The organism is Caenimonas soli, from assembly GCF_013155545.1.
GTDB classification, from domain to species: domain Bacteria; phylum Pseudomonadota; class Gammaproteobacteria; order Burkholderiales; family Burkholderiaceae_C; genus Ramlibacter; species Ramlibacter soli.
In genome coordinates this window covers 54,437-109,818 of record NZ_JABJVV010000017.1, presented here as the reverse complement: position 1 = coordinate 109,818, position 55,382 = coordinate 54,437, and the positions used below count along the sequence as shown (strand labels likewise).

The 55,382-nt window shown below is 66.5% G+C and carries 56 protein-coding genes and 1 pseudogene (2 of these 57 running past the window's edge); 30 read left to right on the top strand and 27 right to left on the bottom strand.

The window, feature by feature from the left end; translation table 11 throughout:
- Positions 1-788 carry the 5' portion of a 16S rRNA (cytidine(1402)-2'-O)-methyltransferase gene (gene rsmI, locus HNE04_RS22720; RefSeq protein ID WP_235965316.1) on the bottom strand. The gene continues 160 nt to the left of window position 1, outside the view, so 788 of the gene's 948 nt are visible here — the first part of the coding sequence; its start codon is at positions 786-788; its stop codon lies beyond the left edge, outside the window.
- On the opposite strand from rsmI, the gene HNE04_RS22715 reads away from it, so the two are divergent.
- Positions 788-1,177 (top strand): YraN family protein, encoded by a 390-nt coding sequence (locus HNE04_RS22715; RefSeq protein WP_172224406.1) that lies wholly within the window; start codon positions 788-790, stop codon positions 1,175-1,177. The genes rsmI and HNE04_RS22715 overlap by 1 nt on opposite strands.
- Before the next feature lie 4 nt (positions 1,178-1,181).
- Here the strand turns inward: HNE04_RS22715 and HNE04_RS22710 are convergent, their stop codons facing one another.
- The 6 genes from HNE04_RS22710 to HNE04_RS22685 form a co-directional block, all read right to left on the bottom strand.
- Positions 1,182-2,399, bottom strand: coding sequence for a c-type cytochrome (locus HNE04_RS22710; RefSeq protein ID WP_172224403.1), 1,218 nt, complete (start codon positions 2,397-2,399; stop codon positions 1,182-1,184).
- Between the two features lie 126 nt (positions 2,400-2,525).
- Positions 2,526-3,332: an anti-sigma factor gene (locus HNE04_RS22705; RefSeq protein ID WP_172224400.1), complete on the bottom strand. Its 807-nt coding sequence runs from the start codon at positions 3,330-3,332 to the stop codon at positions 2,526-2,528.
- Positions 3,333-3,345: 13 nt separating this feature from the next.
- Positions 3,346-3,948: an RNA polymerase sigma factor gene (locus tag HNE04_RS22700; RefSeq protein ID WP_172224397.1), complete on the bottom strand. Its 603-nt coding sequence runs from the start codon at positions 3,946-3,948 to the stop codon at positions 3,346-3,348.
- Positions 3,949-4,031: 83 nt separating this feature from the next.
- Positions 4,032-4,826: a DUF4198 domain-containing protein gene (locus HNE04_RS22695; protein WP_172224394.1), complete on the bottom strand. Its 795-nt coding sequence runs from the start codon at positions 4,824-4,826 to the stop codon at positions 4,032-4,034.
- Between the two features lies 1 nt (position 4,827).
- The gene (locus HNE04_RS22690) at positions 4,828-5,103 is read right to left on the bottom strand and encodes a hypothetical protein (RefSeq protein ID WP_172224391.1); all 276 of its coding nucleotides are present in this window, start codon (positions 5,101-5,103) and stop codon (positions 4,828-4,830) included.
- Positions 5,104-5,123: 20 nt separating this feature from the next.
- Positions 5,124-6,725: a DUF4331 domain-containing protein gene (locus HNE04_RS22685; protein WP_172224478.1), complete on the bottom strand. Its 1,602-nt coding sequence runs from the start codon at positions 6,723-6,725 to the stop codon at positions 5,124-5,126.
- 239 nt (positions 6,726-6,964) lie between these two features.
- On the opposite strand from HNE04_RS22685, the gene HNE04_RS22680 reads away from it, so the two are divergent.
- The 6 genes from HNE04_RS22680 (at position 6,965) to HNE04_RS22655 (ending at position 13,669) form a co-directional block, all read left to right on the top strand.
- Positions 6,965-7,882 (top strand): ice-binding family protein, encoded by a 918-nt coding sequence (locus tag HNE04_RS22680; protein ID WP_172224388.1) that lies wholly within the window; start codon positions 6,965-6,967, stop codon positions 7,880-7,882.
- A gap of 31 nt (positions 7,883-7,913) precedes the next feature.
- Positions 7,914-8,747, top strand: coding sequence for an outer membrane beta-barrel protein (locus HNE04_RS22675; RefSeq protein WP_172224385.1), 834 nt, complete (start codon positions 7,914-7,916; stop codon positions 8,745-8,747).
- Between the two features lie 35 nt (positions 8,748-8,782).
- A complete protein-coding gene (locus HNE04_RS22670; protein WP_172224382.1) occupies positions 8,783-10,468 on the top strand; it encodes a ShlB/FhaC/HecB family hemolysin secretion/activation protein in 1,686 nt (561 codons plus the stop codon).
- Between the two features lie 14 nt (positions 10,469-10,482).
- Positions 10,483-12,741 carry a two-partner secretion domain-containing protein gene (locus HNE04_RS22665; protein WP_172224379.1) on the top strand — a complete coding sequence of 753 codons (2,259 nt, stop codon included), beginning with the start codon at positions 10,483-10,485 and terminating at the stop codon, positions 12,739-12,741.
- Between the two features lie 14 nt (positions 12,742-12,755).
- Positions 12,756-13,385 (top strand): hypothetical protein, encoded by a 630-nt coding sequence (locus HNE04_RS22660; RefSeq protein ID WP_207717691.1) that lies wholly within the window; start codon positions 12,756-12,758, stop codon positions 13,383-13,385.
- 80 nt (positions 13,386-13,465) lie between these two features.
- Positions 13,466-13,669 (top strand): CopG family transcriptional regulator, encoded by a 204-nt coding sequence (locus HNE04_RS22655; RefSeq protein WP_172224376.1) that lies wholly within the window; start codon positions 13,466-13,468, stop codon positions 13,667-13,669.
- Here HNE04_RS22655 and HNE04_RS22650 read toward each other — a convergent pair.
- Positions 13,666-13,848 carry a hypothetical protein gene (locus HNE04_RS22650; protein ID WP_172224373.1) on the bottom strand — a complete coding sequence of 61 codons (183 nt, stop codon included), beginning with the start codon at positions 13,846-13,848 and terminating at the stop codon, positions 13,666-13,668. The genes HNE04_RS22655 and HNE04_RS22650 overlap by 4 nt on opposite strands.
- 274 nt (positions 13,849-14,122) lie before the next feature.
- Here HNE04_RS22650 and HNE04_RS28345 point away from each other — a divergent pair, with 274 nt between their 5' ends.
- From HNE04_RS28345 to HNE04_RS22625, 6 genes and pseudogenes are all read left to right on the top strand, one after another.
- On the top strand, positions 14,123-14,254 hold the full coding sequence (locus HNE04_RS28345) for a hypothetical protein (RefSeq protein WP_268904944.1): 132 nt from the start codon (positions 14,123-14,125) through the stop codon (positions 14,252-14,254).
- Positions 14,255-14,256: 2 nt separating this feature from the next.
- Complete coding sequence (locus tag HNE04_RS22645) at positions 14,257-14,553, top strand: PepSY domain-containing protein (protein ID WP_235965314.1); 297 nt, start codon at positions 14,257-14,259, stop codon at positions 14,551-14,553.
- Positions 14,554-14,618: 65 nt separating this feature from the next.
- Complete coding sequence (locus tag HNE04_RS22640) at positions 14,619-15,122, top strand: PXPV repeat protein (protein ID WP_172224370.1); 504 nt, start codon at positions 14,619-14,621, stop codon at positions 15,120-15,122.
- Between the two features lie 182 nt (positions 15,123-15,304).
- Entirely contained in the window at positions 15,305-16,639 is a 1,335-nt protein-coding gene (locus HNE04_RS22635; protein WP_172224367.1) for an Ig-like domain-containing protein, read from the top strand.
- Positions 16,640-16,725: 86 nt separating this feature from the next.
- The gene (locus tag HNE04_RS22630; protein ID WP_172224364.1) at positions 16,726-17,325 is read left to right on the top strand and encodes a phosphoheptose isomerase; all 600 of its coding nucleotides are present in this window, start codon (positions 16,726-16,728) and stop codon (positions 17,323-17,325) included.
- A pseudogene (locus tag HNE04_RS22625) lies at positions 17,322-17,957 on the top strand (BON domain-containing protein); the annotation flags it as partial. The gene HNE04_RS22630 and the pseudogene HNE04_RS22625, both read left to right, overlap by 4 nt.
- A 140-nt stretch (positions 17,958-18,097) precedes the next feature.
- Here the strand turns inward: HNE04_RS22625 and HNE04_RS22620 are convergent.
- Genes HNE04_RS22620 through HNE04_RS22610 form a run of 3 tightly spaced genes read right to left on the bottom strand, consistent with a single transcriptional unit; the run spans position 18,098 to position 21,217 of the window.
- Complete coding sequence (locus HNE04_RS22620) at positions 18,098-19,003, bottom strand: NAD(P)-dependent oxidoreductase (protein ID WP_172224358.1); 906 nt, start codon at positions 19,001-19,003, stop codon at positions 18,098-18,100.
- A 14-nt stretch (positions 19,004-19,017) separates the two neighbouring features.
- Positions 19,018-20,154 (bottom strand): PilT/PilU family type 4a pilus ATPase, encoded by a 1,137-nt coding sequence (locus tag HNE04_RS22615; protein WP_172224355.1) that lies wholly within the window; start codon positions 20,152-20,154, stop codon positions 19,018-19,020.
- 19 nt (positions 20,155-20,173) lie between these two features.
- Complete coding sequence (locus HNE04_RS22610; RefSeq protein ID WP_172224352.1) at positions 20,174-21,217, bottom strand: type IV pilus twitching motility protein PilT; 1,044 nt, start codon at positions 21,215-21,217, stop codon at positions 20,174-20,176.
- Positions 21,218-21,280: 63 nt separating this feature from the next.
- On the opposite strand from HNE04_RS22610, the gene HNE04_RS22605 reads away from it, so the two are divergent.
- Positions 21,281-21,970, top strand: a complete 690-nt coding sequence (locus HNE04_RS22605) for a YggS family pyridoxal phosphate-dependent enzyme (RefSeq protein ID WP_172224349.1) — start codon at positions 21,281-21,283, stop codon at positions 21,968-21,970.
- 79 nt (positions 21,971-22,049) lie between these two features.
- Here the strand turns inward: HNE04_RS22605 and HNE04_RS22600 are convergent, their stop codons facing one another.
- The 3 genes from HNE04_RS22600 to HNE04_RS22590 all read right to left on the bottom strand — a co-directional run bounded on the left by HNE04_RS22600 (position 22,050) and on the right by HNE04_RS22590 (position 24,964).
- Positions 22,050-22,601: a DUF3617 domain-containing protein gene (locus tag HNE04_RS22600; protein ID WP_172224347.1), complete on the bottom strand. Its 552-nt coding sequence runs from the start codon at positions 22,599-22,601 to the stop codon at positions 22,050-22,052.
- 71 nt (positions 22,602-22,672) lie between these two features.
- Positions 22,673-24,166: a glycerol kinase GlpK gene (gene glpK, locus HNE04_RS22595; protein WP_172224344.1), complete on the bottom strand. Its 1,494-nt coding sequence runs from the start codon at positions 24,164-24,166 to the stop codon at positions 22,673-22,675.
- Positions 24,167-24,196: 30 nt separating this feature from the next.
- Positions 24,197-24,964: a DeoR/GlpR family DNA-binding transcription regulator gene (locus HNE04_RS22590; RefSeq protein WP_172224341.1), complete on the bottom strand. Its 768-nt coding sequence runs from the start codon at positions 24,962-24,964 to the stop codon at positions 24,197-24,199.
- Positions 24,965-25,176: 212 nt separating this feature from the next.
- Between HNE04_RS22590 and glpD the strand changes: the two genes are divergently transcribed.
- From glpD to HNE04_RS22555, 7 genes are all read left to right on the top strand, one after another.
- Positions 25,177-26,724, top strand: coding sequence for a glycerol-3-phosphate dehydrogenase (glpD, locus tag HNE04_RS22585; RefSeq protein WP_235965312.1), 1,548 nt, complete (start codon positions 25,177-25,179; stop codon positions 26,722-26,724).
- Positions 26,724-27,797, top strand: coding sequence for an ABC transporter ATP-binding protein (locus HNE04_RS22580; RefSeq protein ID WP_172224466.1), 1,074 nt, complete (start codon positions 26,724-26,726; stop codon positions 27,795-27,797). The genes glpD and HNE04_RS22580 overlap by 1 nt, the downstream gene beginning before the upstream one ends.
- Positions 27,797-28,873, top strand: a complete 1,077-nt coding sequence (locus tag HNE04_RS22575) for an ABC transporter ATP-binding protein (protein ID WP_172224338.1) — start codon at positions 27,797-27,799, stop codon at positions 28,871-28,873. The genes HNE04_RS22580 and HNE04_RS22575 overlap by 1 nt, the downstream gene beginning before the upstream one ends.
- Complete coding sequence (locus HNE04_RS22570) at positions 28,870-29,760, top strand: carbohydrate ABC transporter permease (RefSeq protein ID WP_172224335.1); 891 nt, start codon at positions 28,870-28,872, stop codon at positions 29,758-29,760. Before HNE04_RS22575 ends, HNE04_RS22570 begins: the two co-directional genes overlap by 4 nt.
- Before the next feature lie 83 nt (positions 29,761-29,843).
- A complete protein-coding gene (locus tag HNE04_RS22565; RefSeq protein ID WP_172224463.1) occupies positions 29,844-30,656 on the top strand; it encodes a carbohydrate ABC transporter permease in 813 nt (270 codons plus the stop codon).
- 11 nt (positions 30,657-30,667) lie between these two features.
- Positions 30,668-30,976, top strand: coding sequence for a DUF2160 domain-containing protein (locus tag HNE04_RS22560; RefSeq protein ID WP_172224333.1), 309 nt, complete (start codon positions 30,668-30,670; stop codon positions 30,974-30,976).
- Between the two features lie 28 nt (positions 30,977-31,004).
- A complete protein-coding gene (locus tag HNE04_RS22555; RefSeq protein WP_172224330.1) occupies positions 31,005-32,735 on the top strand; it encodes an ABC transporter substrate-binding protein in 1,731 nt (576 codons plus the stop codon).
- 81 nt (positions 32,736-32,816) lie between these two features.
- Here the strand turns inward: HNE04_RS22555 and HNE04_RS27900 are convergent, their stop codons facing one another.
- Positions 32,817-34,970: a DUF6600 domain-containing protein gene (locus HNE04_RS27900; RefSeq protein WP_207717689.1), complete on the bottom strand. Its 2,154-nt coding sequence runs from the start codon at positions 34,968-34,970 to the stop codon at positions 32,817-32,819.
- Between the two features lie 150 nt (positions 34,971-35,120).
- Between HNE04_RS27900 and HNE04_RS22545 the strand changes: the two genes are divergently transcribed.
- Together HNE04_RS22545 and HNE04_RS22540 are read left to right on the top strand one after the other, a co-directional pair.
- Positions 35,121-35,879, top strand: coding sequence for an HAD family hydrolase (locus tag HNE04_RS22545; RefSeq protein WP_172224327.1), 759 nt, complete (start codon positions 35,121-35,123; stop codon positions 35,877-35,879).
- 121 nt (positions 35,880-36,000) lie between these two features.
- The gene (locus HNE04_RS22540) at positions 36,001-36,324 is read left to right on the top strand and encodes a hypothetical protein (protein ID WP_172224324.1); all 324 of its coding nucleotides are present in this window, start codon (positions 36,001-36,003) and stop codon (positions 36,322-36,324) included.
- Positions 36,325-36,329: 5 nt separating this feature from the next.
- On the opposite strand, the gene murQ is transcribed toward HNE04_RS22540, so the two are convergent.
- The 4 genes from murQ to HNE04_RS22520 all read right to left on the bottom strand — a co-directional run bounded on the left by murQ (position 36,330) and on the right by HNE04_RS22520 (position 40,388).
- The gene (gene murQ, locus HNE04_RS22535) at positions 36,330-37,379 is read right to left on the bottom strand and encodes an N-acetylmuramic acid 6-phosphate etherase (protein WP_207717688.1); all 1,050 of its coding nucleotides are present in this window, start codon (positions 37,377-37,379) and stop codon (positions 36,330-36,332) included.
- 507 nt (positions 37,380-37,886) lie between these two features.
- Entirely contained in the window at positions 37,887-39,254 is a 1,368-nt protein-coding gene (gene gorA / locus HNE04_RS22530) for a glutathione-disulfide reductase (protein WP_172224321.1), read from the bottom strand.
- 61 nt (positions 39,255-39,315) lie between these two features.
- Positions 39,316-40,095: an esterase/lipase family protein gene (locus HNE04_RS22525; RefSeq protein ID WP_172224319.1), complete on the bottom strand. Its 780-nt coding sequence runs from the start codon at positions 40,093-40,095 to the stop codon at positions 39,316-39,318.
- Between the two features lie 104 nt (positions 40,096-40,199).
- On the bottom strand, positions 40,200-40,388 hold the full coding sequence (locus HNE04_RS22520; protein WP_172224316.1) for a hypothetical protein: 189 nt from the start codon (positions 40,386-40,388) through the stop codon (positions 40,200-40,202).
- A 313-nt stretch (positions 40,389-40,701) separates the two neighbouring features.
- On the opposite strand from HNE04_RS22520, the gene HNE04_RS22515 reads away from it, so the two are divergent.
- The 6 genes from HNE04_RS22515 (at position 40,702) to HNE04_RS27895 (ending at position 48,063) form a co-directional block, all read left to right on the top strand.
- Positions 40,702-41,937, top strand: coding sequence for a 3-methyl-2-oxobutanoate dehydrogenase (2-methylpropanoyl-transferring) subunit alpha (locus HNE04_RS22515; protein ID WP_172224313.1), 1,236 nt, complete (start codon positions 40,702-40,704; stop codon positions 41,935-41,937).
- A 2-nt stretch (positions 41,938-41,939) separates the two neighbouring features.
- A complete protein-coding gene (locus tag HNE04_RS22510) occupies positions 41,940-43,001 on the top strand; it encodes an alpha-ketoacid dehydrogenase subunit beta (RefSeq protein WP_235965309.1) in 1,062 nt (353 codons plus the stop codon).
- Between the two features lie 2 nt (positions 43,002-43,003).
- Positions 43,004-44,302, top strand: coding sequence for a dihydrolipoamide acetyltransferase family protein (locus tag HNE04_RS22505; protein WP_172224311.1), 1,299 nt, complete (start codon positions 43,004-43,006; stop codon positions 44,300-44,302).
- The gene (gene lpdA, locus HNE04_RS22500; RefSeq protein ID WP_172224308.1) at positions 44,299-45,696 is read left to right on the top strand and encodes a dihydrolipoyl dehydrogenase; all 1,398 of its coding nucleotides are present in this window, start codon (positions 44,299-44,301) and stop codon (positions 45,694-45,696) included. The genes HNE04_RS22505 and lpdA overlap by 4 nt, the downstream gene beginning before the upstream one ends.
- Positions 45,696-46,358, top strand: a complete 663-nt coding sequence (locus HNE04_RS22495) for an alpha/beta hydrolase family protein (RefSeq protein WP_172224305.1) — start codon at positions 45,696-45,698, stop codon at positions 46,356-46,358. Before lpdA ends, HNE04_RS22495 begins: the two co-directional genes overlap by 1 nt.
- Before the next feature lie 184 nt (positions 46,359-46,542).
- Entirely contained in the window at positions 46,543-48,063 is a 1,521-nt protein-coding gene (locus HNE04_RS27895) for a WD40/YVTN/BNR-like repeat-containing protein (protein WP_207717687.1), read from the top strand.
- An 81-nt stretch (positions 48,064-48,144) separates the two neighbouring features.
- Here HNE04_RS27895 and HNE04_RS22485 read toward each other — a convergent pair whose 3' ends face one another.
- The 7 genes from HNE04_RS22485 to HNE04_RS22455 form a co-directional block, all read right to left on the bottom strand.
- Positions 48,145-48,375, bottom strand: coding sequence for a hypothetical protein (locus tag HNE04_RS22485; protein WP_172224302.1), 231 nt, complete (start codon positions 48,373-48,375; stop codon positions 48,145-48,147).
- Positions 48,376-48,432: 57 nt separating this feature from the next.
- Positions 48,433-48,948 (bottom strand): malonic semialdehyde reductase, encoded by a 516-nt coding sequence (locus HNE04_RS22480; RefSeq protein WP_172224300.1) that lies wholly within the window; start codon positions 48,946-48,948, stop codon positions 48,433-48,435.
- A 15-nt stretch (positions 48,949-48,963) separates the two neighbouring features.
- A complete protein-coding gene (locus HNE04_RS22475) occupies positions 48,964-49,929 on the bottom strand; it encodes a Bug family tripartite tricarboxylate transporter substrate binding protein (protein WP_172224297.1) in 966 nt (321 codons plus the stop codon).
- A gap of 61 nt (positions 49,930-49,990) precedes the next feature.
- Positions 49,991-50,965, bottom strand: a complete 975-nt coding sequence (locus tag HNE04_RS22470) for a Bug family tripartite tricarboxylate transporter substrate binding protein (RefSeq protein ID WP_172224294.1) — start codon at positions 50,963-50,965, stop codon at positions 49,991-49,993.
- The gene (locus HNE04_RS22465) at positions 50,962-52,125 is read right to left on the bottom strand and encodes a CaiB/BaiF CoA transferase family protein (RefSeq protein WP_172224291.1); all 1,164 of its coding nucleotides are present in this window, start codon (positions 52,123-52,125) and stop codon (positions 50,962-50,964) included. Before HNE04_RS22465 ends, HNE04_RS22470 begins: the two co-directional genes overlap by 4 nt.
- Before the next feature lie 25 nt (positions 52,126-52,150).
- Positions 52,151-52,957, bottom strand: coding sequence for a citryl-CoA lyase (locus tag HNE04_RS22460; protein ID WP_172224289.1), 807 nt, complete (start codon positions 52,955-52,957; stop codon positions 52,151-52,153).
- A gap of 39 nt (positions 52,958-52,996) precedes the next feature.
- On the bottom strand, positions 52,997-53,884 hold the full coding sequence (locus tag HNE04_RS22455; RefSeq protein ID WP_172224286.1) for a dioxygenase family protein: 888 nt from the start codon (positions 53,882-53,884) through the stop codon (positions 52,997-52,999).
- 105 nt (positions 53,885-53,989) lie between these two features.
- Between HNE04_RS22455 and HNE04_RS22450 the strand changes: the two genes are divergently transcribed.
- The gene (locus HNE04_RS22450; RefSeq protein WP_172224454.1) at positions 53,990-54,901 is read left to right on the top strand and encodes a LysR substrate-binding domain-containing protein; all 912 of its coding nucleotides are present in this window, start codon (positions 53,990-53,992) and stop codon (positions 54,899-54,901) included.
- Between the two features lie 10 nt (positions 54,902-54,911).
- On the opposite strand, the gene HNE04_RS22445 is transcribed toward HNE04_RS22450, so the two are convergent.
- A protein-coding gene (locus HNE04_RS22445; RefSeq protein ID WP_172224283.1) for a cysteine synthase A crosses the window boundary here: on the bottom strand, positions 54,912-55,382 show its 3' portion. It continues 534 nt past the right edge of the window; only the last 471 of its 1,005 coding nucleotides appear in the window; its start codon lies off the right edge, out of view; the stop codon is at positions 54,912-54,914.

Here is a 55,382-nt window from a genome sequence, read left to right as displayed (position 1 = left end):
AGCACGCGCAGGCCCTCGTCGCCCTGCGGCGCCTCAGGCGCCGCGTGCAGCACGAGCGCGAACTCGCCCCGGGTGCGCTGCGGGTCGGCGGCCAGCCAGGCCGGCAGCTGCGCGCAGGGCACGGTCGCCACCTCCTCGAACTGCTTGGTCAGCTCGCGTCCCACCGTGATGGCGCGCGCACCCAAGGCGGCGAGCGCGCGGGCCAGCGCCTCAATGCGGTGCGGCGCTTCCAGCAGCACCACGGCGCGCACCTCCTGCGCCAGCGCGCCTACCGCCGCTTCGCGCTCCATGGCCTTGGCGGGCAGGAAGCCGGCAAACACGAAGGCGCCGTCGTCGCCCATGGCGCCGGCCACGCTCAGCGCGGCCGTCACGCTGCTCGCGCCGGGCATCGGCACCACCCGCAGGCCCGCCTCGCGCACGGCGGAAACCAGCCGGGCGCCCGGGTCGCTCACCGCGGGCGTTCCGGCGTCGCTGGCGTAGGCCACGCGCTGGCCCTGGCGCAATCGCTCGATCACCGCCTGCGCGGCTTCGGCCTCGTTGTGCTGGTGCACGGCCATCAGCTGCGCCGCGGTCTTGTCGATGCCGTAGGCCCGCAGCAGCGCCTGGGTATGGCGTGTGTCCTCGCAAGCCACCGCGTCGGCCAGCTGCAGCAAGTGCAGGGCCCGCAAGCTGATGTCGGCGAGGTTGCCGATGGGCGTGGCCACGACGTACAGCGCACCTTGCGGATAATGCTGCGACGCCGCCGCTTCGCGCGCGGCATTCAGGGCCAAGGAAAAAGAAGCGCTCAATGGAATTCCCCCGCAAGAAAGACGCCGCGGCCGCCACCACCAAGCAGGCCGGCGACGCCGCTGAGGATCGGGCATTGGCCCACCTCGTTGCGAGCGGCCTGAGGCTGCTGGCGCGCAATTATCGGACGCCCGGGCGCGGCGGGGGCGAAATCGACCTGGTGATGCGCGCCACCGACGGCACCGTCGTGTTCGTGGAGGTGCGCAAGCGCTCCAGCCGTTCCTTCGGCGGCGCCGCGGCCAGCGTGGGCCACGTCAAGCAGCGGCGCATCATCTTCGCCGCCCGCCACTACCTGATGCGCCTGGCCCAGCAGCCGCCCTGCCGCTTCGATGTGGTGAGCGTGGAGGCCGGCGGCATCGAGTGGCTGCGCGGGGCGTTCGACGCGTCTTGATGCCTCACAGCGACTTCAGGTACTGCGCCACATCGGCAACTTCCTGCGCGGTGAGGCCCAGCGAACGGCGCGTGTTGTAGGTCTGCACGACCTGGTCGGCCGTGGCGGCCGAGCCGTCATGGAAATACGGCGGGTGCTGCCACAGGCCCTTGAGCGGTGAGGTGCGGTACTGCTTGGTGGCCGAGCGTGAGGCATAGCTGGGCGTTTCCGGCTCCGCCATCGAATCGGCGGGCGGATGCAAGGTGGCGTTTGCATCGGTGAAGCTGGTCCCGGTGTGACAGGTGGCGCATTTGCCGGCGCCTTCGAAGACCAGCTTGCCCCGCGCCGCCGCGGCCGCGTCAAAGCTGCCGGCCGGCGGGACCGGCGGCTGCAGCGTCAGCTGATAAGCCTGCAGGGCCGGCAACTTGCTGGAAACAAGGTCGACCGTGCCATTGGTGATCGACAGGTTCAGCCGCGGCTCGACAAACGTTCCCAGGCCGCCCATCTGGGTGACCGCCACGTAGCGGTTCCAATAGGCGATGTCGTTCCCGTCGCCGGTGAAGGTGATGCGATGAATATCCTGGAGTCCGTACGCCGGCGGGATGACCACCGGCTTGCTCTTGCCGTCGATGTTGAAGCGGGGGTCGTATTTGCCCTTGCCCCAGGAGGCGTACGCCGCCCGGGTCACCACATCGAGCGCCGGGGACAAGGCAATGATCGCCCCCGGATTGAGGTCGCGATTGGGCCAGCCATCGAGCCGCTTGCCTATGCCCGGAGCGAACGAGTTGTCCACGGTGGAATGGCACAGGGCGCAGGTGGTGCCGACCCGCGTGAGCGTGTCCCTGCCATTGACTGACTGCACCGTTCCCTTGATGCCCACCACGGCATCGAGCTTCAGAAGTGCAACCGTCGTCTCCGGGCTGGTCAGATCGACACTGCCGTTCCTGATGCCCTCCACGATGGCGGCGGGCAATGCTTCGGCATCGACCTTGAGCCCCACCAGCAGGGCCGTCGCTGGACCCACGGAGGAGCCGATGACCTCGTGCATCCTCAGCCTGTCGGTCCAGAACGCCTCGTCCCCAAAGGTTTCGAATCGGAAGATCTCCTTTCCTTGCGCTCCCAGCGTGGCCTGGTCCGCGCCGCCATCGCTCGAACCGCAGGCCACCATGACACCAAGGACCAAAGCCGCCGCGCCTGCGGCTGCGACTTTGGATGCGAGTGTGCGAGGGGGAAGTGCGTCCATGATGAGATTCCTTGAGCTGCACGAGCAATCAAGCTCCTGCCAGCTCGCGATACGAGGTAGGACTGTGGAACCAACTAACGTAAGAGCGGCCTGACGCCTTGTCCCGCCGCATGCCTCAGCGGGCGATCAAGGCGCCTGCAGCATCGGACCCTTGAACAGCACCGGCCCGGTAGGCCCGCCCTCGCCGGGCACACCGCCCTTGGGCTCCAGGCTGATGGCCAGCATGTGCGGGTCCCTGACCTGGCTCTCGGCCGCCGTCAGCTTCACCACTTCATTGCCACCCAGCACGCCGAGCGAGCGCGGCCCGCCCGAAGGCGGCAGGGCCCACAGCTGCAGCGACTTGTCCGGCCCCTCCTGGAACGCGCCCAGCCGCTTGAGCGTGAGCGTGTTGTGCTTGGGATCGAACGTGACGAGCATCGATGCGGACGAGCGGTTGTCTTCCAGCACCGCCACGTAGCGGATCTCGGGCTGGGCGCTCAGTTGCGAGGCGAGCTGCACGTTCTGCTCCGCCAGGGTGCTGCGGGCGCGATCGAGCTGGGCCAGTTGCGCCTCGCGCTGTTGCACTTCGCCGCCGAGATAAACGCTCACGCCCAGGGCCGCGAAGGCGGTCAGGGCGCCGGCGAAGGCCGCGCCGCGCCACCAGCGCAGCACCCGCCCCCAGTCTTGCGCCGGAGCCTGCGCGGCGACGGCCGACGGACGCTGCTGCGCCAGTTCGATCTCGATGCGCTTCCACACGTTCGGGCTGGGCGCCTCGCCCGGCTGCAGCTCGGTCATGCCGGCGAAGCGCTCCTGCCAGGCCAACGCCGCCGCGCGCAGGGCCGGGCTCTTGCGCGCCTGGGCTTCGAAGCGCCGCCGGGCGCCGCCGCGCAAGGTGCCCAGGCCATAGGCGGCGGCCAGGCGGTCCGCGAGTTCAGGGTGGTCCAGCAGGTTCATGGGCATTTTTCCATCAGGCGAACCGGGCCATGCAGCCGCGCAATTGCTCCAGGCCACGCCGAATCCATGTCTTGACCGTACCCAGCGGCAGCTTGAGCTGCTCCGCCAATTCGCTGTGGCTCAGATCGCGCAGGTAGGCCAGGCTCAGGACTTCGCGCTGGCGCGCCTCGAGCTGGCGCAGGCACTCGTGCAAGGCCCTGGCATGCTCGCTGGCCTGGCTACTGTCCAGGGGATCGGGCGCGTCGCCGGCCACCGTTTCAGCGACGAAGCCATCCAGTTCCAAGGCACTGTCGGCTCGCTCGCTGGCGCGCCGGCGCAGGAAGTCCAGGGCCCGGCTGCGCACGATCACGCCCATCCAGGCCATCGGCGGGCTGAGTGCCTCACGGTAGTTGCCGGCGATGCGCCAGATGTTGAGATAAGCCTCCTGCAAAACGTCCTCGGCCCATTCGCGGTTGCTCACCACCCGCAGCGCCACGCCATACAACCGGGAGGACGTGAGGTCGTACAGCTCGCGCAAGGCCGCCTCGCTGTCCGCGTGGCGCCCGCCCTGGGCCGGGCGGGCTGCGACGCGGTCTATCAGCGCGATGAGGTGCTGATCCGAAAGGTTGGAGTCCATGGCAAATAGTGTGGTCTTGCTGGTCAGTACGCACGCAACCGCTCTGCGGTTTCACGCCGCAGCTTAAACGATGGCCGCGCGTTTCAGCGCGCCTCGATCGCCAGCGTGACGAAACGGCTGTCCCAGGCGTCCGGCCGCTCGCCGGAGGGGCGCAGGTCGGTGCCGCGCAGCAGCCAGCGGCCGGCAAACGGCAGGCTGTGGCGCAGCATTCCATCGGCGTCGGTCTCGCGCCAGATGCCCAGGGCGCTGCGCTCGCTCACCAGTTCCACCGGGAAGCCGGCCAGCGGCCGGCCGTCGCGCAACACCTGGAATTGAAGCGGCTCGTTCACGGCGATCGGCCGGTTTCCCAGCACCACGATCTCGAGGTCCAGCCCCACCGCAGGCCGATCCACCGCGTCCTGTCCCAGTTCAATCCGCGCGAACTTGCGATAGCGCTCGCGCCAAGGCAGTCCACGGGCTTGCAGCGCGGCCCAGGCCTGGCGATTGGCGGCCGAGGTGCGGATCTCCCCGAAATAGACCTGGATCAGGCGCGGCTCGATTTCTGCTTCGACGGCGGCGAGTTCCAGCCAGCACGATGACGGCTGCTCGCTTCCTTGAGGCACCGTGGCAGACAGGTCCAGCCAGTGCGCCTGTTCGCGCACCGGCCGCAGCGCCAGCTTGCCACCGGCCGCGGTGCCACAACCGGCTTGCGCGACGCCGGCCGCACTCTGGCCGAATTCCTGCACCGGATAGCGATTGCCGGTGGCCAGCTCCAGTGCCACTTGCCCGGGCGGCGCGGCGCCTCGCGAAGGGCTGAGCCAGCTGTCGTGGCTCCAGACCTGCGAGGCAACCAGGCACAGTGCGGCGAACCACGCGGCTCGCCGTCCCCCGCGCTTCATCTCAGATGCCCGAATCGGACTCGTCGGTGTCGCTGGTCGCAAGCACCGCGCCGCCCACCCGGATCGGCTCGGACGTGTTGTCGCTGGTGGCGGCCACACGCTTGACGAACGCCAGCGCACCGGCCGAGCTGGTGGTGGCGGAGTGGGGCACGTCGGTGCCCTCCACGTTGGGGTCGGCATCGACCGTAGCGCGGCCACCACCGCCGCCGCCGCAGCCGGCCAGCAGCAAGGCAGAGAGGATGCCGAGGGATGCAAGTCCCCATGGGATTGATTTCATGGTCATTCCTTTCATCCGGCTCATTGCGAGCCCGGCAGCGGCGTGTTGAGGTACGGAAAACCGGGCAGGAAGGGCACGACGGCCTGGTCCACCGCGTCATGCACGTCCAGCGACGCGGCGCCGGCCGGCACACTGGAAGGCCTGCAGGCGGAGGTGACGCCCGCCACGCCCGGAATACTGTTGAGCTTGAACGTGTCGGCATCGCCGTTGGCCATGCACAAGCCACCCAGCATGGCGACCAGGGCGATATCGACCACGTCGTCCTTGGGCCGCCGGCCATTCGGAAAACCGGCAAAGTCGGTGCCCGCCGGTGAAGTCTTCAAGCTGCCGACGATGGCCAGGCGGTTCTGGCTGGCAAACGGCACCGGCGCGATGGCCGTGTTCAGGCGCAGCATTTCCGAAGGCGTGACGGTGGCCGGCTTGTTCACGCCGGTGATGCCGGTCAGGAACACGGTGGCGAGGTCGGTCCGCGGAAGGTTGGTGGGCGCCAGGCCCGCGGCGTTGCCGGTCAGCACCAGGCCCAGCAAGGCAGGCAGCGTCGGGTGGGTGACGTAGTCGAGAAACTGGCCGTCGCCCTGGGGCCTGGAAGCGTTGAACTTGTCCTTGTCCTTCAGGCCGATCACGACCTCGTTGACGAGCGGCTGGCCCAGGCGCGACACCTGGGTCCAGGGGCCGCCGGCCTTGTCGTTGTTCTGGTGGCCCGGCGCAGGATTGGCCGAAAGCAGCCGCGCCTGCCGCAAGCTGGCGGTGGTCCAGCCGCCGATCACGGTCTCACTGCCGGCAGTCAGGCAATCCTTGTGGACTTCCAGGGCCAGGGTGGTGACGTTGTGGTCCTGGATGGAGTTGGCAGCGGCGGCGTTGATGTTCGCCGGGTTGGTGATCACCGACAGCGGCGCGTTCACCAGGTCGAAGATCGGTCCCAAGTTGACGGCAAAGCCCTCCTGGCGCTGGCCCACGAACACGCGGCCGGCGTCCTTGCCGCTGGGGCAGCCCGGGATCTTCACTTCATGAATGTGCTTGGCGGCGTAGGCGGCATAGGCCGCGGCATTGCCCAGCGTCTTCACGCCGATGTAGTCGACCGGCTTCTCGAAGGTGGTGCCGCCGCCGGCCTTGGTGAGCGCCGAGCCCCCGCCCTTGCGGCGGTCGCCCCGCATCAGGTTGACGGTATAGGTTTCATTGACATTGAGGTTGGCGTCCGTGACGTTGGCCACCGCGCCTGCCTGGATCAAGGGAATGGCAACGCTCTTGTTGCCGATCGGCAGCGATATGTTGTTCAGCTTGTTGTTGAAGCGGAACTGGAAAGTCAGGTCCTCGGCCGCGTCGCCGTTGTTGTCGATGTGGATCTCGTACAGGGCGTTCGGATCCATCATGAAGTAGTTGGGCCCGCCATAGGGATCCTGCAGCGGGATGTAGTTGGCGATCAACGTGACGTAGTCGCTGCGCCCGCCGCTGCCGTTGGCCGCCACGCCCTCGTAGCTGCGGAACATATAGAAGTCGGTGGCGTCGACCTTGGGGCTGGTCGTGATGAACGGCGCCTCGCGATGGCTGGATGCCAGGCTCAGGCCGGCGGCGCAAGCCGCGGCGGCCAGCAGGCTCAACTGGAATATCTTGGATCTCTTCATTCGCATGTCGCTCTCCTGTCGGGTGATGTGGGGGTGGAACGCACCTCCAATACGCGCGGCCCGCATGCGGTGGATTCAAGAAAAACGTGGGGCGCGTCCAACTCGGCTGTAGGCGGGCACGCCGTTGCGTTGCCTAAGTGCGCCAGCGCACAGAGCCAAGCTGAACAAGAGCGCAACCTGCTGAGGTGGAAGCGAAAACCGGCGGTCCCCGCCGGCTTGCAAATCGACAGGAAAGACCCATGAACAGTTTCAACAGCAGCATCCGGCCTTGGCTGGCAGCCCTTCTCTTCGGCGGCCTGGCCGCTTGCGGCGGTGGCGGACAGGACCCGATCCTCGGCTTCGATGGCACGGCGCGTCCCCCGGGAGTCGGCACCGGCGCGCCGCCCGCCACCGCGGCAGCGGCGGCCGCTGCGCTGGGCGCGGCCTCGAGGTTCGGGGTATTCGGCGGCAGCGCCGGCATGACCAACCAGGGCGTGAACACGGTGATCAACGGCGACATCGGGACCACCGCGGTTTCCACGGCCGTCACGGGCTTCCATGACGCGGGACCCGGCTGCACCTACACCGAAACCGGGGCCAACGTGGGCACCGTGACCGGACTGATCTACACGGCCCCCCCGCCGCCGACCGCGGCCTGCCCCAGCGAGGGCACCGCAACGACTTTCGCCATCGCCACGCAGGCCCGCGCGGATGCGCTGTCGGCGTACAACGGCCTGGTGGCCAAGCCGGGCGGCTCGGATCCGGGCGCCGGCAACCTGGCCAACCTGGTGCTGGCTCCCGCTACCTATACCGCTGCCGGCGGCTCCTTCATGATCCAGGGCGGCAACCTGACTCTGGACGCCCAGGGCGATGCGAACGCCCTGTGGGTATTCCAGATGGCCACCACCCTCACCGTCGGCGGTCCGGGCGCTGCGTTCCCCTCCAGCGTGATCCTGGTCAACGGCGCACAGGCGAAGAACGTGTACTGGCAGGTCGGCAGCGCCGCGACGATCAACGCGGGCGGAGGCGGAACGATGGTCGGAACCATCATTTCGCAGGCGGGTACCGCGATCTCCACGCCGGGCAACGTGGCCATCGTGACCATCGACGGCCGCGTGCTGTCACTGGGCGCCTCGGTCACCATGGTCAACACCGTCATCAACGTGCCCACGCCTTGAGCCTCGCTCATCAATCCTTGAAGAGAACAACATGAAATTCACAAAGACTTCAGTCATGCTGGGTGTGGCAGCGCTGGTGGCGTTGCTGGCTACGCCGGCGATCGCCCAGAACACCGGCTGGTACGCGGGCGCCAATGTCGGCCGCACCGACGCGACCATCGACGATGAACGAATCACGAATGGCCTGCTCGGGCAGGGCCTGGCCACCAGTTCGATCGATGACCGCGACCACGATCACGGCTACAAGATCTTCGGCGGCTACCAGCTCAATCGCAACTTCGCCGTGGAAGCCGGCTTCTTCGATCTGGGTAGCTTCGGCTACACGGCCAGGACCGTTCCTGCCGGCAGCCTGACCGGCGACGTCCGCATCAAGGGCGTGAACCTCGACCTGGTCGGGCTCTGGCCCCTCACCGACAAGCTGTCGGCGCTGGGCCGCGTGGGCGTGACATCGACCCGCACCAACGGGCGTTTCAGCTCCACCGGGGCGGCATCCGTTCCCTACGCGGACGCCAATCCCAGCCAGCGCTCCACCAACTACAAGGTTGGCGCCGGCCTGATGTACGACTTCACCGAGTCATGGGCCATGCGCGTCGAAGCCGAGCGCTATCGCATCAGGGACGCGGTAGGCAACAAGGGGCACGCCGACATGGTGTCGGTGGGCTTGGTCTACCGCTTCGGCGGCTCGCCGGCACCGCGTGCAGCTGCGCCTGCGCCTGCGCAGGTGTACGTGGAACCGGCCCCGGTGGTGGTGGCTGCTCCGCCGGCACCGCCGCCGGCGGCGTCCGCAGCCGTCGTGGCAGCGCCTGCGGCGCCCGTCCAGACCTACGTGGCCCCGATGCGCGAGCCCAAGCCCTATCGCAACTAAGACCCCGCCCACCAGCTAGCAGAAGACGGATTTCAATGAAAAGAAACCAACGCGTTCGCGTATCCCTGTGGCCTTTCGCGCTGCTGGCCCTGTCCTCGGGCGCCCTTGCCCAGCAACCTCCCAGCGCCGGCGGGCAGATCCAGCAAATCCCGCCAGCGCCGGTGCCACCACGGCCCGCACCGGAAATCCGCATCGAGCAGCGGGCCGCACCGACCGCGCCCGCTGCGGCCAGCCAAGTGAAGATTGTGGTCAGGACGCTGCGGGTGACGGGCGCGAGCCTGTACTCCGAAGCCGATCTGATCGCGCTCACCGGCTTCGCGCCCGGCGGTGAGCTGTCGCTTGCCGATCTGCAGGCCATGGCCGCGCGGATCACCGAACACTATCGCCGCAACGGCTACTTCGCTGCGCAGGCCTTCCTGCCAGCGCAGGACATCAAGGACAACGCCGTCACCATCGCCGTGAGCGAAGGCCGGTACGGCAAGGTCGCGCTGAACAACCAGTCCAACCTGTCGGATGGCGTGGCACTCAATCTGCTGGGCGGCCTGAATAGCGGCGACCCGATCGCCACGCCCGCGGTCGAGAGCCGCCTGCTGCTCCTATCGGACCAGCCCGGCGTGAACGTCAAGTCCACTCTGGTTCCCGGCGCCGCCCCTGGCACCTCCGACCTTCTCGTCGATGTCACCCCGGGCCAGCGCGTGACGGGCAGCATCGATGCCGACAATGGCGGGAATCGCTACACCGGCGTGTACCGCATCGGCGCGACCGTCAACGTGAACAACCCGCTGGGCCTGGGCGACGTGGCCAGCCTGCGCGTGCTGACGTCGGGCCACGGCCTGAAATACGCCCGTGCGTCCTACCAATTGCAAGCCGGCCGGGGCCAGGTCGGCGTGGCCTACAGCAGGCTCGACTATTCGCTGGGCAAGGAATTCGAGAGCCTGCAGGCCCATGGCACGGCGGAGATCGTGAGCGTCTACGGTAGGTACCCCCTGGTCCGTTCGCGCAACGACAACGTCTACGTCCAGCTGGCCTACGACGCCAAGACCTTCGAGGACAAGGTGGACTCGGTGCCCTCGGCGACCGACAAGAAGTCGGGTGTCCTGATGGCCAGCGTCTTCGGCGATCACCGCGACAGCCTGGGCGGAGGCGGCCTGAGCTCCTACTCGCTCACCTGGTCGGCGGGCAAGCTCGACATCGAGACACCCGCGGCGCTGGCTGCGGATGCGCTCACGGCGCGCACCAACGGCCACTTCAACAAGCTTTCGTTCAGCGCCATGCGGCTGCAAAGCGTGGGCGGGCCCTTCTCGGTCTATGCCGGCATCAACGGCCAGCTCGCGTCGAAGAACCTCGATGTCTCCGAGAAGATGGAACTGGGCGGCATGAATGCGGTGCGCGCCTACCCGGAAGGCGAGGCCTATGCCGACCAGGGCTTCGTGGCCACGCTCGAAGGCCGGATGGACCTGCCCAAGTTTTCGCCGCAGATGCCTGGGCACATGCAACTGGTCGCCTTTGTCGACAGCGGCACCGTCACCCTGAACAAGAACCCCTGGGTTGCCGGGAGCAACCGCCGGACCCTGAACGGCGCCGGCGTCGGCGTGAACTGGGGCGAGCCCGGCAACTTCATGGTGCGTGCCTATTACGCACACAAGCTGGGGAGCGGCGTCGCGACCTCGTCCCCGGACAAGTCTGGCCGCTTCTGGGTCCAGCTGGTCAAGTACTTCTGATAAGGCGATTCACCATGAACCACACCAACTCACCGGCGCGCGCGCCCTTCGCGCTCCAGGCGCTGGCCGCCTGCCTAATGATGTCTTTCGGCGCGGCCAGCCATGCGGCGCCCGCGGGCGGCGTGGTCGCTGCCGGCGGCGCCACTATCTCCAGCAGCGGCGCCAGGACCACCGTCAACCAGACCAGCCAGAACGGCGTCTTGAACTGGCAAAGCTTCGGCATCGCAGCCGGCGAGACCGTCCAGTTCGTGCAGCCCAACAGCAGCTCGGTGACGCTCAACCGGGTGACGGGTGCCGATGCGTCCGGCATCTTCGGCAACCTGTCCTCCAACGGCAAGGTGTTCCTGGTCAACCCGAACGGCATCCTGTTCGGCAGCGGCGCCTCGGTCAACGTCGGCGGGCTGGTCGCGTCCACCCTGAACATCAGCGATGCCAACTTCATGGCCGGGCGATACAGTTTCAGCGGCACCGGCAGTGGTGAGGTCCTGAATCAGGGCACCATCAACGCCGACGGCGGCTACGTGGCGCTGGTCGGAACCAGCATTGGCAACCGGGGTGTGATCTCGGCCCGGCTTGGCACCGTGGCCCTTGCCGCGGGCAATGCCGTCACGCTGGACGTGATGGGTGGCAATCTACTCAACGTCACCGTGGACCAGGGAGCAGTGAACGCCCTGGTCCAAAACGGCGGCCTCATCCGGGCCGACGGCGGGCTGGTTCTCATGACGGCGCAGGCGGCGGGCAATCTGCTGTCAACGGTCGTCAACAACACCGGTGTGATCCAGGCGCAGACCATCTCCAGTCGCAATGGTGTCATCAAGCTGCTGGGCGACATGCAAAGCGGCACCATGAACGTGGGCGGCACGCTGGATGCCAGCGCGCCCAACGGAGGCGACGGCGGTTTCATCGAAACCTCGGCGGCGTACGTGAAGATCCAGAACAACGCCCGCGTGACCACCGCCTCGGCGCTGGGCCGCACCGGCGAATGGCTGATCGACCCGCAGGACTTCACCATCGGGAGCGGCGCCACCGACAACATCAGCGGAGGCACCTTGTCCGCCCTGCTGGTGACCAACAGCGTCACCATCACCACTGCGACCGGGCCCGATGCAACGGTGGCTGGGACGCCGCCGGTGACCAACCTGCACACGGCGACCGAGGCCAACGGCGATATCCACGTGAACGAGGCCGTGAGCTGGACGGCTACGCCGAGCACCACGACCCTGACGCTGAACGCCACGCGGGACGTGAACATCAACCAGGCGATCACCGCCACCAACGGCAACCTGGTGGTGTGCTGCGGTCGCGACGCCAACGTCAACGCCGCGATCAGCACCACCAATGGCAGCGTGCTGCTGAGTGCCGGCCGCAATGCCAACGTGGCAGCGGCCATGTCGACCACCGACGGGAACATCACCGTCTGCGCGGCCAACGACATCGTCATCAGTGCCCCTCTGGTGCTGACCCGCGGCAGCAGCATCCCGTCGCAGAGCCTGGGCCTGCTGCCCGGCCTGGTGCTGAGCGCTGGCAACGGCGGCACGGGCCCGGGAGTCGGCGGCGGCACGGTGGTGTTCACGCCCCTGACGCCGCAAGCTACCGTCACCGGCCCGAACGCGCCCGTGACCATCCGGTACAACCCCATCTCGTACACGGCCCCGACGGATTATTCGGGTAATTTCAACCCGGGCGCCGTGCTGACGCAGCAGATGCTGGTGTTCGCCGCCGGCGGCAGCAAATCCTTCGATGGCAGCACTGGCACCGTGCTGGCGGGCCTCAAGGGCAGCCCCGCCGGCGTCACGCTGGTGGCGGGACCCGGCAGCGTCGCCAACTTCGACAACCCGGCCGCGGGCCTGGGCAAGACCATCAGCTTCACCGGCTATACGCTGGGAGGGCCGGGCTCTGCGGCTTTCGCGCTGCCAGCCTCATGCTGCGGGCCGGTGGTCGCCAAGACCACGGGTGACCTCCTGCCCTTGCCGCTGCCGGTGCCCGTCGTCCCCGTGCCCGTCCCGGTGATGATCGTTCCGCCGCCGGTCGTGCTGCTGCCTGACGGCTCCGAGCAGGTCATGCCGCAGTTCGCGCCCTTCGTCGTCGCTCCCATGCTGCTGCGGGCACCCGCGACGCTGCTGGTGGTCGCACCGGCCGCGCCCCTGCCGGTGGATCTGGTGGTGGTGCAAGCCGAGACCCCGCCGGCACCGGCCGCACGGCCGGCGGCCATCGAAGCGCCGCCGGTGCCTTACGCCGCGCCCGTGCGCCCCGCGAAACCCTTCCGCAACTAGGCGGCCCGCAAGACATGCGTCACGCCATCATCGCGCTGGTCCTGGCGGCCGCCGGCCTGGCCGCGCATGCGGCCGGTGCGGACTTCGCAAAAGAAAGTCCGTCGGCCGACGCGCGCCACGTTGCCGACTGGGCCGTCGATTCCGGCGATCACAAGGCCATGCCCTTCGTGATCGTCGACAAGGTCGCCGGCAGGGTCTTCGTCTTCGATGCCCACGGCCGCCTGCAGGGCGCCGCCCCCGCCCTGCTCGGCCTGGCGCTGGGCGATCACTCGGTGCCGGGCATCGGCAGCCGCAAGATGTCCACGATCCGCCCGGAGGAACGCACGACACCGGCCGGCCGTTTCGTCGCCACGCTGGAGCGCAGCCTCAAGGGCGACGAGATCCTCTGGATCGACTACGACGCGGCCATCGCGCTGCACCGTGTCATCGCCACCGCCCCCAAGGAGCGCCGGTTGCAGCGCCTCGACAGCCGCACGCCATCGGACCGGCGCATCACCTATGGCTGCATCAATGTGCCGGTGAAGTTCTTCGACAACGTGGTGGTTCCGGCTTTCAGGGGAACGGCTGGGGTTGTCTACGTGCTGCCCGAGACCCGCTCGGCGCGTGAAGTCTTCGGCTCCTACGAGTTGGCCCCGGCTCGCTGAGCCGGCGGTCGCCTGAGCTACCCCCGCAAACCATTGCAGTTGTTGCGGGCACTCGCCATGCATGACGCGATCCAACCACCATGCAAAGAAAAACAGCCAGAATCTCGGTACTGATCGATGCCGGCAAGAAGGCGGCGCTCGCCGCCACCTGCGAAATCCAGGAAACCACGCCCTCCCAGGTGGTGCGCAGCCTCATCACGGAATTTCTGGTCGCGCACGGCGCCAATCTGCCGGGCTATCCCAAGCGCAAACTGGATAAGCGCGGCAGCGCGAAGCCCGCCTAGTCCCCGCCCTTGCCTTCCCCGTCACTTTCCGGCGCTTGCTGGTCTTCGGGCTGCACCGGCACCTGCGGTTTCGTGGCGCGGGATCTGACCAGGAAGCGAGCGACGCTGGCCGAGCCGGTTCCAGACCGGCGCCCCGGCGGCGTGGTCTTGTCGTTTTCCTGGTCGTCGGTTTCGGACATGCACGATTATTACTCTAATAGGCACATGTTTTGTGCAATTCCATGCGTGGCACTCATGTAAATCGGATGTGACGCGCCGGTCGGTCAGAAGACTAATGCGGCCCCATGCCGCAGCCGCATTCATGGCCACCTGGACTCTAGGTTTAGCGAGAGTTCTTTCGCCCGTCGGATGCTGCCTTTCCCACTGCCTCTCTCTTCTTAACCTGGCATTCGTTCAGGTAGCGTTCACATGGTCGCGGGCAAGATGTGTTCCATACCAACCGAAGGAGCCTCCATGAAACGCCTTGCGCTTGCCGGGTACCACGTCTTCTACGAGTACTGTGGTCAGCACTTCACGACGCTGATGCACGAGCACCCCGGCCCGAGCCTGCAAGTGCGGGTGTCTGTTGATCCTGTTGGGCGGTAACTATGCGGTCCAAACTCTGGCTGATCCCACTGCAGATGAACTTGCTCATCATCCCGATCTACGCCGTCCTATTGGCGGCCGCGGCCCCGGCCTGGGCCAACCTCAGCCGAGACGACGCCGCTGCCGCAGCTCAACGCCTGACCAACGCGCGCGTGCTTTCTGTGGAGCCATCAGAAGTCGCGCGGCGTCCGGCGTGGCGGGTCAAGGTGGTCACCGCCCAAGGCGAAGTCAGGGTGATCCTGATGGACCCGGTTAGCGGGCAAGTGCTGGAGCCCGGCGGCAATCTCGCCTTTTTGTAAGTCGTTCAGCTTGCGTTCATGCACGCACGCGCACGATGTGATTCATGCCAATCCAAGGAGCTCTCATGAAACGGTTCATTTCCACGAAATCGCTCGCTGCGGCCGGACTTGTCTTGGGCGCTCTCGGTGCGGCCTCGGCCGCGCACGCCCGCAGCGACGTGTACTTTTCCGTCGGTGTCCATGCGCCCGGTGTCTACGTGCAGCCGGCGCCGGTGTACGTGCAGCCCAGGCCCGTTTACGTCGCTCCGCGCCCCGTATACGTGGAGCCTCAGCCGGTCTATGTGCCAGCACCAAGCCACTACGGCCAGCACCGGTACGAGGACGATAGTGGGCGCTCTGATTCGCACGGCTGGCAACGCCGCGGCCCGAATGGCGATCACGACGGCGACGGCATCGCCAATATCCACGATCCGGACAGCCCGCGCAACCAGCGTCGCTTTGCGCGCCTCTATGGTCCATACGGCGACCTCGACCGCGACGGCATCATGAACATGGACGACCGCGATCGCGACGGCGATGGCGTTCGCAACCGGCACGACCGCTTCCCGGAAGATCCGTATCGTTACTGACCGGCGGTGACCGCTGACCGTCTCAGCACGCCGCGCGAAGAGCACAAGCCCTGACTCATCAAGGGCGTGCGCTCCTACGGCTGCGGCTGAGCAGGCGATGAACAATGTAACTCAGCAGTTCGGATGGGGAGATGGACCCCTTGTGTCCGTTGCCCGTCCCCCTCTCTACCGCAGGAACTCCAATGAAAAAACACCTTCGCAATCACGTGGCTTCCCTCTTCCTGATGGTGCCCTGTGTCTTGGCTATCGTCGCGTCTCCGGCAACGGCACTGGCGCAAAACGCGTCGCCCGAGGTGCGCTCTGTGGAGGTCAGGTCCGACGGCGACTTGGAACCTGGCACGCGGCTCACGTTCAGGGTGATGGGCACGCCCCGCGCCCGCGCCGTGCTGCGTATCAGTGGTCTCAGGGAGCGGATTGAGCTGAGAGAAGTGGCACGCGGCCTCTACGTCGGCCGCTACGTCCTCAAGCGCGGTGATCGCATCGAGAGCGATAGCGAGATCCGAGCCGTTCTTCGCTCGGATAACCGCTCCGGAGCGGCGACCTACACGCTGGCTGAGGTAATGTCGGACCAGGGACCGGTTGCGGGCCCCACACCTCCGTCGCCGCCTTCAGCGCCCTTCGTGATCGAACGGTTCACGTTGGCTCCGCTGGACCGTATCGAACCCGGCGCAGACTTGCGATTCGCCCTGGATGGATTTCCCGGCGCAACGGTGCGCGTCGACCTGCCAGGTATTGAGAACGACATCGCGCTGCGAGAGGTCCGCCCCGGCCACTACGAAGGAAGCTACACACTCCGACGCTCCGACAACCTGAATCTGTCCCGACCCATGGTCGCGACACTTCGGGCCGGCGACCGGGTCGTCACCGCCAACCTGCAGTTGCAAGTGGCCCAGCCCTCGAACGACAATCGTCCCCCCAACCTCGTCAATCTTGCCCCGCGCGAGGGCGAAATCATCCCCGCGGGGCCAAACATCCAGATTTCCGCGAACTTCGAGGACCGAGGCGGCAGCGGCGTGGACCCGGCTACGGTACGTATCAATTTGTCTGGGCGCAATGTCACTTCTGACGCTCAGATCACTTCGAACTCTTTCGCGCTGCGTGCCAACTTGCCCCCAGGTCGGCATTCGGTGGACGTCTCCGCACGAGATCGTGCCGGCAACACCGTTCGCAAAGAATGGAGCTTTGAGGTAGCGGCGGCCGCGCCCGCGACCGTTCCGCTCCAGGTGCTGAACCATGCCAACAACGCGCAGATAACGGGTGGCACCACACAAGTGCAAGGGCGTACGGCGCCTTTCGCTTCAGTGACGATCAAGGTGGACGCCATCGCACCGGTTCCCGGTGGATTCAGCGTGGCGCAGCAGGTTTATTCTCAGACGCTGCAAGCAGATGCGAACGGTAATTTCTCGTTCAACTTCAGTCCACGGTTCCTGGTTCCCGGCACGCGTTATGAAATTGCGATGGTTGCCAGCAAAGCCAACGTCAACACCGAATCCAAGCTGGTGCTGCACCAGCGTTGATGCTGGCGGCGCTACTCAATCGCGATTGGGAGTCGTGAAAGGGTGATTGATCCTGGGCACACACCGGCCGGTTATCATCCCCAACCATGCTCGAACAACGCATCCAACAGCACTTCATCGACAGCGCCGACCTCAAGTACCAGTCGGCCCAATCCTTGAGCAAGCCGATCGCGGCCGCTGTGCAGGCCATCCTGGCCTGCGTCACCAGCGGCGGCAAGGTCCTTGCTTGCGGCAACGGCGGCTCGGCTGCCGACGCCCAACATTTCTCGGCGGAGTTCGTCGGCCGGTTCGAGCGCGAACGGCCCGAACTGGGCGCGATAGCGCTCACCACCGACAGCTCGATCCTCACTGCCATCGCCAACGACTACGACTACGAGCGCATCTTCTCCAAGCAGGTGCGCGCGCTGGGGCAAGCGGGCGACGTGTTGCTGGCACTGTCCACGAGCGGCAACTCGGCCAACGTATTGGCCGCCATCGAAGCCGCTCACGAACGCGAAATGACCGTCGTGGCGCTGACCGGCCGCGGCGGCGGAAAAATGACCCAGGCCCTGCGCGAGACCGACGTACATATCTGCGTGCCGCACGAGCGTACCGCGCGCATCCAGGAAGTCCATATCCTGGCGCTGCACTGCATCTGCGACGGCGTGGATGCGCAACTCCTCGGAGAACAGGAAACCCCTACATGAATTCGAATGGCAAATCCCTGGTGCTGACCTCGCTGGCAGCCGCAACGCTCGCCGTTGCGCTGTCGGGCTGCGCGCCGCTGATCATCGGCGGCGCAGCCGTGGGCGCGATGGTCACCCTGGACAGGCGCACCCCGGGCGCGCAGCTGGACGACGAGGCCATCGAACTGCGCGGCGCCGCCCGCCTGCGCGAAACCCTGGGCGCGGTCCACGTCAATATCAACAGCTTCAACCGGCAGGTCCTCTTGACGGGCGAGGTCCCCAACGAGGCGGCCAAGCAAACCGCCGAGCAGGTCATATCGCGCGTCGACAACGTGAAGGGCATCGTCAACGAGCTGGCCGTCATGAGCAGCACCACGCTGGCACAACGCTCGGCCGACACCCTGGTGACGGCCAAGGTGCGCGCCTCCCTGGTCGATGCCAGGGACCTCTACGTCACCGCGTTCAAGGTGGTGACCGAGCGCGGCACGGTGTACCTGATGGGACGAGTGACCCAGCGCGAAGCCGACCGTGCGACCCAGATGGTGCGCACCATTCCCGGCGTGCAGCGCGTGGTGCGGATCTTCGAGACCCTCAGCGAGGAAGACCTGCTGCGCCTGGCGCCACGGCAGGCCAGGCCGAGTGCGGCCCCTGTGGCACCTGCGGCAGCGGCAGTTGCGCCCGCCGCCGCCGCCGTCGCTGAGCCGGCCCAGCCTGCCGCCTCACCCACCACCGCCCCCTCAGTGACGCCCACGCCCCTGCCGCCGCTGGCACCGGCGGGCACTCAGCGCTAGCGCTAGTCTTTCAGCCGCTTGATCAGGCTGGAGGTGTCCCAGCGCCGGCCGCCCATGGCCTGGACGTCGGCGTAGAACTGGTCGACCAGGGCCGTGACCGGCAGCCGGGCGCCATTGCGCTTGGCTTCATCCAGCACCAGCCCCAGGTCCTTGCGCATCCAATCGACGGCGAAGCCGAAGTCGAACTTGCCTTCGATCATGGTCTTGCCGCGGTTGTCCATCTGCCAGCTCTGCGCGGCGCCCTTGCCGATCACTTCCAGCACCTGGACCATGTCCAGCCCGGATTTCTGGCCGAAGGCGATGGCTTCCGACAAACCCTGCACCAGCCCCGCGATGGCGATCTGGTTGACCATCTTGGCGAGCTGGCCGGCGCCGCTTTTGCCCAGCAGCGTGAAGGCCCGCGAAAACGCCATCGCCGCCGGCCGGGCGGCATCGAAGGCCGCCTTGTCGCCGCCGCACATCACCGTGAGCAAGCCGTTCTGCGCGCCTGCCTGGCCACCCGACACAGGCGCATCGACGAACTGCAGGCGCAGCGCCATCGCCTTGGCGTAGAGCTCGCGCGCCACATTGGCCGAAGCCGTGGTGTGATCGATGAAGACGGTGCCGGGCTTCATGCCGGCGAAGGCGCCGTCCGCACCGAATACGACAGAGCGCAGGTCGTCATCGTTGCCCACGCAACAGAACACCAGGTCGCGGCCCGCGGCGGCTTCGCGCGGCGTCGCGGCGGAGCTGCCCTTGAATTCACCGGTCCAGGCCTTGGCCTTGGCAGCGCTGCGGTTGAACACCGTGACGTCGTGGCCGGCCAGTGCGAGGTGGCCGGCCATGGGAAAGCCCATCACGCCCAGGCCGAGGAATGCGACCTTGCGTGCGGGGGTGGGTTCGTATGTCTTGGGATTGGTGCTGCTCATCCCGACATTAAACATTAAACGATGGCGAAATGCTCCGTGCCGGCGGACAGGTCGGAGCTCTTGGCGCGTTGGCTGTTCAGCTTGATCTGCAGCCGCAGGTCGTTCACCGAGTCGGCGTTTCGCAGCGCGTCCTCGAACGTGATGATGTTGGCCTCGAACATGTCGAAGAGCGCCTGGTCGAAGGTCTGCATGCCCAGGTTGCGGCTCTTCTTCATGACTTCCTTGATCTCCGAGACCTCACCCTTGAAGATCAGGTCGGAAACCAGCGGCGTGTTCAACATGATCTCCACCGCCGCGCCGCGGCCCTTGCCATCCTGCTTGGGCACCAGCCGCTGCGAGATGAAGGCCTTGAGGTTGAGCGAGAGATCCATCAGCAGCTGGGCCCGGCGTTCTTCGGGGAAGAAGTTGATCACCCGGTCCAGGGCCTGGTTGGCGCTGTTGGCGTGCAAGGTGGCCATGCACAGGTGACCGGTTTCGGCGAAGGCGATCGCGTGTTCCATGGTCTCGCGGTCGCGGATTTCGCCCATCAGGATGACGTCGGGCGCCTGGCGCAGCGTGTTCTTCAGGGCCGCTTCCCAGCTGTCGGTGTCCAGGCCCACTTCGCGCTGGGTCACGACGCAATTCTTGTGCGGATGCACGAACTCCACCGGGTCCTCGATCGTGATGATGTGGCCCTGCGAGTTCTCGTTGCGCCAGTCGATCATGGCCGCCAGCGTGGTGGACTTGCCCGAGCCGGTGGAGCCGACCAGGATGGTGAGGCCGCGCTTGGACATCACCACTTCCTTGAGCACCTGCGGCACGCCCAGGCCGTCGATGGTCGGCAGGATCTGCGGGATCACCCGCAGCACCATGCCCACCTTGCCCTGCTGCACGAAGGCGTTGACGCGGAAGCGCCCGATGCCCGGCGGCGAGATGGCGAAGTTGCACTCCTTGGTACGCTCGAATTCGGCCGCCTGCTTGTCGTTCATGATCGAACGTGCCAGGGCCAGCGTGTGGCCCGCGTTGAGCGGCTGCGGCGAGACCTTGGTGACCTTGCCGTCGACCTTGATCGCCGGCGGAAAATCGCCGGTGATGAAGAGGTCGCTGCCATTGCGGCTGACCATCAGCTTGAGCAGGTCGTTGATGAATTTACTGGCCTGGTCGCGTTCCATGGCGGTCCTTCAATTGCATTTATCCGGGGAAGTTCTCGGGGATCTTGGCCTTGCTACGGGCCTCGGCCGGGCTGATCTGGTTGCGCTTGACCAGCTCCGTCAGGTTCTGGTCCAGCGTCTGCATGCCGAAGTTGTTGCCGGTCTGGATGGCCGAGTACATCTGCGCGACCTTGGCTTCGCGGATCAGGTTGCGGATGGCCGACGTGCCGATCATGATCTCGTGCGCCGCGACCCGGCCCGCGCCGTCCTTGGTCTTGCACAGCGTCTGGGAGACCACCGCCTGCAGCGATTCGGACAGCATGGCCCGCACCATTTCCTTTTCCTCGGCCGGGAACACGTCGATGATCCGGTCCACCGTCTTGGCGGCGCTGGACGTGTGCAGGGTGCCGAACACCAGGTGGCCGGTTTCCGCCGCCGTCATGGCCAGCCGGATGGTTTCCAGGTCGCGCATTTCGCCCACCAGGATCGCGTCCGGGTCTTCCCGCAGCGCCGACTTCAGGGCGGCGGCGAACGACAGCGTCATCTGCCCCACTTCGCGCTGGTTGATCAGGCATTTCTTGGATTCGTGCACGAACTCGATGGGGTCTTCCACCGTGAGGATGTGGCCGTATTCGGTTTCGTTCAGGTAGTTCACCATCGCGGCCAGGGTTGTGGACTTGCCCGAGCCGGTGGGCCCGGTGACCAGCACCATGCCGCGCGGCTTGAGCGCCAGGTCAGCGAAGATTTTGGGGGCGTTCAGCTGCTCGAGCGTAAGGATTTTGGACGGAATGGTCCGAAATACCGCACCCGCGCCGCGGTTCTGGTTGAAGGCGTTGACCCGGAAACGCGCCAGGCCGTCGATCTCGAACGAGAAATCGACCTCGAGGAACTCTTCGTAGGTCTTGCGCTGGGTGTCGTTCATGATGTCGTACACCATGGCGTGGACCTGCTTGTGGTCCAGCGCGTCGACGTTGATCCGCCGCACGTCGCCATGAACCCGGATCATGGGGGGCAGGCCGGCTGACAGGTGCAGGTCGGAAGCCTTGTTCTTGACGCTGAATGCGAGCAGCTGGGTAATATCCACAAGTCCCTCTTCTTGGTAATGTCAGGTGAGCCGCGCTGCGCGCAGCTCGACCATTGACCAATTATGACCACGATTCAAAGCAACCTCCAACGAGTTCATGAGCGGATAGCCGCGGCTTGTGCAGGTGCGCAACGCCCCGTGAATGAAGTCACGTTGCTCGCCGTATCCAAAACCTTCGGCCCCGAAGCGGTGCGAGAGGCGTTTTCGGCGGGGCAGACGGCCTTTGGCGAGAACTACATCCAGGAAGCGGTGGAGAAGATCGCCCTGCTGCGGGATCTTCCCTTGCAATGGCATTGCGTAGGCCCGATCCAGAGCAACAAGACCCGTCTGGTGGCCGCGAATTTCGACTGGGCCCATACGGTGGATCGCCTCAAGATCGCCCAGCGGCTGTCAGAGCAGCGGCCCGAAGGCATGGCGCCGCTGCAGGTGTGCATCCAGGTCAATATCGACGGCGGCGCCACCAAGGCGGGGGCCAGCCCCGGCGAAACGCTCACCCTCGCCCAGCAGATCGCCGAGCTGCCCCGGATCACCCTGCGCGGCCTGATGACGATCCCCGAGCCGGCGGCCGATTTCGCCGCGCAGAAGGCCGTTCACCTGCGCGCCAAGGCGCTGTTCGAGGAGTTGCGCGAGGCCGGGCTGGCGGTGGATACCCTGTCCATGGGCATGACGGCCGACCTGGAAGCCGCCATCGAGGCCGGCGCCACCATGGTTCGCGTGGGAACCGCGATCTTTGGCGGGCGGCCGACGGCTTGAGGGATGTCATCCCGGACTCGATCCGGGATCCATGACTGCCGGGCTCCTGGATTGCGGGTCAAGCCCGCAATGACAGCCGTTACTTTTTCGCGGCCGGCGGGACGATCGGCTTGACGTTGCCGCAGTCCGCGCCCAGCCATTTGCCGCCGCCTTCCATGTTCATTTTTTCCGGCTTGCCATGGGACTTGGAGGTCACCACCATCTTCATGGTGTAGGCCTCGGGGCTGGTGAAAGTCACCTGGCCCTCGCCGGCCGAAGGCGGATTGACGCACATCGTGGCGAACTTCATCGTGTTGCCGCTGCGCGACTGGTGCGTGGTCTTGCAGTCGCCCTGCTGCGACGGCAGCTCGTTCTTCTCGACCATTTCCTTGGTCATGCAGACCTTGGCGGTCATGCCGCCGGCGGGGCCCATCTTGACGCCCTGCTTGGCCATCATCTCCTCGACCATCTTGCGCTGGTCCGGCGGCATGTTCGCCATCTGCTCCTGCATCTGCGGCATGCCCTGCTCCGACTGGCCGCCGGTGCTTTGCATCTTCTGGGTGACTTCCCACAGGCCGGGTTTCATGCTCTGGGCGCCGGCCGTGGATGCAAATGCGGCGAGCAGGGCGGCGGCGAGGTAGTTCGATTTCATGGATCCCCCGGGGCAGAAAAACCGCCATTTTCCGCCAGCCACCCGCGCCGAATATCCACGCTTTCCCGTGTTCAGGCCAGCGTCGCCTGCCGCACTGCGTGCTCCCACTGCCCCATCAACTCGGCGGCACGGTCGGAGCCCAACGTGGGCAGGAAACGCCGCTCGGCCTTCCACAGCGCCGAGAGCTCGTCGGTGCTCTTGTAGACGCCGCTGGACAGGCCGGCGAGGTAGGCCGCGCCCAGCGCCGTGGTCTCGGTCACGGCCGGACGCACGACGGGAATGCCCAGCAAGTCGGCCTGGAACTGCATCAGCAGGTCGTTGACGCAGGCGCCGCCGTCCACCCGCAGCTCGCTCACCGGCGCCGCTCCCGCGGCCACGGCGTCGCGGCTCATGGCCTGCAGCAAGGCGCTGCTCTGGTAGGCGATGCTCTCCAGCGCCGCACGGGCGATGTGCGCGACCGTGGTGCCGCGGGTCAGGCCGGTGATGGTGCCGCGCGCATCGGGCTTCCAGTAGGGCGCGCCCAAGCCGGTGAAGGCCGGCACGACCATCACGCCGCCCGAATCGGGCACGCTCTCGGCCAGCGATTGAACTTCGCCGCTGCCCTTGATGGCGCGCAATCCGTCGCGCAGCCATTGCACCACGGCGCCGCCCACGAACACGCTGCCCTCGGTGGCGAATTCGGTGCGCGCGCTGACCTGCGCCGCACTGGTCGTGAGCAGGCCGTTGGCCGAGGTCTGGAATTTGGTGCCGGTGTGCATCAGCATGAAGCAGCCGGTGCCATAGGTGTTCTTGGCCATGCCTTCCTTGAAGCAGGCCTGGCCGAACAGCGCGCTCTGCTGGTCGCCGGCGACACCGCCGATGGCGATAGCCGCACCCAGCACCGACGGCCGGGTTTCGCCAAAGGCGGCACTGGAAGGCAGCACCTTGGGCATGAGCTCGATCGGGATGTCCAGCAGCTGGAGCAGCTCGGCATCCCACTCGTTCTTGCGCACGTTGAACAGCATGGTGCGCGAGGCATTGGTCACGTCGGTCGCATGCAGCGCACCCTCGGTCAGCTGCCACAAGAGCCAGCTGTCCACCGTGCCGAAGGCCAGTTCGCCGCGCTGCGCCTGTTCGCGCGCCCGCGGCACATGGTCCAGCAGCCATTTGAGCTTGGTGCCCGAAAAGTAGGCATCGATCAGCAGGCCGGTTTTGGCCTGTATCAGCTGCGCGTGGCCCTGCTCGCGCAGTTGGGCGCAGGTGGGCTCGGCCCGCCGGTCCTGCCACACGATGGCGTGGTGGACCGGCTGCCCCGTCTTGCGGTTCCACAGCACGGTCGTTTCGCGCTGGTTGGTGATGCCCAGCGCCCGGATGTCGCCGGCTTTGAGCTTGGCCTTGACCAAGGCCTCCTTGGCCGTCGCCAGCTGGGTTCGCCAGATCTCCATCGGGTCGTGCTCGACCCAGCCGGGCTGCGGATAGATCTGCGGCAGCTCCTTCTGGGCCAACGCCACCACCTGGCCCTGTTGGTCGAAGACGATGCTGCGCGAGCTGGAGGTTCCCTGGTCGAGGGCAAGAAGGTAGGTCATGCGATTCGATTGGATTCGTTTGTGTTCGAGCTAGACCGCCGCAATGACGCACTGCACGTCGGCGTCGGCAAGCAACTGCGGAAACGGGTCGGGCGGCGGCCCGTCGGTGAAAAGACGATCGATCTGCGACAGCCGCGCCAGCTCCACCATGGCCGGGCGGTTGAATTTGCTGTGGTCGGCGGCCAGCCACACCTCGCGCGAGTGCTCGATGATGGTCTGCGCAACCTTGACCTCGCGGTAATCGAAATCGCGCAGCGAGCCGTCGGCCTCGATGCCCGAAATGCCGATCAGCGCGATGTCCACCTTGAACTGGCGGATGAAGTCGACGGCGGCTTCCCCGATGATGCCGCGGTCGCGTGTGCGCACCACCCCGCCCGCCACGATCACCTCGCATTGCGGATTGCCGCTGAGGATGGCCGCGACATTGAGGTTATTGGTGATCACCCTCAGCCCGGTGTGTCCCAGCAGCGCGCGGGCGATCGCCTCGGTGGTGGTGCCGATGTTGATGATCAGCGAGCAATCGTTGGGCACCTGGGCCGCGACCGCCTGGGCGATCGCGGCCTTGCCGGCGGCATGCAGGCTCTCACGCTGCTGGTGCGCAATGTTCTCGACGGTGGAACTGGGCACGCGCACGCCGCCATGGAAACGGGCCAGCAGGCCGGATTCGGACAGCCGCTGCACGTCGCGGCGCACGGTCTGCAAGGTCACGCCCAACTTGTCGGCGAGTTCCTCCACCGTGACCGAACCGCGGACCCTGACGACATCGAGCAGCTTGAGCTGCCTGGGATTTGAATTCACTTTGATTTTTTCTGGACGCGGTTGGCTCGCACTAGGTTAGTGCGAACGGGAAAGAACAAATTCAGGGAAAACTCTTATTGGAAACGATCAAAAACGAATCACAATGGAATCGATCCGAAAAACGCTTTGTTTCATTTTTGCCTAGGTATTCCGTGTCATCTCAACCGAATGGTATCGCCGGAGCAGCAGGCTCCGACTCGAAAGACGCGCTTTTGCGCGAATTCGATTGCGACGTGCTCGTGGTCGGCGGCGGCATCAACGGCACCGGCATCGCCCGCGACCTGGCCGGCCGCGGCTGGCGCGTCACCCTTTGCGAACAGGACGACCTGGCGTCGCACACCTCGTCGGCCGCCACCAAGCTGATCCACGGCGGCCTGCGCTACCTGGAGCACTACGAGTTCTCGCTGGTGCGCAAGGCCCTGCAGGAACGCGAGGTGCTGATGCGCAGCGCGCCGCACATCATCAGGCCGCTGCGCTTCGTCATGCCGCACGATCCTTCGATGCGCCCGGCCTGGATGATCCGCGCCGGCCTGTTTCTGTACGACCATCTCGCCAAGCGCGAAGTGCTGCCGGGCAGCACCAGCGTGAACCTGCACGGACACGAACTCGGCCAATGCCTGCAACCGCATCTGGGGCGGGCCTTCGTCTATTCCGACGCCTGGGTCGACGACGCCCGCCTGGTGGTGCTGGCCGCGCTCGATGCGCAGTCGCGCGGCGCCAGCATCCACACCCGCACCCGCTGCGTCGCGGCGCAACGCAGCGCCCAGGGCTGGGACGTGACGCTGCAGCCGCGGGGCGGCGCCGCCCGCCAGATCAGGGCCCGCGCCCTGGTCAACGCGGCCGGCCCCTGGACTGAATCCTTCCTGCGCAGCGAAGCACGCGCTTCGCACGGCGAAATGCTGGCCAGCCGCAGCCTGCGCCTGATCAAGGGCAGCCACATCGTGGTGGCGCGCCGCTTCGAGCATGACCACGCCTACCTGTTCCAGAACCCGGACAAGCGGATCATTTTCGCGATCCCCTACGAGGGCGATTTCACGCTGATCGGCACGACCGACGTCGAGCTGCACGGCGAGCCGCGCAGCGCCCGCATCGATGCCCAGGAAACCCAGTACCTGTGCGAACAGGCGAGCCGCTATTTCAAGCGCCCGGTCCATCCGACCGAAGTGGTCTGGAGCTACTCCGGCGTGCGCCCGCTGCTGGACGACGCCTCGGGCGATCCTTCGGCTGTCACCCGCGACTACCTGCTCGAGCCCAACACCGAGGCAGCGCCGCTGCTGTCCATCTGGGGCGGCAAGATCACCACCTTCCGCAAGCTGGCCGAAGAAGCGGCCGAGCAGGTCGGGCACATGCTCGGCGATGCGCGCAGCGCGTGGACCGAGCGCGCGGTGCTGCCCGGCGGCGACTTCTCCGACTGGATCGGCCCGGCACAACGGCCCGACACCGACTTCGACCGCTTCCTCGTGGAAGCGCACAAACGCTACCCCTGGATGGCCGAGTCACCTTTGCGACGAATGGCTCGTTCTTACGGTAGCCGCATCGATCAAGTGCTCGCACAATCGGCGCCCGGCATGGGTGCAGAGGTCGCGCCGGGCCTGTACGAGGCCGAGCTCGATTACCTGCAGCGCACCGAGTGGGCCACCGGCGCCGACGACGTGCTGTGGCGGCGCAGCAAGCTGGGCTTGCACTACACGGCGCAGCAACGCGATGACGTCGCGGGCTGGATGGACAACAAGGACACCCAAACGAGAAAGGTTGCGTGATGCAGCTGGCCCTGGAAGAAATCAGCAAGAAGGTCGGTGCGCAGGACTGGCTCTATGAAATGAGCCTGGCGCCGCGCCCCGGCGCGGTGACGGTGCTGCTGGGCGCCACGCAGGCCGGCAAGACCAGCCTGATGCGCATCATGGCCGGCCTGGACACGCCCAGCCACGGCCGCGTGCAGGTGGATGGCCGCGACGTGACCGGCATGCCGGTGCGCGATCGCAACGTCGCCATGGTCTACCAGCAGTTCATCAACTACCCGTCGCTCAAGGTGGCGGACAACATTGCCTCGCCGCTGAAGCTGCGCGGCGAGAAGAACATCGCGCAGCGCGTGCGCGAACTGGCGGCCCGCCTGCACATCGACATGTTCCTGGACCGGCTGCCGGCGGAGCTCTCGGGTGGGCAGCAGCAACGCGTGGCCCTGGCCCGTGCGCTGGCCAAGCAGGCACCGCTGATGCTGCTGGACGAACCGCTGGTGAACCTGGACTACAAGCTGCGCGAGGAACTGCGCGAGGAACTGACCCAGCTGTTCGCAGCCGGCGACTCCACCGTGATCTACGCCACCACCGAGCCCGGCGAAGCCCTGCTGCTGGGCGGCTACACCGCCGTGCTCGACGCCGGCGAACTGCTGCAATACGGGCCCACGGCCGAAGTGTTCCATGCACCCAAGTCGCTGCGCGTCGCCCGTGCCTTTAGCGACCCGCCGATGAACCTGATCTCCGCCGAGGCCGCCAGCCTGGGCGTGAAGCTGGTCGCGGGACCGGAGCTGTCGATCCCGCTGCCGGCTGCCGCGTCCAAGTCGCTCACCATCGGCGTGCGCGCCGGCGCGCTGCGCGTGCAGCAACAGCCGGGCGACGTCGCCCTGCAAGGCAAGGTGGAACTGGCCGAGATCTCGGGCTCCGACACCTTCGTCCACGTTGAAACCGCGGTCGGCGAAGTGGTGGCGCAGCTGACCGGCGTGCACTACTTCGGCCTGGGCGCCTCGGTCACGCTGTACCTCAATCCGGCGCAAGTGTATGTATTCGACTCCGCCGGCGCCCTGCTGGTGGCGCCCGAACGAAAGGGAGGCCGCTGATGGCCCGCATCGACCTCGACCTGGCCCATGCGTACAAGGCCAGTCCGCGCGAAGACAGCGACTACGCGCTGCTGCCCTTGAAGATGACGTTCAAGGATGGCGGCGCCTATGCCTTGCTCGGCCCCTCGGGCTGCGGCAAGACCACCATGCTCAACATCATCTCGGGCCTGGTGGCGCCCTCGCAAGGCGAGGTGAAGTTCGACGGTCAGGACGTCACCCACGCCAGCCCGCAGGAGCGCAACATCGCCCAGGTGTTCCAGTTCCCGGTGATCTACGACACCATGACCGTGGCCGAGAACCTGGCCTTCCCCTTGCGCAACCGCAAGGTGCCGGAAGCTCAGATCAAGAAGCGCGTCGGCGAGATCGCCGAGATGCTGGAGCTCTCCGGCCAGCTGAACCATCGCGCCGCCGGGCTGGCCGCCGACGCCAAGCAGAAGATCTCGCTGGGCCGCGGCCTGGTGCGGCCCGATGTGTCGGCCGTGCTGTTCGACGAGCCGCTGACGGTGATCGACCCGCACCTGAAGTGGCAGCTGCGCCGCAAGCTCAAGCAGATTCATCACGAACTCAAGCTGACGCTGATCTACGTGACCCACGACCAGGTCGAGGCCCTGACCTTCGCCGAGCAGGTGGTGGTGATGACGCGCGGCCGCGCCGTGCAGATGGGCAGCGCCGATGCGCTGTTCGAACGCCCACAGCACACGTTCGTCGGGCACTTCATCGGCTCGCCCGGCATGAACTTCCTGCCGGCCCAATCGGCGCCCGGCGAACTGCGCATCGCCGGAACCACGCTGTCGGTGGCTGCGACGCGGTCCCTGCCGGATGGCGACATCAAGCTGGGCCTGCGCCCGGAATACGTGAGGCTGGTGGCCCAAGGCGTGTCCGGTGCGCTGCCGGCGCAGGTGACGCAGCTGCAGGACATCGGCACCTACCTGATGCTCACCGCCACCATCGACGGCCAGCCGGTCAAGGCGCGGCTCAGTCCCGAAACACAGCGGCCGCAGGCCGGCGACACCGTCTGGCTGCAGATGCTCGGCGAGCACACCTGCTTTTACAAGAATGAGGAGCTCGTCGCATGAGCACCACCACCAAACCCGTCAACCAGAAGGCCTGGCTGCTGATCCTGCCGGTGCTGGTCTGCGTGGCCTTCTCGGCCATCCTGCCGCTGATGACCGTCGTCAACTACTCGGTGCAGGACATCATCTCGCCCGAACGGCGCGTGTTCGTCGGCACCGAGTGGTTCGCCGCCGTGATGCGCGACCAGGAACTGCATGCCGCGCTGTGGCGCCAGCTCACCTTCTCGCTGGCCGTGCTCGCCGTGGAAATCCCGCTGGGCATCGCCCTGGCCCTGTCGATGCCCGCGCAGGGCTGGAAGGCCTCGCTGGTGCTGGTGATCGTCGCGCTGTCGCTGCTGATCCCCTGGAACGTGGTGGGCACCATCTGGCAAATCTACGGCCGCGCCGACATCGGCCTGTTGGGCGCCGGGCTGCAGAAGCTGGGCATCGACTACAGCTACACCGGCAACGCCCGCGACGCCTGGATCACCGTGCTGGCGATGGACGTCTGGCACTGGACGCCGCTGGTCGCCCTGCTCTGCTACGCCGGCCTGCGCTCGATTCCCGACGCCTACTACCAGGCTGCCCGCATCGACGGCGCCAGCAAGTTCGCCGTGTTCCGCTACATCCAGCTGCCCAAGATGCGCGGCGTGCTGATGATCGCGGTGCTGCTGCGCTTCATGGACAGCTTCATGATCTACACCGAGCCCTTCGTCCTCACCGGCGGCGGCCCCGGCAACTCGACCACCTTCCTGTCGCAATTCCTCACGCAGAAAGCCGTCGGCCAGTTCGACCTGGGCCCGGCCGCTGCTTTCTCGCTGATCTATTTCCTCATCATCCTGCTGCTGTGCTTCGTCCTCTACAACTGGATGCAGCGCGTCGGCACGCAAGAGAAAGAGGTGACGCAATGAACACCCTCGCCCGCACCCCACTCGATGGCATCGACGCGCAGCCCGCTCCGGCCCTGCCCCAGGTTTCGCGCAAGTCACGCCCCATGAACAAGCCGCGCTTCCAGGCCAAGACGCTGTTCCTCATCGCCTACATCGTCTTCGCGCTGTTGCCCATCTACTGGATGGTCAACATGAGCTTCAAGACGAACAACGAGATCCTCTCCAGCTTCTCGTTCTTCCCGCAGGAGTTCACCTGGCAGAACTACAAGACCATCTTCACCGATGCGTCCTGGTACTCCGGCTACATCAACAGCCTGATCTACGTGGCGATCAACACCGTGATCTCGGTGGCGGTCGCCCTGCCCGCCGCCTACGCCTTCTCGCGCTACAGCTTCCTGGGCGACAAGCATGTGTTCTTCTGGCTGCTGACCAACCGCATGACGCCGCCGGCCGTGTTCCTGCTGCCCTTCTTCCAGCTGTACACCACCGTCGGCCTGATGGACACGCACATCGCCGTGGCCCTGGCGCACCTGCTGTTCAACGTGCCGCTGGCGGTGTGGATCCTGGAAGGCTTCATGAGCGGCATCCCGCGCGAGATCGACGAGACGGCCTACATCGACGGCTACTCGTTCCCGCGCTTCTTCGCCACGATCTTCCTGCCGCTGATCAAGGCCGGCGTGGGCGTGGCGGCGTTCTTCTGCTTCATGTTCAGCTGGGTGGAACTGCTGCTGGCGCGCACGCTGACCAGCGTCAACGCCAAGCCCATCGTGGCCACCATGACCCGCACCGTCTCTGCCTCCGGCATGGACTGGGCGACGCTGGCCGCCGCCGGCGTGCTGACGATCGTGCCGGGTGCCATCGTCATCTGGTTCGTTCGCAATTACATCGCGAAGGGTTTCGCGATGGGCCGTGTTTAAGGAAATTCAAAATGTTCGACTGGATGGTCTGGACCACGCCGGTAACGGTTTTCTTCACCTGCATCGGGCTGATGCTCGCAGGGATGACGGTGTGGGAGCTCAAGTCCCCCACCACGATGCGCAAGGGGTTCCTGCCGATCGCCACCACCCGCGGCGACCGGCTCTTCATCGGCCTGCTCACCGCGGGCTACATCAACCTGGCCTTTATCGGGCTGGCAGGGAAGTTCACCACATGGTTCGGGCTGGAGCAGGAACCCAGCATCTGGATCAGTTTCGTGGCGTCTATGGCCGTCCTGGCGCTGATCATGCGCCGCGGCTAGTTTCTATTTCAACCACCAAGGAGAAGACATGAAGATCAAGTACACGGCGCTGGCCATCGCAGCCGCGCTGGCCGTGGGCAGCCAGGCCTGGGCCGACGAAGCCGCGGCCAAGAAGTGGGTCGACAGCGAGTTCCAGCCATCCACCCTCTCCAAGGACCAGCAGCTGGCCGAGATGAAGTGGTTCATCGACGCCGCCAAGAAGCTGCAGGCCAAGGGCGTGAAGGAAATCTCGGTGGTGTCGGAAACCATCACCACCCACGAATACGAGTCCAAGACGCTGGCCAAGGCCTTCGAGGAGATCACCGGCATCAAGGTCAAGCACGACCTCATCCAGGAGGGTGACGTGGTCGAGAAGCTGCAGACTTCCATGCAGTCGGGCAAGTCCATCTATGACGGCTGGATTTCCGATTCCGACCTGATCGGCACCCACTACCGTTACGGCAAGGTGATGAACCTGACCGACTACATGGCGGGCAAGGGCAAGGACTACACCAACCCCAACCTGGACCTGAAGGACTTCATCGGCACCAAGTTCACGACCGGCCCGGACGGCAAGCTGTACCAGCTGCCAGACCAGCAGTTCGCCAACCTGTACTGGTTCCGCGCCGACCTGTTCGCGCGCCCGGACCTGCAGCAGAAGTTCAAGGCCAAGTACGGCTACGACCTGGGCGTGCCGCTGAACTGGAGCGCCTACGAGGACATCGCCGACTTCTTCACCAACGACGTGAAGCAGATCGACGGCAAGCCGATCTACGGCCACATGGACTACGGCAAGAAGGACCCGTCGCTGGGCTGGCGCTTCACCGACGCCTGGCTGTCGATGGCCGGCACCGCCGACATCGGCGCACCCAACGGCCTGCCGATCGACGAGTGGGGCATCCGCGTCGCAGCCGATAAGTGCACGCCGGTCGGCGCCTCCGTGGCCCGTGGCGGCGCGACCAACTCGCCCGCTGCCGTCTACGCGCTGACCAAGTACGTGGACTGGATGAAGAAGTACGCGCCCAAGGAAGCCACCGGCATGACCTTCGGCGAAGCCGGCCCGGTGCCCGCCCAAGGCCAGATCGCCCAGCAAATCTTCTGGTACACCGCCTTCACCGCCGACATGACCAAGAAGGGCCTGCCGGTCGTGAACGAAGACGGCACCCCGAAGTGGCGCATGGCCCCCGGCCCGAACGGCCCGTACTGGAAGCAGGGCATGCAGAACGGCTACCAGGACGTCGGCAGCTGGACCTTCTTTGCCAACCACGACGAGAACAAGACGGCAGCCGCCTGGCTCTATGCGCAGTTCATCACCGCCAAGACGACTTCGCTGAAGAAGACGCTGGTGGGCCTGACTCCGATCCGCGAAAGCGACATCCAGAGCAAGGCGATGACCGACATGGCGCCCAAGCTGGGTGGCCTGGTCGAGTTCTACCGCAGCCCGGCCCGCGTGGCGTGGAGCCCGACCGGCACCAACGTGCCCGACTACCCCAAGCTGGCGCAGCTGTGGTGGAAGAACGTGGCCCAGGCCGTGACGGGTGAGAAGACCCCGCAAGGCGCCATGGACACGCTGGCCGACGAGATGGACCAGGTGCTGGGCCGCCTCGAGCGCGCCGGCATGGCCAAGTGCGCGCCCAAGCTCAACCCGAAGGGCGACCCCGCCAAGTACCTGAGCGACAAGCAGGCACCGTGGGCCAAGCTGGCCAACGAGAAGCCGAAGGGCGAGACCATTGCCTACGACAAGCTGCTGGCAGCCTGGAAGGCCGGCAAGGCCCGCTAAGCACGTGACTTGAAGAAAAGTTTTCTGTAGTGGGTTCGAGCCGCGTGGGCGCAGGTCCACGCGGCTTTTTTTCGTCTTGGACTACGGCTTGCGCTCTTCTTCCCCACGGTTGCGGCGCCGTTCGTCGGCATTCCTGCCGCCGCGCCGCTCGGACGCCGCGGCCGATGCCGGGGCGGCGGCGCTGTCGGCGCGGGCAGCCGGTGTGGCGGGCGGGGCCGGCGAAACTGCGCTGGGCGCCGGGGGTTGTTGCTGGCGTCTGCCGCCACGCTCGTCGTCGTCGCGCCCTTGCCTTCGTGCATCGCGCGGCGGCGAAGCAGCCGCTGCGGGCGGTGCAGCGACGGGCGCTGGTGGCGCGGCTTGCGGCGCCGCGGATGCTGCGGCGGCTGGCGGGCGCGCGGCCGATGCAGCACTTGCCGCTGCCGGCGCTACTGGGCGTGCTTCTCCAGGCGCACCAGGCGGCGGGGATTGCTGCTGGGGCCTGCCGGCACGCCCCTCATCCTCGCGCGATTGCCTGCGCGTGTCGCGAGCCGGGGATGCACCCGTTGCGGGAGGCGCAGCGGCGGGCGCCGCCGCTTGCGGCGCGGCCGGGGGTGCAGGTGTGGGCGGCGCGGCCGGGGTGGCGGCAGCTGGCGGGCGTGCCGGCGGCGCGACCGCCGCACGTGCGGGTTCGGGTGCGCTCGCCGGCTTGGCGGGCGCGGCAACAGGCTGCGTAGCCGGCACCACCTTGACGGCAGGCGCGGACGCCGCCGGCGCCGGCGTCAACGCGGCCACCGCGGCGGTATCGAGCGGCTTGCCCGCATTTGCCGCGAGGGCGCTCTGCTTGGCGGCGAAAGGCACGGGCGGCGGCGGCGGGGCCGTCTGGGCCACTGCCGGGCGCGAGCGTCTACGTTCCGGTGGCTGCGCGCTGGGCGCCGCCGCCGGGCCAACGACGCTGGCCTGCACAGGGGCGACCGGGGCGACCGCCGCCACCGGCGCGCGCGCCACCATCTCGCGGTCCACCCGCACCGTCTCCCGTGCGACGGGCCTGGATTGAGCGAAGGCGGCCGCAAGCACCGCCACCACAGCGCCCGGAACCTGCTGGTTCGCATAGGTCACATTGCCCACATTCCTGTTGTCGTAGTAATTGGTGACGTTAACTGGGGTGATGACGGTGTTGCTGGTATTCACGTTGGTGAAGTACTGGCGGCTCACGGTGTACGAGGGCCGGTAGACATCGCGTGGACCGAGCGGGAACCAGCCCACGGCACCGCCGCCGCTGCCGGACGATGGCTGGCTACCGGCCGCGACGAATGCAACCAGGGCGGGCGCATACACCGGCCGAGCCTTCGACGGGCCGGGCACCCAGGCCCAGCCGCCGTCGACATGGGCCCAGCGGCCGTAGTGCGAGGGCGCGAAGCCCCACGGCGCCTCGTCGACCCAGGTCCAGCCCCAGGGCTCGATCCAGGCCCAGTGGCCGTCGCGGTACGGCGCCCAGTCCGCGGCCACCCGGCGCGGCACCCAGACATCGCCGTACTCGCGGTGCTTGCGCCACGTGCCGTGCTGGTCCAGGTCCTCGTAGCCAATCAGCTCGGCCGAAACGTAGCGGCGCGATGGCGAGGTGTCCCAGCGGCGATCGCGCTGGTTGGACCACTGATCGAATTCATCCACTGGCCACGAGGCGAAGCTCTGGTAGTTGCGCAGGCCGGTGTCGAAGAAGCGGTAGGCCTGGCGCTCGCGCACCACGAAGGCCCGGCCTTCACCGTAGACCTCGGCCAGCCCGGTGCGCACCGTCACGGTGGTGGACTGGCCGTCCGGGTCGACGTGAACCCGGTAGCTGCCGGGCCGGCGGATCACGTAGGCCAGATGGGGCGTCGCGACTTCAAAGACCTCTCCGCGGTCCAGGCGCCGCACCCGGATATTCAACGTGCCTTGCTCAAGTTCCACCTGCGCAATACGGTCATTCAGATTCAACAGCGTCATGCTGGTGCTTCCGCCCACGCGGATGGCCGCGGCGCCAAGCTGCAGTTCGGCACGCGCGCCCCGCTCCACCCACAGGCGGTCGCCCGTGATCAGCGGACGGTTCACGATGGCGCGGCCCCAGTCGCGCTCGCCGCCGGGGGAAAAGCTCGCCCCACCGGAGACGTATGCCAGCCGCGCCACGCGCGATGGCGGGTCGGCGGCCAAGGCCCATCCACTCGAGCCGAGGGCCAGGAAAAGCAGGGGAGTGATCAGTGCGTGCAGGAATGTCTTGGGCATGGTGTCCTCTCGTGGTTCGGCGAACCCCGCTCGCAGCCTAGCTCCTGCCCACGCTGACCCCAGTCAGCCGTTACCCCGAATGGGCTATCGGCGTCGTCTGACGGCTGAGCTGCGAACGCGCGGCTTCTTTTTTGTTCAGAATGGAGTCCCATGGCCCTGGATCTCTCCCGCATCCGCGCGCTCTGCTTCGACGTGGACGGAACCATCGCCGACACCGACGACCACCTGGTCGCGCAGCTCGCCGCGGTGCTGGATGCGGTGCCGCTGGTGAGCGGGCGGCGGGCCGAGCGGCTGGCCCGCCAGACCGTGATGGGCGCCGAGACACCCGTCAACGCCGCGTACTCCCTGCTGGACCGGCTGGGGCTCGACGTGCCGGTCTCGCGCCTGCGCACCCGCTTGCGCACTGCCAGGGCGCGCGGCGCGGACCCCGCCCACACGCGAAACATCGAAGCCGTGGACGAGGTTCCGCACGACATGATGGCCGGCGTGCAGGAAATGCTGGTGGCACTGGCTGCGCTTTATCCGATGAGCACGATCTCGACGGGAGGCGCGCCGCGTGTCGAGAGGTTCCTCACGCACTACGGCGTACGCGAGCACTTCGCCGCGGTGGTCGGCGCGCAGACGACGCGGCGCATGAAACCGCATCCCGATCCGCTGCTGTACGCGGCCAAGGCAATGGGCGTAGAGCCCGCTTGCTGCCTGATGATCGGCGACACGACGATGGACATACGCACGGGCGTTGCGGCCGGCGCGCAAACGGTCGGCGTGCTCTGCGGCTTCGGCACCGAGGATGAATTGCGCCGGGAAGGCGCCGACCTCATCTTGCTCACGACTTCGGATTTGCTGACCGTGCTCCGCCCCTCGGAAGATGCGCTGGGCAAGACCGCCAGCCCCGATCCTGAGGCGTGACCACAAGCGCTGGGGCTGTTGTCCTACTCGACTAATGCCGGTATCGATGAATTCCGGACCGAATGTGCCGCACAGCTGAGCTGCAAGGGTGCTGAATGGGTCAGCACAACAAGGAGGCCACATGCTCGAACGGATCACCGGACCCTTCCACGGCTATCACATTGCGGCGTATGCCTGTCCCATGGGCGAACTCGGCCACCACTACCTGGGCGAGTACAGAATCTCGCGCACGCGGCCCAGGTCGTTTTGCGACGCGCAGAGCGTGCGCCAAGGCCACTGCGAGCAAATCTCGGCTACCGCAGACGAGGCCCTCAGCACGGCGGAGCTATGTGCCATGCAGGAGATCGGCAAGTTGGCGCAGGCGCCGCGCAAGGTGCTTCACTGGGGCTTGGTGCAGCTTCCTTCCATCGGGTTTGTGCATAGGATGCCGTTCGCGTTCAGCTGAGGGCGCTATCCGATCCGCAAGTTGCCCACGACGTCGGCGATGGAGCCACCCACGCTTTCCAGGCGGTGACGCGCTTCGTCGGCATCCAGCGAAAGCTTGGACATCACGATCGCCGTCTTCACATGGCCGCCCGACTCTTCCAGCAGGCGGCTGGCTTCTTCGCGCTTGACACCCAGCGTGTCCATCAGGATGCGCTCGCCGCGGTCCTGCAGCTTCTGGCAGGTCACCTGCAAGTCCACCATCAGGTTGCCGTAGACCTTGCCGATCTTCACCATGGCCGCGGTGCTGATGGTGTTCAGGATGATCTTGGTGGCGGTGCCGGCCTTCATGCGCGTGGACCCGGTGATCACCTCGGGGCCCACCAGCGGAGCGATCACCACGTCGTGCGACTTGATCAGTTGCTCGGACGGATAGGTGCACAGCAGAAACCCGGTGCGTGCGCCGCGTTCGCGCGCGCGCTTGAGCGCGCCGTGCACATAGGGCGTGGTCCCTGAGGTGGCGATGCCCAGCACGAAGTCATTGGCGCCTATGTCCTTCTCGTCGATGGCCGCGGCGCCGTCTTCCGGGTGGTCTTCCGCGCCCTCCTGCGAGCGCACCAGCGCCTCGAAGCCGCCGGCGATGATGCCCTGCACCATCTCCGGCTCGGTGCGGTAGGTAGGGGGCATCTCCGATGCGTCGAGCACGCCCAGCCGACCGGAGGTTCCGGCGCCGACGTAGATGAGACGGCCGCCGTTGCGGAAGGCATCCACTGCCAGGTCGATGGCGCGCGCGATCTGCTGGCGCTCCTCGCCCACGGCGGCTGCGACCATGCGGTCCTCGGCGTTGACGAGATCGACGATCTCGATCGTGGAAAGTTGATCGATGCGCGTGCTGCGCGGATTGCGCTGTTCGGTGAGGCGGGTATCGAGCAGGGGCTTGGCAGGTTGCGGCGCGGCCTTGCGCACCGGCTTGAGAACGGGTTGCGAGAAATCCCTCTTCATTGCCGCCCGCCCTTCGATATGAACATTGCTGCGTTGCCGGTCCCGGCCTTGCGACTTTCGTTTGTCGTCTGACATGGGCTCTCCCACACTAGAGATGAATCCCATGCTCCTCTTGCAGCGCTGCCATCTTTGTAGGACCGGTATTGCTTCACTTGTCAGCGAGCCCTTGGTAGTGACTAGAACACTTTAGACTGCATTTGCACCCAATTGCCACCGCGTCGTGCTCTCGACCTCTTCCATAACGCCTTAGATGCATGTTTCGCGGACACGAGGCACCGCCCCCGCCTGTCATGCCGGACCTGATCCGCCATCCACCTCGGCGCGCGCCAACACCTCGCGGCAAGGCTTTGCGCCCGCGCGGGCCTCTCCGGAGTGCGAGGACAGTCCACGATTAGTCCGAAGCCCGCGAGTCCGTTCCCCGGCGCCGCTTGCGCGCCTTGAAAAGGCGCGGAACGGGCTGACCGCGCGTCACAGTCCGCCCGCACGCGGCTTCGCCGCCCACACGCAGGCTTGCAACAGCAGCGCACAGCGAACCGCTCGCGACCATGCGGGCTGTTCTTTTTCGCGTAGCCGGACGCGACGCTAGGCCACGACCGCTTCGCGCATCGTCACGAACTCTTCGGCCGCGGTGGGGTGGATGCCGATGGTGCTGTCGAACACGGCCTTGGTCGCGCCGGCTTTCATCGCCACGGCGAAGCCCTGCACCACTTCGCCGGCGTCCGCGCCCACCATGTGCAGGCCGACGACGCGGTCGGTGGCGGCGTCAACCACCAGCTTCATCAACGTGCGTTCCGAACTGCCGCTCAAGGTGTGCTTGAGCGCCCTGAATTCGGCACGGTAGATGGTCACCTCGCCGAAGACCTTGCGCGCCTCGCGCTCGCCGTAGCCCACCGTGCCGATGTTCGGGTGGGTGAACACGGCCGTGGGGACGAAGTCGTAACCCATCTTGCGTTGCGCGTCGCCGAACAGGCGGTCGACCAGCACCATGGCTTCGCCCAGCGCCACCGGCGTCAGCTGCAGTCGCGCCGTCACATCGCCCAGCGCATGGACCGAGGGCACGGACGTCTGGTAACCCTGATCGACCACGATGGCGCCGTGCCTGCTCTGCGCCACGCCTGCGGCTTCCAGCCCCAGGCCATCGACGTTGGGTATGCGCCCGGTGGCATACAACACGGTGTCGGCGACCAGGCAGCTGCCGTCGGTCAATGTCACGTTCAAGCCGACGGCGGTTTTCTCGATCTTCTTGACGTCCATGCAGGTGCGCAGATCGACGCCGTGCTTGCGAACCTCGTGCGCGATGAAGTTACGCACGTCGTCGTCGAAGCCGCGCAGCACCTGCTCGCCGCGATACAGCTGCGTGACCTTGGAGCCCAGGCCGTTGAAGATGGAAGCGAACTCGCAGGCGATGTAGCCGCCGCCCACCACCAGCAGACGCTTGGGAAACGGTTCGAGGTCGAACATGCTGTCCGAGGTCACCACGTGCTCGCTGCCGGGAAAGGCCGGTACGCTGGGCCGGCCGCCGGTCGCAACCAGGATGTGCCGTGCCGTAAAGACTTCCTGGCCTTTGGCCGTCTGCACCTGAACGGTGTGGGGGCCCTGCAGCTGTGCCCAGCCCGTCACGATCTGCGCCCCAGCGCTGACCAGCAGGTTCTGGTAGATGCCATTCAAGCGCGCGATCTCGGCGGAACGGTTCGCCTTCAGCACCGCCCAGTCGAACCGGGGCTGCCCGGCTTGCCAGCCGAAGCCGGCCGCGTCCCTGAAGTCGTCCGAGAAATGGGCGGCATAGCTATAGAGCTTCTTCGGAATGCAGCCCACATTGACACAGGTGCCGCCCAGCGCCGCGGCCTCGGCGACCACCACCCGCGCGCCGCGCTGGGCCGCCATGCGTGCGGCACGGACGCCGCCGCTGCCCGCACCGATGACGAACAGATCGCAGCTGTGATTCGGCATGTTTCGCCCCATTGAATATCGATGGGGCATTGTCGCGAATACAGCGCGACCGCGCGCGCGGCTACACGGTGCGCGGCACCAGCCGTAGGGGCTTCGCGGGCCGGGCCTCGCGGTACGGGCGCCAGCGCCCTTGGGGCTGCGAGAGCCGGTCCACGACGATGCGCAGTACCCGCGGATGCGTGCCCAGGCCGCAGTGGCTGACGCAGCTCACCTCGATATTCTCCGCGGTGGCCGACTCGCGCACGGTGCAGCCCTCCCACGCCACCACGCCGTCGGTCTTGCTGTACACGGCCGTGGTCGGCACCGGCGGATCCCTGCGCAGGCGCCGCTCCAGGGCCGGGGTCAGCTGCGAGTGGCCCGCGTTCAGCAACCTGAATACGCCGCCGGCGTGGCTGGCGCCGGGGGCGCCGAAGGGGCTGCCCAGCGTGACCACCTGGCGCACCAGCTCGGGAGTCCGCTTGGCGAGTTCGCGCGCGTAGATGCCGCCCAGGCTCCAGCCGACCAGGCTGACCTTGCGCCCGTTTTGCGCGTGCAGTTCGCGAACCTTGGCCTCGAGTCCTGCCAGCCACTTGTCAAAGTCGCCTTGCGGCCCGCGGTTTATGCCCATGCCCCACTCGCTGGTCTTGAAGCCGGCGCGATCCAGCACGCGGCGCAGGCGCAGCGTGGACCAGTCGCCGGCGGCCAGGCCCGGCAGCACCAGCACGGGATGGCCGTCTCCTGTGGCCCGCGGCTTGCGGCCCAACAGCGACAGGCAGAAATCGATGGTGGCGCGCATCGGCTCAATGGCCAGCAACGCAATCGCGGGAGGACGCGGGGAATGCGTGGAGGATATTTTTGGCATGCAAGCAGCGTAGCCGGCACTATCGCTGCGGTGTGCGGTCCCGTTCCGAGATCAGCGTCGGAGAATCGGGCACAGGCTGTAGGACCGGGGGTAGGTAGCCGCGCCTAGGTGTAGCGATCGGAGGGGTCGTCGGCGGGCCGAGAGCGCTTGCGATCGCGCTCTATGCTCTTGAGGGTCGCCAATGCGCTCTCCGCGCCTTCACCCGTGCGGCCGTCCCGGGCGCGCCTAGCCGCGCCGCTGCGATCCGCATCGTTCGAGCGTTCTTTGTTGGAGGGCGGCTGCTTGCGGTCCATGGGCGGATTGGCTTGACGCTTTCGTGTCATAGGCCAATCTAAAGGCTGCGGGACAGTGAGGCTTGTAGGTCTTGGCAGACGCCCTCGGTAGGAGATTACGGAGGGTAGGAGGTGGACTACGTCGAGGACGCATTTGTCCTGCTCCGTGAGGCTCGGCGATTAACATCCGATGTTAACGCCGAGCCCCGGTAATTTTTCTCATACACTCGGTCTCTGCGCAAAAGCGCAAACTCCGGACCGGTGCGGCTACCCGCTGTGCCTAGGTCCACGTCCTTGAACAGGCGTCTGGCACGACCGGGCGCGGAGTGAATGAATGAGCACACAACAAGCGCTTCGCTTGCATGTGCCGGAGCCCTCCGGGCGCCCCGGCTGCAAGACCGATTTTTCCTACCTTCATGTCTCGCCCGCCGGCGCCGTCCGACGGCCGCCGACCGACACCACGCCCCGCGACACCAACGACCTGGCCTACGAGCTGATCCGCGTGCTGGACGAAGACGGCCGCGCCGTCGGGCCCTGGACTCCCGAGATCGAGCCGGCCCGATTGCGCAAGGGACTGCGGTCGATGATGAAGACGCGCATCTTCGACGCGCGCATGCTGATCGCGCAGCGGCAAAAGAAGCTCTCGTTCTACATGCAGAGCCTGGGCGAGGAGGCGATCGGCACGGCCCAGTCATTCGCGTTGCAGCAGGGCGACATGTGCTTCCCGACCTACCGCCAGCAGAGCCTGCTGCTGGCGCGCGACGACGTGCCGATGGTCGAACTCATCTGCCAGCTGATGAGTAACCAGGGCGATCCGCTCAAGGGCCGCCAGCTGCCTGTCATGTACTCGTATAAGCGCGCCGGTTTCTTCACCATCTCGGGCAACCTGGCCACCCAGTTCATCCAGGCCGTCGGCTGGGCCATGGCCTCGGCGATCAAGGGCGACACCAAGATCGCATCGGCATGGATCGGCGACGGCGCCACGGCGGAGGCCGACTTCCACACGGCCCTGACCTTCGCCCATGTGTACCGGGCACCGGTGATCCTGAACGTAGTCAACAACCAGTGGGCTATCTCCACCTTCCAGGCTATCGCCGGCGGCGAGGCGACGACCTTCGCGGCGCGCGGCTCGGGCTGCGGCATCGCCTCGCTGCGCGTGGACGGCAACGACTTCCTGGCCGTGTACGCCGCCTCTCAGTGGGCGGCCGAGCGCGCCCGCAACAACTTCGGGCCGACACTGATCGAATGGGTGACCTACCGCGGCGGCCCGCATTCGACGTCCGACGATCCGTCGAAATACCGGCCGGCCGACGACTGGCAGCGCTTTCCGCTGGGAGACCCGATCACCCGCCTGAAGCAACACCTGATCGGCATCGGCGAATGGTCCGATGCGCAGCACCAGCAGGCCCAGACCGAACTGGAGGCCGAGGTCATCGCCGCGCAGAAGGAGGCCGAGAGGTTCGGCACCTTGCTCGATGGCCATATCCCGAGCGCGGCTTCGATGTTCGAGGATGTCTACAAGGACATGCCCGAACACCTGCGCCGCCAACGCCAAGAGCTGGGAGTCTGAACATGCTGACCAAGACCAAAGACATGGAAGCCGTGGCCGACAGCGGCAAGACCAGCCCCATGACCATGATCCAGGCGCTGCGATCGGCCATGGACGTGATGATGGCGCGCGACGACAACGTCGTGGTGTACGGGCAGGACGTCGGCTACTTCGGCGGCGTGTTTCGCGTCACCGAGGGCCTGCAGGCCAAGTACGGCAAGTCGCGCTGCTTCGACGCGCCGATCTCCGAAGGCGGCATTGTCGGCACGGCCGTGGGCATGGGCGCCTATGGGCTGCGGCCGGTGGTGGAGATCCAGTTCGCCGACTACTTCTACCCGGCTTCGGACCAGATCGTTTCGGAAGCGGCGCGCCTGCGCTTCCGATCGGCCGGCGACTTCACCGCGCCCATCACCATCCGCATGCCCTGCGGCGGCGGCATCTACGGCGGCCAGACGCACAGCCAGAGCCCGGAAGCGCTGTTCACCCATGTATGCGGCATCCGCACGGTGATGCCCAGCAATCCGTACGACGCCAAGGGCCTGCTGATCGCCTCCATCGAGAACGACGACCCGGTCATCTTCCTGGAGCCCAAGCGCCTCTACAACGGCCCCTTCGACGGCCACCACGACCGGCCGGTCGTGCCCTGGTCCAAGCATCCGCTGGGCGAAGTGCCCGAGGGCTACTACACCGTGCCGCTGGAATCGGCGTCGGTGTTCCGCCCCGGCAAGGACGTCACGGTGCTGACCTACGGCACCATGGTCTGGGTGTCGGATTGCGCCGCCAGCGAAACCGGCATCGACGCCGAGATCATCGACCTGCGATCGATCTGGCCGCTGGACCTGGACACCATCATCGCCTCGGTCAAGAAAACCCGCCGCTGCGTGGTGGTGCACGAAGCCACGCGCACCAGCGGCTTCGGCGCCGAACTGGTGGCGTTGGTCCAGGAGCATTGCTTCTATCACCTGGAGGCGCCCGTGGAACGCGTCGCCGGTTGGGACACGCCCTACCCGCATGCGCAGGAATGGGCTTACTTTCCCGGCCCCGAGCGTGTCGGTGCCGCCCTCAAGCGAACGATGGAGGCCTGACCATGGGAACTCATGTGATCAAGATGCCGGACATCGGCGAAGGCATTGCCCAGGTGGAACTGGTGGCCTGGCATGTGAAGCCGGGCGACACCGTCAAGGAAGACCAGCTCCTGGCGGACGTGATGACGGACAAGGCGACGGTAGAGATTCCGTCCCCCGTATCGGGCAAGGTCGTGTCGCTCGGTGGCACGGTGGGCGAGCAGATGGCCGTGGGCGCGGAGCTGATCCGGCTAGAGGTGGAAGGCACGGGCAACGTGAAAGACGATGCGCCGCCTGCCGCGCCGAAAAAAGCTTCCGCGCCGGCGCCCGCACCAGCCCCTGCGGTTCGCGAGCCCAGCGCCGCCGCGCCGGTCGCCGCCGTGAAGGACGAGCCCCGCGCGCCGCCGCGAACGCAAGCACCACCGACCCGCGCGCCCGGCGACAAGCCGATCGCCTCGCCGGCGGTGCGCCGCCGCGCCTGGGACCTGGGGATAGAACTGCAATACGTGCACGGCAGCGGCCCGGCGGGCCGCATCATGCACGAGGACCTGGACGTCTACCTGGCATCGCGCGGCCAGCCCGCGCCCCGGACCGGCGGCAGCGCCTATGCCCAGCGGCATGAGGAAGAGTCAGTCGCCGTGATCGGGCTGCGCCGCATGATCGCGCACAAGATGCAGGAGTCCAAGCGCCGCATCCCGCATTTCACCTACGTCGAGGAAATCGACGTGACCGAGCTCGAGGCCCTGCGTGCGCAGCTGAACAAGAAATTCTCGGCCGAACGCGGCAAGCTGACCTTGCTGCCGTTCGTGGCGCGCGCCGTGGTGCTGGCGGTGCGCGACTTTCCGCAGATGAACGCCCGCTACGACGACGAAGGCGGCGCCGTGACGCGCTACGGTGCCGTGCATCTGGGCATCGCCACCCAGACCGAGCCGGGCCTGATGGTGCCGGTGCTGCGGCACGCCGAGGCGCACGATCTGTGGTCCTGCGCCGGCGAGATCTCGCGCCTGGCCGAGGCGGCGCGCAGCGGCAAGGCCACGCGCGAGCAGCTCACCGGCTCGACCATCACCATCACCAGCCTGGGCGCGCTGGGCGGCATCGTGACGACGCCGGTGATCAACCATCCCGAGGTCGCGATCATCGGCGTGAACCGCATGGTCGAGCGGCCCATGATCCGCGGCGGCGCAATGGTCGCGCGCCAGATGATGAACCTGTCCTCGTCGTTCGATCACCGCGTAGTCGATGGCGTGCATGCAGCCGAGTTCGTGCAGGCGATACGCGCGCTGCTGGAGTCGCCGGCCCTGCTGTTCGTGGAGCCTGCATGAAATCTCAATCGACCAAGCTGCTGGTGATCGGCGGCGGACCTGGCGGTTATGTGGCGGCGATACGCGCCGGGCAGCTGGGCATACCGACGGTGCTGGTGGAAGGCGAAATGCTGGGCGGCACCTGCCTGAATATCGGCTGCATTCCGTCCAAGGCACTGATCCACGCCGCCGACGAATTCGAGAAAGCCCGGCTCTATGCCAACGGATCGCCCTTGGGCATCCGGGTGAAGGCGCCCGAGATCGATCTGCCGCAGACCGTGCGCTGGAAGGACGGCATCGTCGGCAAGCTCACTGGCGGCGTCGCCACCCTGCTCAAGAAAAACGGCGTGCAGGTTGTCCGGGGCTGGGCCACGCTCGTCGACGGCAAGACGGTGGACGTGCAACCAGCGCAGGGCGAAGCGCTGCGCCTGCAGTGCGAGCACCTGCTGCTGGCAACGGGCTCGGTACCGGTGGAACTGCCCTCGATGCCTTTCGGGGGCGGCGTCATTTCTTCCACCGAAGCGCTGGCGCCTGCCGATCTGCCCAAGCGGATGGTGGTCGTCGGAGCGGGCTATATCGGCCTGGAGTTGGGCATCGCCTATCGCAAGCTCGGCGCGGAAGTGGCCGTTGTGGAGGCCACCAACCGCGTGCTGCCGAGCTACGACGATGAACTCACGCGGCCGGTGCTGGCAACACTCAAGCGCCTGGGCGTGGTGCTGCACCTGAGCTGCAGCGTGCAGGGCCTCACCGACAACGGCGCTGCCGTGCGCGTGCGCAGCGCCAATGCCGACGAATTCGCCCTGCCGGCGGATCGCGTGCTGGTCGCCGTCGGCCGCAAGCCGCGCACCGAAGGCTTCGGGCTGGAATCGCTGCACCTGGACATGGCGGGCCGTTCCATCAAGATCGACGAGCAATGCCGCACCTCGATGCGCAACGTCTGGGCCATCGGCGACGTGACCGGCGAGCCGATGCTGGCGCACCGCGCCATGGCGCAGGGTGAGCTGGTGGCCGAGGTCATCGCCGGGCACAAGCGGCGCTTCGCCCCCGCCGCGATTCCGGCGATCTGCTTCACCGATCCGGAAGTGGTGGTCGTTGGCTTGTCACCGCAGGAAGCCGGACAAGGCGGGCTGGACTGCATCACGGCCGCGTTCCCCTTCGCCGCCAACGGCCGCGCCATGAGCATCGAATCCACCGAGGGTTTCGTGCGCGTGGTGGCGCGGCGGGACAACCACCTGATCGTGGGCTGGCAGGCGGTGGGCCGCGGCGTGGCGGAGCTGAGCGCTGCGTTTTCGCAGTCGATGGAGATGGGTGCGCGGCTGGAAGACGTGGCAGCGACCATCCACGCGCATCCCACGCTGGGCGAAGCGGTACAGGAGACAGCGCTGCGTGCACTGGGGCAGGCGCTGCACATCTGATGGACCGAGTGACGATTTCGCTGGCCGACGGAACGATGGTCTCCGGGCTCCTCGACGCCCCGGCCCATGCCCAGGCCTGCTATGTGTTCGCCCATGGCGCCGGAGCCGGCATGCACCACTCGTTCATGGCGGCCATCGCCACGGGCCTGGCCCAGCGCGGCATTGCGAGCTTGCGCTTCCAGTTCCCGTACATGGAGCAAGGCTCCAAGCGGCCGGATCTGCCGGCAGTGGCGCACGGCGCCGTTCGCGCGGCGGTTCAAGCGGCTGCGAAGCAATTGCCCGGCCTGCCCCTCTTCGCCGGCGGCAAGTCGTACGGCGGGCGCATGACATCGCAGGCGCAGGCCGCCGAGCCGCTGCCGAATGTGCGCGGGATCGTCTTCGTGGGCTTTCCCCTGCATCCTGCGGGCAAACCTTCCATCGACCGTGCGGGGCATCTGGCCGGCGTCCAGGTGCCGATGCTGTTCCTGCAGGGGACGCGTGACACGCTGGCCGACCTTGAACTCATCCGGGATGCCACCACGAAGCTGGGCAGCCGCGCCACCCTGCACATCGTCGATGGTGCCGACCACTCCTTCCACGTGCTGGCGCGCTCCGGCCGCACCGACGAGCAGGTGCGCGAGGAACTGCTCGACACCATGGCGGCCTGGATGAAGAGCCGCTAGGCAATCGGCGAACTCAGCACCTTTGTTGTAGGCGCCCATTGATGCGGCGCTGCTCTCCTGCCCGACATGCAGCATGAGGGTCTTCCTACATGGTTTGACTCTTCTGGCTCATGCGCTGAGCATGCAACGAATCGAACAATCCTGTGACCAGGCGTCTGTGCCACGCCCAGGAGGTAACACAGAGATGAGCTCGTACACCAACGATACAAAGAACGGCGCGAAATACGTGGCATTGTCCCTGGCCGCGCTGTGGCTGACCGCCTGCGGCGGCGGCGGTGGCGGGGGTGCCGGCGGTGCCACGCAGGTCAGCAGTACTGCCGACGCCGTGGCGCCGGCGCCCGCACCGGTCGAGCCCGAAACCATCCCCGCACCAGCTCCTTCACCCGCACCAGCTCCGGCGCCGACGCCTGCGCCCGGCACCGCGGATGTGACGGGCACGTCGCAACAGGCTGCGCCCAACATCAGCTACTCGGTGACTTCCACCTCGACGCAAACCGTGGTGATCACGCTTCCCGCCAACGCCGACCTCCAGGTCGGCGACAAGGTGACGGTCACGGGCCAAAGCGCGGCCAGCTGGCGCCTGGCGCAGAACGCCGGGCAGTGGGTCGTCACCACCAACCTGCCCGGCAACGTGGCGCCCGGCGCCACCTGGACCGAGCGGGTGCCCGACGCGGCATCGCCCAACCTGAAATGGGCCGGCACAGCGTCGTCGGCCAGCGGCAACCGCGTCGCGGCGATTGCCGATCCCGGTGGCATCTACCTTTCCTCGGATGCCGGGGTCACCTGGACCCGAAGCAGCGCGCCCACCGACAACTGGACGCAGGTCCTCATGTCCGCCGACGGCACCAAGCTCGCCGCGCTGGGGAACACCGTGCTCCACACGTCGAGCGATTCCGGGCAGACCTGGACCGCACGCAGCGGCTCGGGACTGTCCTGGATGGGCGTCTACATGTCGGACGACGGCCAGCGCATCGTGGGCGCCGCGGTTGGCGGGACACTCTATGCCTCGACCAACGGCGGCGCCTCTTTCACGCTCATCGCGGGCACGGCCAACACCGATTGGCGCACGGTCGCCGGCTCCAGCGACGGCACGCGCCTGGTCGCGGTCGCGTCGCACTACGGCGGCGATCCGGCCAACCAGGGTGTCTATGTTTCCACCGACAGCGGCGCCACATGGACGCGCCGCCTGGCCAGTGGCAACTGGACCTTTGCCGCGGCCAGCGCCGACGGCATGCGCATGGCGGTGCTGGACCAGGGCGGCCACCCCTGGGTCAGCGACGACGGCGGCGCCACCTTCACGCAGCGCTTCGGCTACAGCACCTGGAGCGGGCTGGCGGTCTCGCGCGACGGCCGCGTGGTCGCAGCGCAGGAGCCGCGCGCGGACGTCTACGGCTATCCCGGCTATAACTTCATCAGCAATGCGGGCGGCGACGACCCCTGGGACTGGCACGGCGGCACCGGCGACATGAACTTGTGGTGGCGCGGCATCAGCCTCTCCTACGACGGCAACTGGATCACCGCCGTGGACAACGGCAACCCGACCGGCGGCGGCGGCAAGGTCTTCACCACCACGGGCAACCGAACCTCCGGCGGCACCCTGGGCTCCATCACCGGCGGCCAGAACCAGATGGTCGAGGTCACCTACCAGGGCAACGGCCGCTTCACCGTCACCGGCCAGGCGGGCGGCCCGTTCGCGATTCGTTAGGACGCTGTCACAGGGAGAGAGCGCACCCGGCGTCGGGCCGCGAGGCCCGGCGCCGGGTGAATTTAGTGCAGCGTGCGCCGCTTACCAGAGGGCCGAGTCGCGCAAGCTATCGATTTGCTCACGCTCTCGCCGAAGCCGGCGTCCTCGCCACCACTCCAGAAGCGCCAGAATCGCGGCCGCACCGGCTAACGCTTCCCACGGCCTGAGGGCGCGACCAATGGCGACCGGGGCGGCAAGCCAGAGCAAGCCTCCCAGCAGGAACGCGATGACGAAACTCGCGATGGGCGTGATGCGCAGGGTTTGGATAGACACAAGTCCATTTTGCACACCGGAGGCGCCAAATCTCTCGGGAAAACTCTAATCGTGGTTTCAAAGCAACTTGCACGCTTCATTGAAGTCGAGCCTCGGGTTGCGCGGGTGCAGCTTGGCCGCATCGCCGTAGCCGAGGTTGCACAGAAAGTTGGTCTTGATGTGGCTGTCGGGAAAATACTCCTGGTGGAAATCGTCCTGCACCGGCTGCCCGCGGGGGAAAAACTCGTGGTCGACCTTGGCCCGGTCGAAGCCCGACATCGGACCGCAGTCCAGCCCGAGGGCACGCGCCGCCAGCATCAGGTATGCGCCTTGCAGCGAACTATTGCGCCGCGCAGTTTCTTCAGCCAACTCGGGGGTGTTGAGGAACCACGAGCGTGCGTCGGTCTGCGGGAACAGCTTCGGCAGGTGCTCGTAGAAGCGAGCGTCGTAGCCGATGACGGCTGTCACCGGTGCCGAGATCGTCTTCTCCACATTGCCCTTCGACAGCGCCGGCAGAAGACGCTGCCATGCACTGTGAGTACGGGCCCTGCGAAACAGCAGGTCGAGCCCTTCGTCGTTCAAGACAGCACTCATGAGATTCCGTGAATTTCAGTCGACACGGATGTTCTTGGCCTTGACGATCCGGCCGTAGATGTCGGAATCGCGCCGGACCATCTCGCTCATTTCTGCGCGAGTGACTCCCAGGGGCTCGCTGTTGAGCTCCTTGATGCGCCGTTGCACCTCGGGATCCCGGCTTGCGGCGAGCAGGGCGGCATGCAGGCGATCCACCACGGCTGGAGGCGTGGCCGCCGGTGCCCAGATGCCATGCCATGACATCATCGCCAGCCCCGAGACGCTCTCGGCGAAAGTGGGCACGTTGGGCATTGCGGGGTGACGCTGCGAGCCTGAGTAAGCCAGGGCTTTGACGCGTCCGCTGGCGATCATCGGGTAAGCCGAGGCAATGGGCTCGAGGAGCATGTCGACCTGCCCGCCGATCAGCTCGCTCATGGGCGTGGAGCGATACGGCACATGCAGCATGGTGGTCTTGGTCTCGTCCTTGAGCCATTCCATGATGAGGTGCGACGGGCTACCGGCTCCATAAGAGGCGTGCGACAGCGCGCCGGGGTTCTTGCGGGCTTGATCCACCACCTCCGGCAGCGACTTGGCGGGGAACGGCGGATTGGAAATGAGCACCAGGCCTTGCCGCATCGTCGTCGCCACCGGCACGAGGTCCTTGCTCGGATCGAACGGCAACTTCGAGTAGATGTGCGGGTTGATCGTGAGGGCGGTCGAGACGTTGTAGAGGACGGTGTAGCCGTCAGCCTGGGACTTGGCAACCGCGTCGCTCGCCAGATTGCCGGCCGAGCCGGGCTTGTTGTCGATGACGACCGGAACGCCGAGCTTCTTGGCGGCGAACTCGCCATAGATGCGGGCGAAGACATCCGGAGGTGTTCCGGCGGCAAACCCCACCATCACCTTGATGGGCTTGGTGGGCCAATCGGCCGTTTGTGCCTGCGCGGCCGCAACGGCCAGGATCAGCAGCAGGGCAGAGAAAGGCCGGATCAGATAATGCATACGATGTCTCCTGTTCAAGTTTGTGTTCACGATTGAAAATTTGCACCCGAGGCTGACTAGGTCAATCCACCTGGGCTCCTGAGCGTTTGACGAGATCGGCCCACTTGCGGATTTCGGCGCCATTGAATGCGGCCAGTTCGTCGCTGCGCATACGGCGCAACTCGACGCCTTGTGCGACGAGACGAGCCTGCGTGTCCGAGCCGCCCAAGGCCGTCGCTGCGGCCTTGCGCAGTTGCTCAACCACGGGAGCTGGAGTGTCTGCCGGGGCGTAAAGCATGAACCAGGCGATCAGATCGAAATCGCTGAAGCCCTGTTCGGCCAGCGTCGGGACGTCCTGCGCGAGCGGCGAGCGCACCGCGCTGCTGACGCCCAGCGCACGCAACTTGCCGGACTTCATGTGCGGAACGACCGCCGTCGGGTGGTAGAACATGAAGTCCACGTTGCCCGAGATCAGGTCCGTCAGCGCCTGCGAGCCCTCCTTGTAGGGGACGTGGATCATCTTTCCGCCGAGCTTGGAGAGCAGCTCGCCGGCCAGGTGCCCCGAGGTGCCGTTCCCCGCCGAGGCGAACGTGATCCCCTGTGGGCGCTGCGCCATCGCCACCAGGTCCTTCGGCGATTTCGCGCTCGAATTCGAGGGCACGACCAGCAGCAGCGGCGTGTAGCCGACGAAGGCGATCGGCACGAAATTCTTCTGCGGGTCATAAGGCAGATTGCGGAACAACGTGGCGTTGATCGCGTGCGTGCCGACAGTCCCTAGAAGTAACGTGCTGCCGTCGGGCGACGCCTTGGCGACCTGGTTGGAGCCGGTCGACCCGCCTGCGCCCGGCCGGTTGTCGACGATGACGTTTTGCTTCAACGCCCTGCTGAGCGACTCTGCGACGACGCGCCCGACGCTGTCGGTCGTCGTGCCCGCTCCAAATGGAACAACGAGCCGTACGATGGCGCCCGTCTCCTGCGCCCAGACGTTGCCGGCTACTGCCAGGCAGGCGCCGGCAGCCAAGGTGAGGAGTTCCCGTCGGGTGAACGAAGTGATCATTGCGCCCCCCGCGAAGACGCCGCGACGCGCGCACGGACCTCCGCCCTCACTTCGTCGTCGTGCTGGCCGAGCGTGGGAGGCGGAACGACGTCGAGCGTAGGCTGGCCATCGTAGGAGATCGGCGATCGGACGGTGCGGAAGTCTCCCATCTCGGGATGGACGGCGGAGACCAGCAGGCGAAGGTGCTTGGCTTGCGGGTCCTCGAGGGCCTCGCTGGTGTCGTACATCGGGGCGAACGGAACGTCCTGCGCTTCGAGGCGGGCACACCATGTGTCGCGCGGCTGTGTCGCGAAGATCTTGCCGAGCAAGGCGATCAGCGCGTCCTGGTTTTCGATGCGCCCGGTGCGCGTCGAAAAGCGCTCGTCCTGGAAAATCTCGGGGCGCTCGATGGCATTGGCAAGCCCCTGCCAGAACTTCTCCGGCGAGGACATGTGCAAAGCGATCCACTTGCCGTCGCTGCACTTCAGCACGTAGGACTGGGAGACGCTGGGCCGGCTGAACGGCCCCATCACTTCGCCTGCCGAGTAGTAGTGCGTGAAGGCGTCGAGGTTGAAGTGGCTCATCGCCTCGAGCATCGAGATTTCCACCTTGCGGCCCACGCCGGTTCGGCTGCGTTCGAACAGCGCGCCCAGGACGCCATAGGCGGCGTAGTGGCCGGTGACGGCGTCGGCAATGGCCGGGCCGACGACGCGGGGATTGCCCGGATTCACCAGCAGGTTGAGATAGCCACTGGCGGCCTGCGCGACGGTGTCGTAGCTCGGCCGGTGCGCAGCCGGCCCGTCGGGGCCGAATCCACTGATGGAACAGTAGATCAGGCGCGGGTTCAGCGCGCGCAGCCTCTCTTCTCCCATGCCGAGCTTTTCGGCGACGCCGGGGCGGAAGTTCTGGATGTACACGTCCGCATCGCGCACCATCTGATCCATCAGCTCCCGGTCGGCAGCCGACTTCACGTCGATCGTGACGCTGCGCTTGTTGCGGTTATAGGTCTGGAAGTGCGGGCTGTAGAGTCCGCCCTTGAAGGCGCGGAACGGATCGCCGGTGCCTGGCTGCTCGATCTTGATGACGTCGGCGCCGAGGTCGCCCAGCAGCATGCCGGCCGCGGGACCGGTGATGAAAGTGCCCTGTTCGAGCACGCGCAGGCCTTGAAGAACTTTTGGCATGGGGTTGTTTTCCTCGTGGTGCGGCTCAGGACTTGCGCCCGAATCCCTCAGGGAGCTCGCCTTCGTAGACGACTTCCCGCGACGCTTGGTAGGACAGCGCGAAGCCGATCGACTGCTCGAGTTCTTCGTTCAGGTGCGCGATCAGGCCGGCGGTGCGCGCGAGGATAGGGACGCCCTTCAGCGCGAGAAGCGGAAAGCCGACACCCAGCAGCACTGCCGGAATGGCGGCCGAGACGTTGAGCTTGAGGTCCTTGCCCAGAACGCCGGGGATGACGCGTTCGACTGCATCCGCGATAGCGATGAAACGCAGGTCGGCGCCGTGCTCGCGCGCGACCGCGAACAGCGCGTCGACACGCGGGTCACGTTCTTTGTGCAGCGGGTGGCCGTAGCCCGGGATCGACTTGCCCGCTTCGCGGTATGCCTTGACGACGGCCAGCGCCGCCTCGTCCAGATCACCGCCGGCACCGGCGCGCTTGTCGATCTCGCTGAACAGTCGTCCCGCCGTCTCCGAGGCGCCGAGGATGACCGAGCCGCAGCCTAGGATGCCGGCTGCCACCGCGCCCTGCAGCGCGTCGGGGGCTGCGGCGAGCGTCATGCGGCTGGCCTGCACGCTGGGTACCAGTCCATGTTCCGCAATCGCGACCAGCGTGGCGTCGAGCACGGCGGTCGCCGCGGGAGTGGGCAGCTTGCCGGTCACGAGCAGGTGGAAGTAGTCCGTGAATGAAATCTTGCCGATGAGGTCTCGGGACAGATTTCGTCCGCGGACGACGATCGTGTTCTCGTCGGAGGTCGAGATGGCTGTGCGCGGCACAGTTTCCTTGCCGATTTTCATGTCAGTCCCTTTCAGTGCGTGGCCCGCTCGGGGCCTGGATCAGTCGCGTTTCGCGACCAGGCGGAAGTCGTAGTGAGCCGACCAGTAAGGCTTGGACATCACCCTGCCGTCGATCGCCGTGCCGGGGCTGTGGTGATCGAACGGAACGATGAGGCTGTCGCGGACGCCGAACACGATGTCGGAGTCGATGTAGGGGCTGTCGGCAACGAACAGATGCGTCGTGACCGGCACATGACCCGCTGCCGACACGATCATGTGAATATGGCCGGGCCGGTTCGGATGCCGCCCCATGCGCTTGATCATCCGCCCCACCGGACCGTCCATGGGAATCGGGTAGTACATCGGACGAATCGACCAGAACCAGTAGCGGCCCTCCTCATCGGTGCGGAACCGGCCGCGCGCCCGCATCTCGGTCTGTCCTTCGACCTGCATGTCATAGACGCCTTCGCCGTCGCCCGACCAGACATCGAGCAGGGCGCCGGCGATCGGGTTGCCGTCGGTGTCGGTGACTCGGCCGTAATACGACGCCGGCTCGCCGGGCACCCCTTCTGCGAGGTCCGCGCCGAGCGGCTTGTCCGGCGCGCCTTCCCAGTAGTACGGGCCCTGCACCGTCGCCTCGGTGGCGGGGGTCGCGCCCTTCGCGCCGCGCGAAGCGCGCGCCTGGTCGAGCGCGACGACGAGCATCGAAGCGCCGATCGTGTCGGAAAGCAGGATGAACTCCTGGCGCTTGTCGTCGCACTTCTGCCCCGTTTCCGTGAGGAAGCGGATCGCGCCCATCCACTCCTCGGGCGTCAGGTCAACGTCCCGGATGAAGGCGTGCAAGTGCTTGACCAGCGAGCCCATCAGCTGTTTGAAGCGCTCATCGCTGCACTGGGAAAAGCTATCGATGACGGCTTGCGTCAGCGTTGACTCGTCGTACTCGGACATGGATGTCTCCTTGGATGGGTGAAGCGTAAGTTCCCACGATGAAAGATGGAAATGATGAATTTCCATGGTTATCATCGACAGCATCGATTGAAGGAGCTGGGGGAAATGGAGCTGAGACACCTGCGCTACTTCGTCGCACTCGCCGAGTGCCTCAACTTCACGCGCGCGGCCGAGCGCGTGCACGTCACGCAGTCGACGCTGTCGCATCAAATCCGGCAGCTGGAGGACGAGCTGGGACACGCTCTGTTCGAGCGCGTCGGCAAGCGGGTGGTCGTGACGGAGGCGGGCGAACTCTTCCTCGAGTTCGCCGCCAGATCGCTGCGTGAAGTGGATCAGGGGCTGCGCGCCCTCAAGATGTCCGCGGGAGAGCTGGCCGGCGAGGTGCGCGTGGGCGCCACCAACACGTTCAACCTCGGTTTCATCCCGGAGTGCGCGGCCACCTTTCTCGCTCGACACCCGACGGCGAAGGTCATCGTGACGGAACTGCCCGCCGATGGCATCGGCGCCGGACTCAATGCCGGTGAACTGGACCTCGGGATTGCCTACCGTCCCACGGGTCCGTCCGACCTCTGGTTCGAGCCGCTGTACAACGAGGAGATGGTGCTTGCGGTCTCGAGCGAGCATCCGCTGGCGCATCGCAAGCGCATTCGCATGGTCGAGTTGCACGGGCAACGCCTCGCCTTGCTGCCCAAGACGTTTGCGACACGCACGCTGCTCGACGAGTGCTTTCAGGCCGCCGGCGCAGAGCCGGTCATCGTCTCGGAAATGAACACGATCGCGCCGTTGCTCGGGCTTGCCGCCCGCACGCAGATCGGGGCAATCGTCGCCATTGGCGCGATCCCGCCAAACACCGAGCTCTGCATCGTTCCCTTGGAGAACCCGACCCCCATCAGAACACCGGGCATCCTGCGCAAGCGTGACGCCAAGCAGACGATGCAGACTCGTTCGTTCTCATCGATCGTTCGAAAGCTGGCGGTGAGAAGCAGCTTACGGCGAAAAACAAGTGACGGATCGTGAAGTCTTCGCATCAACCGGTGAGCCATGCCGGAGCGGGAAGATTTTTCTCGCGCAGGAAGGACGGGTTGTATAGCTTCGATTGGTAGCGGGTGCCCGCGTCGGCGAGGATGGTGACGATCGTGTGGCCCGGGCCGAGGTCGCGCGCAAGGCGGATCGCACCGGCGACGTTGATGCCGCTGGAGCCGCCCAGGCACAAGCCCTCGTGGCGCAGCAGATCGAAAAGCACGGGCAACGCCTCTTCATCCTTGATCTGGTAGGCGTCGTCTATCGGCGCATGCTCCAGATTGCGCGTGATCCGGCTTTGGCCGATGCCCTCGGTGATAGAGCCGCCCTCACTGCGCAGTTCGCCATGCTTGATGTAGTGGTACATCGCCGCACCCATGGGATCGGCCGCGGCAATGACCACGCCCGCCTTGCGTTCCTTCAGGTACAACCCCACGCCTGCCAGCGTGCCGCCCGTACCGATCGAACAGGTAAAGCC

Coding starts and splice junctions, on each gene's coding strand:
- HNE04_RS22510 (WP_235965309.1), top strand. CDS start 41,940: ATGCTGACCAAGACCAAAGACATGGAAGCCGTGGCCGACAGCGGCAAG.
- HNE04_RS22665 (WP_172224379.1), top strand. CDS start 10,483: ATGAACCACACCAACTCACCGGCGCGCGCGCCCTTCGCGCTCCAGGCG.
- HNE04_RS22555 (WP_172224330.1), top strand. CDS start 31,005: ATGAAGATCAAGTACACGGCGCTGGCCATCGCAGCCGCGCTGGCCGTG.
- HNE04_RS22480 (WP_172224300.1), bottom strand. CDS start 48,948: ATGAGTGCTGTCTTGAACGACGAAGGGCTCGACCTGCTGTTTCGCAGG.
- HNE04_RS22605 (WP_172224349.1), top strand. CDS start 21,281: ATGACCACGATTCAAAGCAACCTCCAACGAGTTCATGAGCGGATAGCC.
- HNE04_RS22575 (WP_172224338.1), top strand. CDS start 27,797: ATGGCCCGCATCGACCTCGACCTGGCCCATGCGTACAAGGCCAGTCCG.
- HNE04_RS22505 (WP_172224311.1), top strand. CDS start 43,004: ATGGGAACTCATGTGATCAAGATGCCGGACATCGGCGAAGGCATTGCC.
- gorA (WP_172224321.1), bottom strand. CDS start 39,254: ATGCCGAATCACAGCTGCGATCTGTTCGTCATCGGTGCGGGCAGCGGC.
- lpdA (WP_172224308.1), top strand. CDS start 44,299: ATGAAATCTCAATCGACCAAGCTGCTGGTGATCGGCGGCGGACCTGGC.
- HNE04_RS22495 (WP_172224305.1), top strand. CDS start 45,696: ATGGACCGAGTGACGATTTCGCTGGCCGACGGAACGATGGTCTCCGGG.
- HNE04_RS22645 (WP_235965314.1), top strand. CDS start 14,257: ATGCGGTCCAAACTCTGGCTGATCCCACTGCAGATGAACTTGCTCATC.
- HNE04_RS22560 (WP_172224333.1), top strand. CDS start 30,668: ATGTTCGACTGGATGGTCTGGACCACGCCGGTAACGGTTTTCTTCACC.
- glpK (WP_172224344.1), bottom strand. CDS start 24,166: ATGACCTACCTTCTTGCCCTCGACCAGGGAACCTCCAGCTCGCGCAGC.
- HNE04_RS22600 (WP_172224347.1), bottom strand. CDS start 22,601: ATGAAATCGAACTACCTCGCCGCCGCCCTGCTCGCCGCATTTGCATCC.
- HNE04_RS22670 (WP_172224382.1), top strand. CDS start 8,783: ATGAAAAGAAACCAACGCGTTCGCGTATCCCTGTGGCCTTTCGCGCTG.
- HNE04_RS22685 (WP_172224478.1), bottom strand. CDS start 6,725: ATGAAGAGATCCAAGATATTCCAGTTGAGCCTGCTGGCCGCCGCGGCT.
- HNE04_RS22695 (WP_172224394.1), bottom strand. CDS start 4,826: ATGAAGCGCGGGGGACGGCGAGCCGCGTGGTTCGCCGCACTGTGCCTG.
- HNE04_RS22540 (WP_172224324.1), top strand. CDS start 36,001: ATGCTCGAACGGATCACCGGACCCTTCCACGGCTATCACATTGCGGCG.
- HNE04_RS22640 (WP_172224370.1), top strand. CDS start 14,619: ATGAAACGGTTCATTTCCACGAAATCGCTCGCTGCGGCCGGACTTGTC.
- HNE04_RS22660 (WP_207717691.1), top strand. CDS start 12,756: ATGCGTCACGCCATCATCGCGCTGGTCCTGGCGGCCGCCGGCCTGGCC.
- HNE04_RS22655 (WP_172224376.1), top strand. CDS start 13,466: ATGCAAAGAAAAACAGCCAGAATCTCGGTACTGATCGATGCCGGCAAG.
- HNE04_RS22705 (WP_172224400.1), bottom strand. CDS start 3,332: ATGAACCTGCTGGACCACCCTGAACTCGCGGACCGCCTGGCCGCCGCC.
- HNE04_RS22450 (WP_172224454.1), top strand. CDS start 53,990: ATGGAGCTGAGACACCTGCGCTACTTCGTCGCACTCGCCGAGTGCCTC.
- HNE04_RS22515 (WP_172224313.1), top strand. CDS start 40,702: ATGAGCACACAACAAGCGCTTCGCTTGCATGTGCCGGAGCCCTCCGGG.
- HNE04_RS22615 (WP_172224355.1), bottom strand. CDS start 20,154: ATGGAACGCGACCAGGCCAGTAAATTCATCAACGACCTGCTCAAGCTG.
- HNE04_RS28345 (WP_268904944.1), top strand. CDS start 14,123: ATGAAACGCCTTGCGCTTGCCGGGTACCACGTCTTCTACGAGTACTGT.
- HNE04_RS22470 (WP_172224294.1), bottom strand. CDS start 50,965: ATGATCACTTCGTTCACCCGACGGGAACTCCTCACCTTGGCTGCCGGC.
- HNE04_RS22650 (WP_172224373.1), bottom strand. CDS start 13,848: ATGTCCGAAACCGACGACCAGGAAAACGACAAGACCACGCCGCCGGGG.
- HNE04_RS22580 (WP_172224466.1), top strand. CDS start 26,724: ATGCAGCTGGCCCTGGAAGAAATCAGCAAGAAGGTCGGTGCGCAGGAC.
- HNE04_RS22715 (WP_172224406.1), top strand. CDS start 788: ATGGAATTCCCCCGCAAGAAAGACGCCGCGGCCGCCACCACCAAGCAG.
- HNE04_RS22565 (WP_172224463.1), top strand. CDS start 29,844: ATGAACAAGCCGCGCTTCCAGGCCAAGACGCTGTTCCTCATCGCCTAC.
- HNE04_RS22690 (WP_172224391.1), bottom strand. CDS start 5,103: ATGAAATCAATCCCATGGGGACTTGCATCCCTCGGCATCCTCTCTGCC.
- HNE04_RS22455 (WP_172224286.1), bottom strand. CDS start 53,884: ATGTCCGAGTACGACGAGTCAACGCTGACGCAAGCCGTCATCGATAGC.
- murQ (WP_207717688.1), bottom strand. CDS start 37,379: ATGTCAGACGACAAACGAAAGTCGCAAGGCCGGGACCGGCAACGCAGC.
- HNE04_RS22630 (WP_172224364.1), top strand. CDS start 16,726: ATGCTCGAACAACGCATCCAACAGCACTTCATCGACAGCGCCGACCTC.
- HNE04_RS22525 (WP_172224319.1), bottom strand. CDS start 40,095: ATGCCAAAAATATCCTCCACGCATTCCCCGCGTCCTCCCGCGATTGCG.
- HNE04_RS22680 (WP_172224388.1), top strand. CDS start 6,965: ATGAACAGTTTCAACAGCAGCATCCGGCCTTGGCTGGCAGCCCTTCTC.
- HNE04_RS22520 (WP_172224316.1), bottom strand. CDS start 40,388: ATGGACCGCAAGCAGCCGCCCTCCAACAAAGAACGCTCGAACGATGCG.
- HNE04_RS22635 (WP_172224367.1), top strand. CDS start 15,305: ATGAAAAAACACCTTCGCAATCACGTGGCTTCCCTCTTCCTGATGGTG.
- HNE04_RS22545 (WP_172224327.1), top strand. CDS start 35,121: ATGGCCCTGGATCTCTCCCGCATCCGCGCGCTCTGCTTCGACGTGGAC.
- HNE04_RS22460 (WP_172224289.1), bottom strand. CDS start 52,957: ATGAAAATCGGCAAGGAAACTGTGCCGCGCACAGCCATCTCGACCTCC.
- HNE04_RS22570 (WP_172224335.1), top strand. CDS start 28,870: ATGAGCACCACCACCAAACCCGTCAACCAGAAGGCCTGGCTGCTGATC.
- HNE04_RS22465 (WP_172224291.1), bottom strand. CDS start 52,125: ATGCCAAAAGTTCTTCAAGGCCTGCGCGTGCTCGAACAGGGCACTTTC.
- HNE04_RS27895 (WP_207717687.1), top strand. CDS start 46,543: ATGAGCTCGTACACCAACGATACAAAGAACGGCGCGAAATACGTGGCA.
- HNE04_RS22675 (WP_172224385.1), top strand. CDS start 7,914: ATGAAATTCACAAAGACTTCAGTCATGCTGGGTGTGGCAGCGCTGGTG.
- HNE04_RS22475 (WP_172224297.1), bottom strand. CDS start 49,929: ATGCATTATCTGATCCGGCCTTTCTCTGCCCTGCTGCTGATCCTGGCC.
- HNE04_RS22710 (WP_172224403.1), bottom strand. CDS start 2,399: ATGGACGCACTTCCCCCTCGCACACTCGCATCCAAAGTCGCAGCCGCA.
- HNE04_RS27900 (WP_207717689.1), bottom strand. CDS start 34,970: ATGCCCAAGACATTCCTGCACGCACTGATCACTCCCCTGCTTTTCCTG.
- HNE04_RS22700 (WP_172224397.1), bottom strand. CDS start 3,948: ATGGACTCCAACCTTTCGGATCAGCACCTCATCGCGCTGATAGACCGC.
- HNE04_RS22620 (WP_172224358.1), bottom strand. CDS start 19,003: ATGAGCAGCACCAATCCCAAGACATACGAACCCACCCCCGCACGCAAG.